Genomic DNA, 57,671 nt, shown 5'->3' with positions numbered 1-57,671 from the left:
TGGTGCCGACGAACGGGTCGTCCATAATCTTGAACGCGAGCAGCGCGAGCGGCTCCTTGTCGTCCGCCTTGCGCACGACTTCGTTGCCGCGATCGTCGGTGCCCTTGATCGCGGGCACGTCGATCGGCGACGGCAGATAGTCGACGACGGCGTCGAGCAGCGGCTGCACGCCCTTGTTCTTGAAGGCCGAGCCGCACAGCACGGGATAGAACGCACCGGTCAGAACCGCCTTGCGGATCAGCCGCTTCAGCGTCTCTTCGTCCGGCTCCTTGCCGTCGAGATAGGCGGCCATAGCGTCGTCGTCGAGCTCGACGGCGGCTTCCACCATCTTCTCGCGGTATTCCTTGGCCTGCTCGACCAGATCTTCCGGGATGTCGACATAATCGAACTTCGCGCCGAGCGATTCATCGTTCCAGATGATGCCCTGCATCTTCACGAGGTCGACGAGACCCTTGAAGTTGTTCTCGGCGCCGATCGGAAGCTGGATCGCGATCGGCTTGGCGCCGAGGCGGTCGACGATGTCGGCCAGGCACTTGAAGAAGTCGGCGCCGGTCTTGTCCATCTTGTTGGCGAAGACGATGCGCGGAACCTTGTACTTGTCGCCCTGGCGCCAGACGGTCTCGGTCTGGGGCTCAACGCCCTGGTTCGAGTCGAGCACGCAGACGGCGCCGTCGAGCACGCGCAGCGAACGCTCGACTTCGATGGTGAAGTCGACGTGGCCGGGGGTGTCGATGATGTTCAGGCGCTTGCCGGCCCAGAATGCAGTGGTCGCAGCCGAGGTGATCGTGATGCCACGCTCCTGCTCCTGCTCCATCCAGTCCATCGTCGCGGCACCTTCGTGCACTTCGCCGATCTTGTGGCTCTTGCCGGTGTAATAGAGGATGCGCTCGGTGGTCGTGGTCTTGCCGGCATCGATATGCGCCATGATACCGAAGTTGCGGTAATTCTCTATGGCATGAACGCGGGGCATAGGGTGTTCCTTAGATTCCGTGTGTCGCCGTTACCAGCGATAGTGCGAGAAGGCGCGGTTGGCTTCCGCCATCCGGTGCACGTCTTCGCGCTTCTTGACGGCATTCCCGCGGTTGTTCGAGGCGTCCAGAAGCTCGGCCGAGAGCCGCTCGGTCATGGTCTTCTCGTTGCGATCACGCGCAGCGGAGATCAGCCAGCGGATGCCCAGCGCCTGACGGCGGGTCGAACGAACTTCGACCGGAACCTGGTAGGTCGCGCCGCCGACGCGGCGGGAGCGCACTTCGATCGTCGGCATGACGTTCTCGAGCGCCTGCTCGAACACGCCGAGCGGGTTCTGCTTGGTCTTGGTTTCGATGATACCGAACGCACCGTAGACGATGCCTTCGGCGACCGACTTCTTGCCGGCGTACATCACCGAATTCATGAACTTCGTGACGATGATGTTCCCGAACTTCGGATCGGGAAGGACTTCGCGCTTTTCCGCTGAGTGGCGACGAGACATGGACCTGGTTCCCGCTTACTTCGGACGCTTCGCGCCGTACTTCGAACGACGCTGCTTACGGTTCTTGACGCCCTGGGTATCCAGAACGCCGCGGAGGATGTGGTAGCGCACGCCGGGCAAGTCCTTGACGCGACCGCCGCGGATCATGACCACCGAGTGCTCCTGGAGGTTATGGCCCTCACCGGGGATGTAGCCGATCACCTCGAAGCCGTTGGTCAGGCGCACCTTGGCGACCTTACGAAGCGCCGAGTTCGGCTTCTTCGGGGTCGTGGTGTAGACGCGGGTGCAAACACCACGCTTCTGCGGCGACTGCTGCAGCGCCGGCACCTTCTTGCGCGACTTCTGCACTTCACGCGGTTGAGCGATCAGCTGGTTGATCGTCGGCATCCTGGCCTTACCCTTTGTTCTGTCGCAGACCCTTTTCGGATCCGCTGTCTTGCCGCAGCCCGTCGCCGGGACTGCAAATTCTTTCGAGCTACCTGCCCGACGAGGTCGCCTTCCGCGGAACAATCCGCACAAAGCGAAATCGCGCCAACCGCCCCATCAACGGGCGGAAAGCGCTTCGACGCCACAGAGGACCGCAGTATTGAGGCCGGTCAGCATAAAGCCGCGGCCCGCGCACTGAGGTCATGCATCCGAATTCGATCTCAAGAGAATAAGCTCAAGAGAACTAGAATCGCACTGGCATTGCCTAGCTATGAGCGACAGCGTTTGAGCGGCATTCGTCGAGGTTGGTGCCCGCCTTGAGCGATCCCTTGTGGCTCTAGTCCGCGGGGATCTAACGGGTGGCCCGTTCCGACGCTGGCGATGCTCACCGCCTGTCGTTAAGTGAGGCGCTTTCTATAAGTGAGAATCGATCAAGTCAAGGCGAAACGACAGCCACGAACCGCTTCAGGAGCCTGTCAAAATCGCTGTTTGCCGCCCTCGCCGCACCACTCCGATATGGGACCGCAGCCTTTATTTCGCCAGCCTCGCGGCTATTTATATCCGGGCAAAAAGTACTTTTGTGTCGCGAAGCAGTGGCTTTTTTACGCGGGAGCCGCAAATCTACCCGCTTCAGCAGCAATCGGCGGCGGGGACGTCACCAAAATCGGCGGAGGTTGCCCGGCGCGACCAACGCCCGGGATATCGGCCGCGAGGCTTCCGACGGTCCTGACCTATCCGCATGTGAGCTATCCGACCGGGCTTTTTCTGACCGAAGAGCGCATCGTCACGTCGGGAATCAAGCGCACACCGATGGCCGCATAGAATCGGTGCGAGCTCGGTCATTCCTCCTCGTCGTCCTCGTCCTCAACATCCTCGAGGTCGTCTTCGTCCTCATCGTCGCTGCCGTCGTCGGCGTGAGCCGCCGCGCCGTGCGGCTGGTGGATCTGGTCGTTCCAGAGCTTGCGATAGGTCCCGTTCTTGGCGAGCAGCTGGGCATGCGAGCCGCGCTCGATCGCCCTGCCCCCCGAGATCACGATGATCTCGTCCATCTCCACCACCGAGGTCAGGCGGTGGGTCGACCAGATCATGGTGCGTCCCTTGGCGACCTTGAGCAGCGTGCGGTTGATCGCGGCTTCCGTGGTCTGGTCCAGCGCCGAGGTGGCTTCGTCCAGCAGCAGCACCGAGGGGTTGCGGATGACCGCGCGCGCGATCGCGATGCGCTGGCGCTGGCCGCCCGACAGGGTGTCGCCGCGTTCACCGACCGGCGTGTCGTATCGCTGCGGCAGGCTCATGATATAGCGGTGGATCTCGGCCTTCTTGGCCGCCTCCTCCACCTCCTCGTCGGTCGCGCCCTCCTTGCCGAGCCGGATGTTCTCGCGGATCGACATGTTGAACAGCATGTTCTCCTGGAACACCACCGCCATGCTCCGGCGCAGCGAATCCAGCGTCACCTTGCGGACGTCGACACCGTCGATGGTGACGCGGCCCTCGTCGGGCACGTAAAGGCGCAGGATCAAATTGAGCAACGTGCTCTTGCCGGAGCCGCTCGGGCCGACGATCGCGATGCGCTTGCCCGCATTGAGCTTGAGGCTGAGATTGTCCAGCACCGGCGTCTGGCTGCCCTCGTACTGGAAGGTGACGTGATCGAAGGTGATGTCGTTGGTGATGCGCGGCAGGTCGGGTGCGCCGGGGCGGTCGGCAGCGCGAGTCGGCTCGTCCAGCAGCTCCTGCATGTGCCGGATCGCGGCGGCCGAGGAGATCGATACCGGGATGAAATGCATGACATGAGCGATGTTGTAGGAGACCTCCCAGAACGCGCTCTCGAAGGTGACGAAGGTGCCGATCGTGATCTGGCCCTTGGTGGCGAGATAGGCGCCGATCGCGAGAACCACGAGGTGCAGCATCAGCACCGAGATGGTGACCGTCCGCTCCACCATGGTCGACAGGAACGCAGCCGAGGCGATCTTGTTGCGCGTCTCGTCGTTGCGGAAGGTGAAGAAACCGAACATCTTGCGCTGCAGGCTGAACGCCTTGATCACGGCCTGCGCCGCCACGTTCTCCTGCACCATGCCGAGCAGCGCGCTTTCGTTGAGCTTCTGCTCGTAATTGGCCTGCACCGCCTTCGGCGTCAGGATCCGCGGACCGATCAGTGTGATCGGGAACACGAGCAGCGCGACCGCCGCGAGCTGCCAGTTCAGGAACACCATTAGGATGATGCCCGCAACCAATTCCAGAAAGGGCAGCGCGGCACTGTTGGCAAACGTCTTGACCGAGCCTTCGAAGGCCGAGAGGTCGACGGAAAAGCGCGACAGGATCTCGCCGCGCTTGGTGCGGCCGAAATAGGCCGCCGGCAGGTCCTGAACGTGCTCGAACAAGCGCTTGCGGACGTCAGAGATGATGCAGGCCGCCAATCGCGCGTCCCAGCGCTCGTACCAGACCGCGACGATCGAGGTGAAGATGCCGGCGACGGCGAGCACGCCGAGGATCTTGTACAGCGCCTGGAAATCCTCCTCGCCGAGCGCGTCGTCGATCAGGAACTTCAGGCTGAGCGGCATGATGACGTTGAACAGCGTCTCGACGCAGACGCCGAACGCCACGAAGGACAGCATCCGCTTGTAGTTCGCCAGGAACGGCTTGACGAACCCGACGATGGTCGCGAGCGCGCCGGCGGCCTCGCGCGCGGTGAAGACGACGAGGTCCTCGTCCTCATCGTCGTCGTCGAGCTCCAGCTCGTCGTCCGCCTCGTCTTCGGCGTCCTCGTCGTCTTCGAGGTCCGGCTTGGCAGTCGAGGCGAGCTTGTCGTCGAGCTCGGCCACCTCTTCGGCGGCGAGCTTCTGTTTGTCGGGCGAAAGAGGCTTGGATGCCATGAAACCAACCGATGCTGACGGCCGGCATGACCGCAGAGAAAGCAGGACATAGCGGCAAACCGCTATTGAACCGATTCTATGCGATCAGGATGAATTCGGCAAAACAATTGGCGAATTCGACGCGCGCCCCGCGGCTAGTCCTCGTCTTCGTCCTCGACCTTGTCGAAGAAGGAATAGCGCAGACTGTCGGCGTCGGCGTACCACTGCCCCGGCCCCTTGTTGGCGGCGAGCGTCGCCGCCCAGAGCGCATCGGTGCAGTCCTTGCGGTGCATCGAGAGGTCGAAACCATTGCCGAAGAACAGTTCGGACCATTCCCACCACGTGCCGAGTTTCTTGACCCCGCGCAGGAGGTCGTAGCGGTCGATCAGCGCCGGCGCCATGTCCGAGGTAATCGAGCCGAACACGAGGCCGGTCTTGACCACGCGGTTCAGTTCCTTGATCGCGCGGACCACCTGCTTCGGGGAAACGTGGCAGAGGCTGGTCTCGAACACGAAGTCGAACGCGCTGTCCTTGAACGGCATGTCGGTGATCGAGCCGAGCTTGTTGTACTTCTTCAGCGCCTTCGGCGTCCTGGCGTGGATGGCGCGGTTGCTCTCGATGCCGAAGGCATCGATGCCGCGCTCGCGTAGCGCGCCGACCAATTCGCCGCTGGCCGAGCCCGCGACGAGCAGCTTGGCGCCCTTGGTCTTGCCCCAGACGATGCCGAGCAGCCGTGTGAGGTAATCGGGATCGGTGAAGTGGCGCCACGCCTCGTGATACGGGCCGAGGCCGCGATAATTCTCGAAATAGTCGCGATCGATCTTGTCGGAGAGCGGCTTGTCGTCCTGCGCGCGCTCGCGGCGCAGGCGCATCATCTCGGTCAGGATGATGTCGGTCGCCGCATCCGAGGAGTCGAGCAGGCCGTTCAGGGTCGAGTCGAACAGATAATCGCCGACCACCACGATGCCGGGGTGCTCCTTCGGCTCGGGCCGGTGATTGGTCATGACGTCGCGCACCGGCAGGCCGCCGGGAATCGCGTTCACCGACGACAACCAGCGGTGGATCTTGCCTTCCATGAAATGCAGGCGCGCATCGCCGAGCGAGGCCGGCAGCGATTTCAGCGCGGCATCGATCAGCTCCTGGTCGGACAGATTGGCGAAGGCCAGCGCGTCGGAGCCGGGGATCAGCCAGTTCAGCACGCCGTGCTTGCCGACGTCGTGGCGCGCCCCCTCGTTGTAGACGCAGCAGCCGCCGAACGCTTCCGACATGAACCAGGCGCCTGGAATCTTCTCGCCCCAGAACGGCGTGTCGAACAGGATCGAGACGCGCAGGTAATGCGCGGGACGGTCGAAGTAAGAGACGTGCTTGACCATCGACTTGCGGAGCTGTTCGCCTTCCCACCCCATGGTGGCGAGCCAGGAATGCGGCAGGCAGACCAGCACGAGATCGAAGTCGCGCGTCTCCGGTCCCTTGCCGTTCATCATCTTGAGCTGGTAGCGCCCGGTCGGCGCCTTGCCGACTGTGAGCACGCGGTGATTGAGCTGGATGTCGGCGTTCACCTCCGACTGCAGGCACTCGATCAGCTGCTCGTTGCCGTTCTGGATGGAATAGAGGCCGATATAGCCGTCGACATCCATCAGATAGTTCTTGAGCGCGTTGAGGCCGTTGGTGTTGTGGCTTTCGGTCGCGATGTCGGAGCGCGCCATCACCTTGAAGAAGCGCTTTGCGGTTTCGTCCTCGACCTCCTCGTCGAGCACCTGCTCGGCGGTCTTGTAGGCCCAGGGGTTCTCGTTGTCGTGCGCGCCGACGCCCTCGTAATATTCGATCGGCGACATCGACTCAGCACAGCGCTTGCGGAACGCTTCGATCGCCGCGGCGGTCTTGGCGCCATACTTGCGGCGCATGCCCGGCACGTCGTCGAGAAGCTCGCCGCCGAACTGCACCTGCTCGGCATCCATCGGGATCGTCTGCAGCCCGAAATGCTGGATCAGCTCGCGTAGCGGATCCGGCCCGGTCATCGAGTAATCGTAGATCTCGGCAACGCCGGCCTCGTACATCGCAGGTGCGGAATCGAACTTGCGGGTGACGATCTTGCCGCCGAGCCGATCGGAGGCCTCGTAGATGGTGACGCGACAGAGATCGCCAAGCTTGCGCTTCAGATACCAAGCGCTCATCAGCCCGCCGGGGCCGCCGCCTACGATTGCGAGATCAAGCATGTGAGTTCCGTGGTCTCCGGCCCGCCCCCTTCACGGGACCACCGGTCTAAACTCTCCTAGCAGAAGCGCTTTTGCGGCTGAAGGAAAGATGAACAAAGGTTGATCCCGCATCGCAACAGACAAGCAAAGCAACAAAAAGGCCGGCTTTCGCCGGCCTTTTCATTGTCCTCGGTAGTCCTACGGATGAACGATCATTCCGCGGGCGGCAGCGCAGGAAGCTCCGCTTCCGGCGCGGGCGACACGACCGCCGCCTGCTTCTCGCGCTCGTCCAGGATCAGCTTGTCGCGCTTCATAGCGACTTCGCGAATCTTGGCCATGGAGGCGCCGGTGCCTGCCGGAATCAGCCGGCCGACGATGACGTTCTCCTTGAGGCCTTCGAGCGGATCGACCTTGCCGTTGACCGCCGCTTCCGTGAGGACGCGGGTGGTCTCCTGGAACGAGGCCGCCGAGAAGAACGAACGGGTCTGGAGGCTCGCCTTGGTGATGCCGAGCAGAACCGGCGTCCCCGTGGCGGGCTTTTTGCCCTCTTCCTTGGCCTTCTCGTTCAGCGCGTCGAACTCGATCTTGTCGACCTGCTCGCCCGAGATCATGTCCGTATCGCCCTGGTCGGTGACTTCCACCTTCTGGAGCATCTGACGGACAATCACCTCGATGTGCTTGTCGTTGATGAGCACGCCCTGGAGCCGGTAGACCTCCTGGATCTCGTTGACCAGATAGGCCGCGAGTTCCTCGATGCCCTTGACCGCCAGGATGTCGTGCGGCGCCGGGTTGCCTTCCACGATGAAGTCGCCCTTTTCGACGACGTCGCCGTCCTGAAGGTGGATGTGCTTGCCCTTCGGGATCAGGTACTCGCGCGGCTCGTCGGTCTTGTCCATCGGCTCGATCGAGATGCGGCGCTTGTTCTTGTAGTCGCGCCCGAACCGGATGGTGCCCGCGATTTCGGCGATGATCGCCGCATCCTTCGGACGCCGTGCCTCGAACAGTTCCGCGACCCGCGGCAGACCGCCGGTGATGTCACGCGTCTTGGCGCTTTCGGTCGAGACACGGGCGAGGATGTCGCCCGGATTGACCTTGGCGCCGACGTCGACCGAGAGAATGGCGTCGACCGACAGCATGTAGCGGGCATCGCCGCCACGGGCGAGCTTGAGCACCTTGCCATCCTTGCCCTTAACCACGATGGCCGGACGCAGGTCCGCACCGCCGCGGGTCGAGCGCCAGTCGATGACCACGCGCTTGGCGATACCGGTGGCTTCGTCGAGCGTTTCCGAGATCGACTGCCCCTCGACCAGATCCTCGAAGCCGATGGTACCTTCGACCTCGGTGAGGAGCGGACGGGTGTAGGGATCCCACTCGACGACGCGCTGGCCGCGCTTGACCATGTCACCTTCGTCGACATGCAGGCGCGAGCCGTACTGGACACGGTGCGTCGCACGCTCGGTGCCGTCGGCATCGACGATCGCCACCACCATGTTGCGCACCATCGCGACCAGGTGACCTTCGCTGTTGCGGGCGATGGCCTTGTTCCTGATCACGATCTTGCCGTCAAAATTGGCTTCGACGAACGACTGCTCGTTGAGCTGCGCCGCACCACCGATGTGGAACGTACGCATCGTGAGCTGGGTGCCCGGCTCGCCGATCGACTGCGCCGCGATGACGCCGACCGCTTCGCCGTGGTTGACCGGCGTGCCGCGGGCGAGGTCGCGGCCGTAGCACTTGCCGCAGATGCCGTTGACGAGTTCGCAGGTCAGTGCCGAGCGGATCTTCACCTCCTGCACACCACCCTGCTGGATGGCGTCCAGATGGCTTTCTTCCATCAGCGTATCGCGCTTGATGATCACCTTGCCCGAGCTGTCACGGATGTCTTCGCAGGCCGTGCGTCCGAGGATGCGCGAACCGAGCGAAGCAACCACGGTGCCGGCATCGACGATGGCGCGCATCTTGATGCCGAGCTTGGTGCCGCAGTCGCTCTGCGTGATGATGCAGTCCTGCGCGACGTCGACGAGACGACGGGTCAGGTAGCCCGAGTTCGCGGTCTTCAACGCGGTGTCCGCGAGACCCTTGCGGGCGCCGTGGGTCGAGTTGAAGTACTCGAGCACCGAGAGGCCTTCCTTGAAGTTCGAGATGATCGGCGTCTCGATGATCTCGCCCGACGGCTTGGCCATCAGGCCGCGCATGCCGGCGAGCTGGCGCATCTGGGCCGGCGAACCGCGGGCACCGGAGTGAGCCATCATGTAGATCGAGTTGATGTCGGCATCGGCTCCGGCCGCCGTCTTCTTGGTGGCGGAGATCTCCTTCATCATCGCCTTGGCGATTTCTTCCGTGGCCTTCGACCAGGCGTCGACGACCTTGTTGTACTTCTCGCCGTGGGTGATCAGACCGTCGTTGTACTGCTGCTCGAAATCCTTCGCCAGCGTACGGGTGGTGTCGACGATCTTCCACTTGGAGTTCGGCACGACCATGTCGTCCTTGCCGAACGAGATGCCGGCCTTGAACGCGTTGTAGAAGCCGAGCGCCATGATGCGGTCGCAGAAGATCACCGTCTCCTTCTGGCCGCAGTGGCGGTAGACCTGGTCGATGACGCCCGAGATCTCGCGCTTGGTCATCAGCTTGTTGATGATCTCGTAGGGGACGCGCGGGTTCTTCGGCAGCAAATTGCCGAGCATGACGCGGCCGGCGGTGGTCTCGATCCAGCGCTTCGAGATCTTGCCGGTCTCGTCGACGCCTTCCCACCGGTACTTGATCTTGGTGTGGAGGTGGATGACCTTCGCATGCAACGCGTGCTCGAGCTCGGCCATCTCGCCGAACACCTTGCCCTCGCCGGGCAGGCCTTCGCGCATGATCGAGACGTAGTACAGACCGAGCACGATGTCCTGCGACGGCACGATGATCGGCTGTCCGTTCGCCGGATGCAGGATGTTGTTGGTCGACATCATCAGGACGCGCGCTTCCAGCTGCGCTTCGAGCGACAGCGGGACGTGCACGGCCATCTGGTCGCCGTCGAAGTCGGCGTTGAACGCGGAGCAGACCAGCGGGTGAAGCTGGATCGCCTTGCCCTCGATCAGCACGGGCTCGAACGCCTGGATGCCGAGACGATGCAGCGTCGGTGCGCGGTTGAGCAGCACCGGATGCTCGCGAATGACCTCATCCAGGATGTCCCAGACCTCGGGCCGCTCCTTCTCGACCAGCTTCTTGGCCTGCTTCACCGTGGTGGACAGGCCCTTGGCGTCGAGCCGCGAATAGATGAACGGCTTGAACAGCTCGAGCGCCATCTTCTTCGGCAGGCCGCACTGATGCAGGCGCAGCTCGGGACCGACCACGATCACCGAACGGCCCGAATAGTCGACGCGCTTGCCGAGCAGGTTCTGGCGGAAGCGGCCCTGCTTGCCCTTGAGCATGTCGGCGAGCGACTTCAGCGGGCGCTTGTTGGCGCCCGTGATGACGCGGCCGCGGCGGCCGTTGTCGAACAGCGCATCAACCGCTTCCTGAAGCATGCGCTTCTCGTTGCGGATGATGATGTCGGGCGCGCGCAGCTCCATCAGCCGCTTCAAGCGGTTGTTGCGGTTGATGACGCGGCGGTAGAGGTCGTTGAGGTCCGAGGTCGCGAAGCGGCCGCCGTCGAGCGGCACCAGCGGACGCAAGTCCGGCGGGATCACCGGGACCACGGTCATGATCATCCATTCCGGCTTGTTGCCGGAGTGGCGGAACGCTTCCACGATCTTCAGGCGCTTGGCGAGCTTCTTGTGCTTGATGTCGGAGTCGGTCTCCTGCATCTCGAGGCGCAAGGTCGCCTCGAGCTTCTCGAGGTCCATGCCCTTGAGCAGCTCGCGGATCGCTTCAGCGCCGATCATGGCGGTGAAGCTGTCCTGGCCGTACTCGTCCTGCGCCTTCAGATACTCGTCTTCCGACAGCAGCTGGCGGTCCTTCAGCGCGGTGAGGCCCGGCTCGAGCACGACGTAGTATTCGAAGTAGAGGATCCGCTCGAGATCCTTCAGCGTCATGTCCAGCAGGAGGCCGATGCGCGAGGGCAGCGACTTCAGGAACCAGATGTGGGCGACGGGCGCTGCGAGCTCGATATGGCCCATGCGTTCGCGCCGGACGCGCGACAGCGTGACCTCGACCGAGCACTTCTCGCAGATGATGCCCTTGTACTTCATGCGCTTGTACTTGCCGCACAAGCACTCGTAATCCTTGATCGGCCCGAAGATGCGGGCGCAGAACAGGCCGTCGCGCTCGGGCTTGAAGGTGCGGTAGTTGATGGTCTCCGGCTTCTTGATCTCGCCGTAGGACCAGGACAGAATCTTCTCTGGAGACGCGATCGAGATCCGGATCTGGTCGAAGACCTGAGCCGGCGTCGTCGGGTTGAAGAGATTCATAATTTCTTGGTTCATCGTCTTCTCCTCGCGTGCCGGTCGCCTCCGGCCGCAAATTCGAAAATCACTCAAGCAGGGCGCCCTGCCCTCAAGGCCTCGGACGGGGCGCCGGTGCCCGGCCGCGAAGGCCGGGCATGACAGGTCGAATTACTCGGCCGCTTCCGACGTCGGTGCCGGTCCCATCTTGGAGTTGTGCAGGTCGACGTTGAGGCCGAGCGAGCGCATTTCCTTGACCAGCACGTTGAACGATTCCGGAATACCGGCCTCGAACGTGTCGTCGCCGCGCACGATCGCCTCGTACACCTTGGTACGGCCGGCGACGTCGTCCGACTTCACCGTCAGCATCTCCTGGAGCGTGTACGCCGCGCCGTAAGCCTCGAGCGCCCACACCTCCATTTCGCCGAAGCGCTGGCCGCCGAACTGCGCCTTGCCGCCCAGCGGCTGCTGGGTGACGAGCGAGTACGGACCGATCGAACGCGCATGGATCTTGTCGTCGACCAGATGGTGCAGCTTGAGCATGTAGATGTAGCCCACCGTCACCTTGCGATCGAAGGCATCGCCGGTGCGGCCGTCATAGACGGTCGACTGACCCGACGCGTCCAGGCCGGCAAGCTTCAGCATCTCCTCGATGTCGGCTTCCTTGGCGCCGTCGAACACCGGCGTCGCGATCGGCACGCCGCGGCTGAGGTTGTGGCCGAGCTCGATCAGTTCGTTGTCGTTGAGCGACTTGATCGTCTCGTCCTCGCCGTAGACCTTCTTCAAGGTTTCCTTCAGCGGCTTGATGTCCTGCTTCGACAGGTAAGCATCGACCGTCTGGCCGATACGCTTGCCGAGGCCGGCGCAGGCCCAGCCGAGATGGGTCTCGAGGATCTGTCCGACGTTCATGCGCGAAGGCACGCCTAGCGGGTTGAGCACGATGTCGGCGTGCGTACCGTCTTCGAGGAACGGCATGTCCTCGATCGGCACGATCTTCGACACCACGCCCTTGTTGCCGTGGCGGCCGGCCATCTTGTCGCCGGGCTGGATCTTGCGCTTCACCGCGACGAAGACCTTGACCATCTTCATCACGCCGGGCGGCAATTCGTCACCGCGCTGAAGCTTCTCGACCTTGTCGAGGAAGCGCTGTTCAAGCCCCTTCTTCGACTCGTCGTACTGCTTCCGCATGGCCTCGATCTCGGCCATCAGCTTGTCGTTCGGCGAGGCGAACAGCCACCACTGCGACTTCGGGTACTCCTCGAGCACCGCACGGGTGATCTTGGTGTCCTTCTTGAAGCCCTTCGGGCCGGCAATGCCCTGCCGCCCCTCGAGGAGCTCGGCAAGACGGTTGTAGACGTTGCGGTCCAGGATCGCCTGCTCGTCGTCGCGGTCCTTGGCCAGACGCTCGATCTCTTCCCGCTCGATCGCCAGCGCACGCTCGTCCTTGTCGACGCCGTGACGGTTGAACACGCGCACTTCCACGATCGTGCCCTGCACGCCCGGGGGAACGCGCAGCGAGGTATCGCGAACGTCGGAAGCCTTTTCGCCGAAGATGGCGCGCAGCAGCTTCTCTTCCGGCGTCATTGGGCTCTCGCCCTTCGGCGTGATCTTGCCGACCAGGATGTCGCCGGCGCGGACTTCCGCACCGATGTAGACGATACCGGCTTCGTCGAGGTTCTTCAGCGCTTCTTCCGAGACGTTCGGAATGTCGCGGGTGATTTCCTCGGGTCCGAGCTTGGTGTCGCGAGCCATCACCTCGAACTCTTCGATATGAATCGAGGTGAACACGTCTTCCTTCACGATCCGCTCGGAGAGCAGGATCGAGTCTTCGAAGTTGTAGCCGTTCCACGGCATGAACGCGACGAGCACGTTCCGGCCGAGCGCGAGCTCACCGAGATCGGTCGACGGACCGTCGGCGATGATGTCGCCCTTCTTGACGATATCGCCGACCTTCACCAGCGGACGCTGGTTGATGCAGGTCGACTGGTTCGAGCGCTGGTACTTCATCAGGCGGTAGATATCGACGCCCGACTTGGTCGGATCGAGATCTTCCGTGGCGCGGATGACGACGCGGGTGGCGTCGATCTGGTCGATCACGCCCGAACGGCGCGCCGCGATCGCGGCACCCGAGTCACGCGCAACCACGCCTTCCATGCCGGTGCCGACGAACGGGGCCTCGGCGCGAACCAGCGGCACCGCCTGGCGCTGCATGTTCGAACCCATCAGCGCGCGGTTGGCGTCGTCGTTCTCGAGGAACGGAATCAGCGCCGCGGCGACCGAAACGAGCTGCTTCGGCGACACGTCCATGTAGTCGACCTTGTCGGGCGTCACCGGCAAGACTTCGCCGGCGTGACGGCAGACCACGAGGTCCTCGGTGAAGCGGCCCTTCGGGTCGAGCGGCACGTTGGCCTGCGCGACCGTGTAGCGGCCCTCTTCCATCGCCGAGAGGTACACGACCTCGTCGGTGACGCGGCCGTCCTTGACCTTGCGATACGGCGTCTCGACGAAGCCGTACTTGTTCACGCGCGCGAAGGTCGCGAGCGAGTTGATCAGGCCGATGTTCGGACCTTCCGGCGTCTCGATCGGGCAGATGCGGCCGTAATGCGTCGGATGCACGTCGCGCACCTCGAAGCCGGCACGCTCGCGGGTCAGACCGCCCGGTCCAAGCGCCGACAGGCGACGCTTGTGGGTGATCTCGCTGAGCGGGTTGGTCTGGTCCATGAACTGCGAGAGCTGCGAGGAGCCGAAGAATTCGCGCACGGCGGCAGCCGCCGGCTTCGCGTTGATCAGGTCCTGCGGCATGACCGTGTCGATGTCGACCGAGGACATGCGCTCCTTGATCGCGCGCTCCATGCGCAGGAGGCCGATGCGGTACTGGTTCTCCATGAGCTCGCCGACCGAGCGTACGCGGCGGTTGCCGAGATGGTCGATGTCGTCGATCTCGCCCTTGCCGTCGCGCAGGTCCACCAGCGTCTTGATGACGGAGAGGATGTCTTCCTTGCGCAGCGTGCGCTGGGTGTCGGGCGCATCGAGGTCGAGGCGCATGTTCATCTTGACGCGGCCGACCGCGGAGAGGTCGTAGCGCTCGGCATCGAAGAACAGCGACTGGAACATGGCCTGCGCCGAATCCAGCGTCGGCGGCTCGCCCGGACGCATCACGCGGTAGATGTCGAACAGCGCGTCTTCACGCGTCATGTTCTTGTCGGCCGAAAGCGTGTTGCGGATGTAGGCGCCGACATTGACGTGGTCGATGTCGAGCAGCGGCAGTTCCTTGTAGCCGTGCTCGTTGAGCACCTTCATCGACTTGTCGGTGATTTCCTCACCGGCTTCGGCGTGAATCTCACCGGTCTTCGGGTTGACGAGGTCCTCGGCGATGTAGTTGCCGACCAGCTCCTCATCGGCCATGCGCAGCGCCTTCAGCCCCTTCTCCTGGAGCTGGCGGGCGGCACGGACCGTGAGCTTCTTGCCGGCCTCGAGCACGACCTTGCCGGTGTCGGCATCGATCAGGTCGTTGATGGTCGAGTAGCCGCGGAAACGGTTGGCGTCGAACGGAACGCGCCAGCCTTCCTTGGTCCGCTTGTAGAGGATCTTCTTGTAGAACGTCGACAGGATCGCCTCGCCGTCGAGGCCGAGGGCGAACATCAGCGACGTCACCGGAATCTTGCGGCGACGGTCGATACGCGCATAGACGATGTCCTTGGCGTCGAACTCGATGTCGAGCCAGGAGCCGCGATACGGGATCACGCGGGCGGCGAACAGCAGCTTGCCCGAGGAATGGGTCTTGCCCTTGTCGTGATCGAAGAACACGCCGGGCGAGCGGTGCATCTGCGAGACGATGACGCGCTCGGTGCCGTTGACGATGAAGGTGCCGTTCATCGTCATGAGCGGAATGTCGCCCATGTAGACGTCCTGCTCCTTGATGTCCTTCACCGACTTCGCGCCGGTTTCCTCGTCGATATCGAACACGATGAGGCGCAGCGTCACCTTGAGGGGGGCCGCGAAGGTCATGCCGCGCTGGCGGCACTCGTCGACGTCGTATTTCGGCTGCTCGAACTCGTAGCGGACGAATTCCAGCATCGAGGTGCCCGAGAAATCGGAGATCGGAAACACCGAGCGGAACACCGCCTGCAGACCCTCGTCGAGACGGCCACCCTGGGGTTCATCGACCATCAGGAACTGGTCATAGGACGCCTTCTGAACCTCGATGAGGTTCGGCATCTCGGCGACTTCCTTGATGTGTCCGAAGAACTTGCGAACGCGTTTGCGACCGGTGAATGTCTGCTGCGCCATCGTGGCCTCTCATTTTCGTCGCCCGCTCTGGGCGAACCGTCCGGGACGCGGCTGCCACCGCTCCCCGGGTTGAATTTTTCGAACCCGTTTTGGGGGCCGGAGACTCAGCTTCAGGCGAGAATGTCCTGAATCTGTTCTTCAGACCTTCAAAACGCAAAACGACGCGCGGGGCGCTGGTGCGCGCCCGCCCGTCACAACGATCGTCTTCACGGACTGCAAAAGCCCGAAATAGCCTGCTCTCCCAACGGCTTACAGGGAATCCGGCATCCCTGCCCACCGCGCTTTCGTGCTGCCGAACCGATATGGGGCGACAATAGTGGAGATTCGAGGGGCGAACCCTCAAATCCCCACACTTTTTCGTGTTCGGCCTGCGTCGGGACGTTCCGTCGCACGCCTTTTGCATCAGGCCCACCCCTTTTTGAAGGGCAAGCCAAGGTCTCGGGCCTGCTTACGCTCGCCCGAGACCTCGTCAGTAAGCGGTGCTTACTTGAGCTCGACCTTCGCGCCAGCCTTCTCGAGCTGGACCTTGATCTTGTCGGCTTCGTCCTTGTTCACGCCTTCCTTGACAGGCTTCGGCGCGCCCTCGACGAGGTCCTTTGCTTCCTTCAGGCCCAGGCCGGTGATGGCGCGGACTTCCTTGATGACCTCGATCTTCTTGTCGCCGGCGCTGGCGAGAACGACCGTGAACTCGGTCTTCTCTTCCGCCGGAGCGGCGGCAGCGCCACCACCAGCCGGGCCGGCCACGGCGACAGCCGCGGCAGCCGAAACGCCCCACTTTTCTTCGAGGAGCTTCGCCAGTTCAGCAGCTTCGAGCACGGTGAGGCTCGAGAGGTCGTCAACGATCTTCTGCAAGTCAGCCATTGTTCAGTTTCCTTACGTGTAAGTCTGGTTCGGGTTTGAGTTTTGCGAAGGGCGTCAGGCCGCTTCGCCCTTTGAGGCATGAGCCTGGATGACGCGCGCGAGCTTGCCCGCGGGCGCATTGGCGAGCTGAGCGAGCTTGGTCGCCGGGGCCACAAGCAGGCCGACGATCTTGCCGCGCAGTTCATCAAGCGACGGCAGCGAGGCAAGCGCCTTCACGCCGTCGACATTCAGGACGGTCTTCCCCATCGAGCCGCCGACGATGACGAACTTTTCGTTCGCCTTGGCGAATTCGATGGCGACCTTTGGCGCCGCTACCGGATCGTTCGAAGTGGCGATCACGGTCGGTCCCTTCAGCATGGGGCCGATGGCAACGACGTCAGTGCCTTCAAGAGCAATTTTGGCGAGACGGTTCTTCGAGACCTTCACCGCAGCGCCCGCCTGCTTCATCTGCTGGCGCAGCTTCTGCATCTGGGCGACAGTGAGGCCGGAATATTGAGCAACGACCGCGACGCTCGTGGTCTTGAAGACCTCATTGAGCTGTTCGACCGCCTCTTTTTTTGCCGCTCGTTCCACAGCAAGCTCTCTCCGGTTGGCGGTCATCGCGAAAAGCGGGACCGCCGGGTTGCACCCATCGTCCCACCCAAACCTGAACCTCGGGGCAAAACCCTTCGGACACGCCGGGCACGACGACGATTCAAAGCCTGCCCTCCGGGAGCCCTTGGGCCCACGGCGTGTCGAGGTCCGAACCAGACCCGTTCCGCAAACCAGCCCTTAAAGCTGGATGCGAAGTGAAATCCGGTCTTCACCCGTCTATGCAGGCCATGCGATTAAGCCGTTGAGAAGTCGAAACTTCCCGCGGGCGCCTGCAGTCTTGGACAGGACAAGGTCAGCCGGCGAACCGCCCGACCTCTGCCCGCACTCCACCAGCCGACGGGTTTTCTTCCTTTTCGGGCAAATCCTTGCGGACGTCCTGAAAAGGAATGATCTCCTGTCTTCGGTTTTCGGAATGCGTGCACGAACGCGCCAGCCGAAGCCGGCACGTCCGGAAGCGGTTCTTTAGCCGCTCGGAGCCTGCTTGCCAAGAGCAAAATTCACACCAGTTCCAATCCGTTGCCGCGGGTGCTTGACCCGGGCCGATAAGGACCGATTCAGGCCGATTTGACCGCATAAGGCAGCGGCTTGCTCTCGAAGAACGCCGTCAGGTTCGCCAGCACGCAGTTCTGCATGGCGACGTGCGAATCGAGGGTGTGACCGCCGATATGCGGGGCGAACACCACGTTCGGCAGCGCGGTCAGGGCGTCGGGGGCGTGCGGTTCCTTCTCGAAGACGTCGAGGCCGGCCCCCGCGATGGTCTTGTCGGTCAGGGCCGCCACGAGCGCCTTCTCCTCGATCACCGAGCCGCGGGAGATGTTGACGACGTAGCCGTCGGCGCCGAGGCGCCCCAGGATGTCGGCATTGACGACGTGCTGAGTCTCGGCCCCTGCCCGGACCGCGATCATCAACACGCTGCACCAATCGGCCAGCGCCTCCAGGGTCGGGAAATATTGATAGGGCAGATCGTATTTGCTGCGGCTGAAATAGCCGACCTCACTCTCGAAGGCGGCGCAGCGCGCCGCGATCTTGCGGCCGATCTCGCCCATGCCGTAGACGCCGATGCGGCGGCCGGGCATGCCGGCCTGCGGGCGCATCATCGGCGATTGCTTCGAGGCGGCCCAATCGCCGCTGCGGACGTATTGGTCGGCCACAAGGATCCGCCGCGTCGTCGCCAGCATCAGGGTCATCGCGATATCGGCAACCGAGGCCGCATTGGCGCCGGGACTGTGGGCGACCGCGATATTGCGGCTGGCTGCCGCCTTCAGGTCGACGCCGTCATAGCCGGTGCCGTAGCAGACGATGGCGCCCAGTTTTGGAAACAGATCCATCGCCTCCGCACCGAGCGGCGAGCCGCCCGCCGTCAGCATCGCGCGGACGCTGCCGAGTTCGTCGGCCGATAGCACCTCCCCCGCGGGCTTGCCGCCGGTGTCGAGCAATTCGAAGCGCTCGGCGAAACGCGCCATCATCGACTTGGGAAAGCGCGAATAGATCAGGACCTTGTCAGCCATTGTTCTTGTTTCCGGTGAGCCGTGCCACAAACGACGAGGGGCGGAATCGGTTGCCCAATTCCGCCCCTCGCCTCATGCGATTTCTAGACTTAGCCGAGAATGGTGCCCGGCTCGACCTTCACGCCCGGGCCCATCGTCGAGGACACCGCAACGCGCTGGATGTAGGTGCCCTTGGAACCGGCCGGCTTTGCCTTGGTGACAGCGTCAGCCAGGGCCTTGATGTTCTCGACCAGCTTCTCCTCGGTGAACGAGGCCTTGCCGACGCCGGCCTGCAGGATGCCGGCCTTCTCGACACGGAACTCGACCGAGCCACCCTTGGCACCCTTCACCGCACCGGTGACGTCCATGGTCACGGTGCCGATCTTCGGGTTCGGCATCAGGCCGCGCGGGCCGAGCACCTTACCGAGACGGCCGACCAGCGGCATCATGTCGGGGGTGGCGATGCAGCGGTCGAAATCGATCGAGCCGTTCTGCACCTTCTCGACCAGGTCCTCGGCGCCGACGACGTCGGCACCCGCAGCCTTGGCCTCATCGGCCTTGGCGCCGCGGGCGAACACGCCGACGCGGAGCGTACGGCCAGTGCCGTTCGGCAGGGTCACGACGCCACGGACCATCTGGTCGGCGTGACGCGGATCGACGCCGAGATTGATCGCGACCTCGATGGTCTCGTCGAACTTCGCTTTCGCGCGTTCCTTGACCATCTTGATGGCGTCCGCGAGCGGGTAAAGCTTTTCGCGGTCAACACCTTCGCGGGCTTTGTTCAAACGCTTTCCGATTGCCATGACCGCTTACCCCGCCACTTCCAGGCCCATCGAACGGGCAGAGCCCTCGACCATCTTCATGGCCGACTCGATGGAATCGCAATTGAGATCCTTCATCTTCTTCTCGGCGATCTCGCGCACCTGCGCCTTGGTGACCTTGCCGGCCTTGTCACGGCCCGGCGCCTTCGAGCCGGACTGGATCTTGGCGGCCTGCTTGAGGAAGAAGGACATCGGGGGGGTCTTCATCTCGAACGTGAACGAACGATCGGCGTAGATCGTGATCACGACGGGAATCGGGGTGTTCTTCTCTTCCTTCTGGGTCTGCGCGTTGAACGCCTTGCAGAACTCCATGATGTTGAGACCGCGCTGACCGAGCGCGGGACCGATCGGGGGCGAAGGATTCGCCGCACCGGCCGGGACCTGAAGCTTCAGGTATCCGGTCACTTTCTTTGCCATGTATCACTCCTGTTGTGCCGGCTGTCGCCGGCGGTTTCAGGTTCGTGGTCTGGGTCGGATGCGGCTGGCAACCGCCCTCTCCCTCCCACGGCCTCTCTTTGCGCGAAGCTTTTCGACTTCACGCGCTACCCGGTCAGACCTTCTCGACCTGACCGAATTCCAATTCGACCGGCGTGGCACGGCCGAAGATCGACACCGCGACCTTCACGCGCGAGCGCGCCTCGTCGATTTCCTCGACGACACCCGAGAACGAGGCGAACGGGCCATCGGCCACGCGCACGTTCTCGCCGATCTCGAACGACACCGACGCCTTCGGCCGTTCCACGCCTTCCTGCACCTGGTGCAGGATGCGCATGGCCTCGGATTCCGAGATCGGCATCGGCTTGTTTTCAGCGCCGAGGAAGCCCGTGACCTTCGGCGTGTTCTTGATCAGATGAAACGCTTCGTCGGTCAGCTTCATCTTCACCAGCACGTAGCCGGGGAAGAACTTGCGCTCGGCGTCGATCTTGCGGCCGCGGCGCACTTCCGTGACCTTCTCGGTCGGAACCAGCACCAGCTCGAACAGCTCCTCGAGCCCGCGCTGCTTGGCCTGCTCGCGGATCGATTCGGCGACCTTCTTCTCGAAATTCGAGTAGGCGTGGACGATGTACCAGCGCTTGTCGGACAGTTGAGCGGTTGCGGTTGCCATCAGTGAATGCCCAGAAGGTAAGTGATGAGGACACGGATGATCTGGTCGGCGGCGAAGAAGAAGATCGAGGCCACGGCGACCATGACGAACACCATGATGGTGGTGATCGTGGTCTCGCGGCGGGTCGGCCAGGTGACCTTGGCGGTCTCCGAGCGCACTTCCTGCAAGAACTTGAACGGGCTGACTGCCATCGTTTTGATGTCCAACGTCCGTCGACAGACGCTAATGAATTTCAGGGATCCGAACAGCCGCCGTTGGCCCAGCCCTCTGTCTCGAAGGATGAGCCGGAAACCGGGCTCGATTGTTCGGGGATTTCAAAGCCGCGCCGGAGATCCGCGTCTAACGGGCCGGCTGCGAGTGCGGGGTATCTACTGCGGATAGGACCAAAGGTCAAGATATAGAGGGCCCGACTGGACCGGCCGACCTTCCCGGGCGCTAGAGCAGAGCCCAGCCGGATCAAAGGCTTATCCACCCACCTTTCAGGGCGCAATCGCAGCGCCCGTCCGGTTCCTCCCAGACGCTCCCCCGGAGCGTCCGCCTCGGCCCTATTGCGCGGGTCAGTCTGCCCGCTCGACCATGGAAATGCCAGGCAACGGCACCACGAACTTTCCGCCTTCGGCGAAGTAGCGGGCGTGCTTGGCCCGGATCGGGTCGACATAGCGCCAGGCGAAGACGACGACGAACGCCGGCTTGCGCTCATAAAGGGCGGCAGGCGGCAGGATCGGGATGTCGTAACCCGGGCCGGCCATCACGTTCCCCTTCTTGGGATCGTCGTCGACCAGGAAGTCGATCTTTTTCTCCAGGCCGAACTGCGGCAGCAGCGTCGTGGTGCCGACCGAGACGCCGTAGCCGGCGACGAGCTGCCCGCGCGCATGAGCGGCATCAGCCATCGCGACCAGCTCGTCGCGGATCGCAGCGATCCGCTTCACATAGGGCGCATAATAGGCCGGCTGATCGACGCCCAGCCGCTCTTCCTCGGCGACGAAGCGCGCGACCTCAGCCGACGGCTTCTTGGCGCCACCGGCACGCTGCACGGTCACGCGGATCGAGCCACCCTTGGTCCAGATGTGCTGGACGTCGATCAACTCCATGCCGAGCCGGGCAAAGAAACGGATCAGCGGCTTGATGTTAAAATACGACAGATGCTCGTGATAGACGGTGTCGAGCAGGTTCTTCTCGGTGACGTCGACGCCATATTGCGTTTCGAACACGAACAATCCGTCCGGCGCGAGCACGTCGCGAACCCCGATCACCAGCGGATCGAGATTGTCGACATTGGCGATCATGTTGTTGGCGATCACGACGCTCGCCGCGCCGTGGCTATGCAGGATGCGGTGACCGATGGCATCGGTGAAGAAATCGCCGATGGTCTCGATCCCCGCCGCGGTCGCGCGCTTCGCGATGTCCACAGCGGGATCGACACCCAGCACCCGCATGCCGCGCTCTTTGAAGAAGCCGAGCAGCGATCCATCGTTGCTGCCGAGCTCGACGACCAGCGAGCCCGGCGCGACACCGAAGCGGCTGACGACGTCGTTGGCATAGCCCGCGAAGTGCTCGCGCAGGCCGAGCGAGAGCGAGGTGGTGTAGACGTAGTTGCGGTACTGGATCTCGGGATTACCGACATGGAGAATCTGGAGATGGCCGCAATCCCTGCACAGATGCAGCGCCATCGGCACCGCAGCGCGGAACACGGGATCGTCGACGCTGGCGTCCGGGACCTGGAAGTTGGGCGTGCCGATCGGCATGCCTGCCATCGGGACGACAAGCTCCTGCTTGTCCGAATGGCAGAGGCGGCAGGTATGGCGGACGTAGAACAGGTTTTTCATCGTGGAACCGAAAAATGAGATACGCGATCGGGTGAGGCAATCCCACCCCGTGAAGACCAGACCGCCAGCAACGGGCTCAAGCGAGTCATGGGTGGCTCGAGACTTCCTTGCCCAGCCCGTCGTAGCTGGGGGCTTCCTCCGCCGCCTTGGCGGCCTTGTCCGCTGAATACGATCCGCGCTCCGGACTTGCCAACCAGATCGCGCCTCCGACGAGCCCGATGATCACGCTGATGGCGCCCAGCAGCAGCGAAACCGACAGTGCTTCCTCGGAAGGGACACCCGCCAGACCGAGGCAGGCGACCATCGCCCCCTCGCGAACACCCCAGCCGCTGATCGAGATCGGGACCGCCGTCAACAGCACCACGGGCGGAATCAGGATACCGGCATCCACCACCGAGAGCTTTGCTCCGACACCGCGCGCCAGGGCGAAGCAGGCCGCCGCGGTCACGAGATGGATGAGCAACGCCGATCCGAACAGCAAAGCACGGCGTTCGGACTGCAGGAGGAGAAACCTGACCAGCGCTCCGAACCGGACAAAGCTTGCGATCGCCGGATGGGCGATGAGGCGCTTGGGCAGACGGTCGAGCGTCAACAGAACCACGGTGCCGGCGACGCCGGCCAGCGTCAGCCCGCCGATGGCCAGGATCGCGGCCTGATCGGACACGCGAGACAACAGGAACGGCAATCCGGCCACCATCAGCGCGATCAGCCCGATCAACGCCGTGAAACGGTCGGCCGCAACGCCCTTGACCGCCTCCGGCCACTGCACGCCGCGCTGGCGCAGCAGCCACATCCGCACCGCATCACCGCCGACCGAGGACGGCAACACCTGATTGAACCAGAGGCTGATCATGAGGATCCGCCAGCCCGCGAGCCAGTCCAGCGACACGCCGAGCGCGCGCATGATCAGCTCCCACCGGCCGTTGAGCACGAAGGTCTGGAAGAAAATCAACGTCAGCGCCAGGACGAACAGCAAAGGATCGACCGAGACGAGATGGCTGCGCAACCGCTGCAGATCGAGACCGCGCGCGATGTAGACCAGCACGGCAATCGACAGCAGCAGCTTTACCGAAAACAGGGCCGCCTGTTTGAACCGCGACTGCATCGGATGCCCGCCTCAGGATGCCGGATATTCCGCGCGACCGATCACGAGGTCGATCGCGGCCATCATCCAGAACTGGTGCGTGGTCTCGACGATGTTGTAGCTGCGGCTGTCGACGAAGAAATTGACGTCGCCGAGATTGCGCAGCGGATTGTCCGCGTTCATGCCCGACAGCGTGACCACGTCGAGCTTCATCGTCCGCGCCTGCGCAACCGCGTTGAGGATGTTCTTCGAGCGCCCCGACGAGCTGATCGCAACGAGGCAGTCGCCGGCGCGTGCGCTCAGCCGCACGGCGTGCGCGATCCAGTCCTCGAAGCCGTAATCGTTGGCGAGGCACGACATCATGCTCGCGTCGCTGAAGCAGAGCGCAGGCACCGACGCGTTCTTCGCCAGATCGATCGCCAGGTGCGAGGCGATGCCGGCCGAGCCGCCATTACCGATGAAGATGACGCGACCGCCCTGCTCGCGCGCGCGCAACCAGGTGGCACGGGTCGCGGAGATTGCGGCGAAAACGCCGACGTCGACTGCCGTCGCGCGATGGAGGCGTCCCACGTAATCGTCGAGGAAAGCCTTGTGATCGGGATCGACGGACTCGGCAGGCATGGGCTGGCGGCTCGATTGCAACATGACCGGGTGATACCGGCTATTACCAAGGATTGCAAAGGTATAATACTTGCAAAGTCAGCGAGCGGCTGGTAGTCGGCTTTCGGGTTTCACTCAACATTGGCGGGCCTGTTTCGCTGGGCATTCGCGTCACGGATGTTCCTCATGAAATGCATCGTTACTGGCGGCGCCGGTTTCATTGGAAGTCACCTCGTCGATCGTCTCCTCGACGACGGCCATGAGGTCATCGCGCTCGATAATTTCGTCATCGGACGGCCCGAGAATCTGGCCGCACACGCCGGTTCGAGCCAGTTGAAGGTCGTGCGGGCCGACGTCACTGACCTCGAGTCGATCAAGCCGTATTTTCACGGTATCGACTGGGTCTTCCATCTCGCGGCGCTGGCTGACATCGTTCCTTCGATCGAGTCGCCGATCCCCTATCATCGCGCCAATGTCGACGGCACGGTCAACGTTCTCGAAGCGGCGCGGCACGCCGGCGTCAAGCGCTTCGTCTACGCCGCCTCGTCGTCCTGCTACGGCATTCCCGACGTCTATCCGACGCCGGAGAGCGCCGAGATCCGGCCGATGTATCCCTACGCGCTTACCAAGAATCTCGGCGAGCAGTGCGTCATGCACTGGTGCCAGGTCTACAAGCTGCCTGCGGTCGCGCTACGCCTGTTCAACGTGTATGGGCCGCGCCATCGCACCACCGGCACCTACGGCGCCGTGTTCGGTGTGTTCATGGCGCAGAAGCTCGCCGGCAAGCCCTTCACCGTGGTCGGCGACGGCGAGCAGACGCGCGACTTCACCTTCGTCAGCGACGTCGCGGACGCCTTCGTGACCGCTGCGCGCTCCGATATCTCGCACGAGATATTCAACGTCGGCTCCGACAACACCTACAGCGTCAACAGGCTGGTCGAGCTTCTCGGCGGCGACAAGGTCCACATTCCCAAGCGACCGGGCGAGCCCGATTGCACCTACGCCGACATCACTGAGATCAAGCGGGTCCTGAACTGGACGCCGAAGGTGAAATTCGAGGACGGCGTCGCGACGATGCTGAAGTCGATGGATCAGTACAAGGACGCGCCGCTGTGGACGGTCGACAAGATCGCCGACGCCACCAAGGACTGGTTCAAATATCTCGGTGACGACGACGGCTCGCCGCAGAAGGCAAGCTCTTGAACAGGCTCGCCGGATATCGTTGCTGCGAGTCGATCATTTCAGGCCGGCCATCTGAGACCTGCCGGCGCTTTGGGTAATCCACATGGGTAATGCTGCGACAGACAAGCTGACCGGCCATCCGGCACCGCACGACAAGATCAAGACGATCGAGGAGCTGGGCGAGATTGCGCGCGCCGCGCAGGCCAAGGGCCAGACCGTCGCGCTCTGCCACGGCGTGTTCGATCTGGTGCATCTCGGCCACGTCCGGCACATCCTGGCGGCGCGCAACGAGGCCGACGTGGTCATCGTGACCATCACCGCCGATCGTTTCGTCAACAAGGGCCCGGGACGGCCGATCTTTCCGGAGAACATGCGCGCCGAGATGCTAGCCGCGCTCGGCACGGTCGACTGGGTCGGCATCAACCGCACTTCCAGCGCCGAGCCGGTCCTCGATGCCGTGCGCCCCGACACCTACGTGAAGGGCTCGGACTACGAGAATCCCGAGGATGACGTCACTGGCAAGATCGCCACCGAGCGCGAGGCCGTCGAACGTCATGGCGGACGAATCGTCTTCACGCGCGACGTGACGTTCAGCTCGTCATCCCTGCTGAACCGTTATTTCGACATCTACGATCCTCCCCTGCGCGACTACCTCCAGAAGGTGCGCGAAGGCGGCGGCGCCGAACGCCTGCTGAAGCTGATCGACAATATCCAGGACATGCACGTCGTGCTGGTCGGCGATACCATCATCGACGAATACCAGTACGTCACGGCGCTCGGGAAGGCTTCGAAGGAGAACATCGTCGCCACCCTGCTCAAGAATGGCGAGCAATTTGCCGGCGGCGTCATTGCCGCGGCCAATCACGTGGCGAGCTTCTGCAAGTCGGTGGAGATCGTCACGACGCTGGGTGGCAACGACTACCCCGAGGAGTTCATTCGCGCGCATGTCCGCCCGAATGTCACGCTGACGCCGATCCGCATTCAGGGCCGACCGACGACCCGCAAATTGCGGTACGTCGAGATGGGCTATCTGCACAAGCTCTTCGAAGTCTACACCATGGACGACACGCCGCTCGACGAGGCCGAGCGCAAGGAGATCGACCGAATCACCGCCGAGCGCGTTCGTGGCGGGGACGTGGTGATCGTCACAGATTTCGGTCACGGCATGATCGCGTCCAGCACCATCGACACGCTCATCGCGAACTCCAAGTTCCTGGCGGTCAACGCCCAGAGCAACAGCGGCAACCACGGCTATAATCTCATCACGAAATATCCGCGCGCCGACTACGTCTGCATCGACGCGCCGGAAGCGCGTCTGGCCGCGACCGACAAGTTCAGCGACATCGCGTCGGTGATCGAGAACCGCCTGCACGGCAAGATCGATTGCGACAACATGATCATCACGCACGGCTCCTTCGGCTGCTACCCCTTCTCGTCCAAGACCGGCGTCGCGCGCGTGCCCGCTTTCACCAAGACCGTCGTCGACACGGTCGGCGCCGGCGATGCCTTCCTGACGATCACGGCGCCGCTGGTGGCGGCCGGCGGCAATATCGAGGACGTCGCCTTCATCGGCAACGCGGCGGGCGCGATCAAGGTCGGCATCGTCGGTCACCGCAACTCGGTCGAAAAGGCGCCCTTGGTCAAATTCGTCACCGCGCTATTGAAGTAACGCGAGCGGGAAATCTGGAGAACGGCAGTGATTGATCAGAAATGGAACGTGATGGTCACCGGTGGCGCCGGCTATGTCGGCAGCGTGCTGGTTCCCCAGTTGCTGGCAGCGGGCCACAAGGTCACGGTGCTCGACCTGTTCATGTATGGCGAATCCGTCTTCGACGCGGTTCGCAACAATCCGAACCTTCGCCTGATCAAGGGCGACATCCGCGATGAGGCCGCGATCAACGAGGCCCTGCGCGGCAACAATGCGGTGATCCACCTCGCCTGCATCTCCAACGACCCCTCGTTCGAGCTCGATCCTGGACTCGGCAAGTCCATCAACTACGACTGCTTCCGTCCAATGGTGCGCGCCGCGAAGAAGGCCGGCGTCAAGCGCTTCATCTATGCCTCCTCGTCGAGCGTCTACGGCATCAAGGACGAGGCCGAGGTGACCGAGGAACTGTCCTGCGAGCCGCTCACGGACTACTCCAAGTTCAAGGCGATGTGCGAGACCGATCTTGCCGAAGAGGCCGCGTCCGGCTTCGTCACCTGCACGGTCCGTCCTGCCACCGTCTGCGGCTACGCACCGCGGCAGCGCCTCGACGTCGTCGTCAACATCCTGACCAACCTCGCGGTCAACACCGGCCGCATCCGCGTGTTCGGCGGAACGCAGAAGCGGCCCAACCTGCACATCGAGGACATGTCGGCGGCCTATCTGTTCCTGCTGCAGCAGGATGATGCGAAGATCGACGGCAAGACCTACAATATCGGCTACGAGAACCACTCGCTGATGAAGATCGCCGACATCGTCAAATCGGTGGTCGGAAACAACGTCGACGTGGCCGTCGAGCCGACCGACGATCTGCGCTCCTACCACGTCTCCTCGGAGAAGATTCGCCGCGAGCTCGGATTTGCGCCGACGCACACGATCGAGCAGGCCGTGTCCGGCCTCGTGGACGCCTTCAGGTCCGGCCGCCTGCCGAACTCGCTCAACGATCCCCGGTATTTCAACATCAAGATGATGCAGAACATCAGCCTGAAGTGAGCGGCGTGCGGATCGGCATCGATTTCGACAACACGATCATCTGCTACGATAAGGTCTTTGCCGCCGTCGCGCACCAGCGTGGCCTGGTGCCGGAGGGCTGGGTTGGGCTGAAGAACGATGTGCGGGATTATCTGCGGTCCCGCACGGGTGGCGAGCTCGCCTGGCAAGGCCTGCAAGGCTTCGTCTACGGCAAGGGCATTGGCGGCGCCGAGATCTATCCGGGCGTGCGGGAATTCCTCGCGGCGTGCAGACAGGCCGGCGCCAAGGTGTGCATCGTCAGCCACAAGACCAGATACGGTCATCAGGACCCCGACCATACCGACCTGCGCGAAGCCGCACGCGGCTGGCTGCGTGGCGCCGGCCTCATCGACGCTGCTGCGGCGGCGGTGGCCAGCGGCGATGTTTATTTCGAGGACACGATGGCCGCCAAGGTCGACAGGCTCGCGAGCCTGGAGCTGGACATCTTCATCGACGATCTCGTCGAGGTCTTCGAGCAGCCGCATTTCCCGAAGGGCACGCGATCGATCCTGTTCACGCGTTCGCAGTCCCCGCACCCCGAACATTGCAAGCCGATCGCGACATGGGCCGGCATCCGCGACGAGGTGTTTGCGGCATGAGCGAGCCGGACATCAGCGCAGCGGATGCGATCTCGATCGGCAGCCGCCTTGCCGGAACAACGGTCGCGGCAGCCCAGCCGGCGCGGTCCGGCGGCAACAACAGGGTGTTTCGGCTGGAGATGGCGGAAGGACCGCCCCTCGCCCTCAAGCACTATCCGTCGGACGGGCGCGATCGGCTGGGACAGGAATATGACGCGCTCACGTTCCTGTCGCGCCACGGCATCGCGTCGACGCCACGGCCGATCGCAAAGGACGCCGATGCGTTTTGCGCGCTGTATCAATGGTTCGACGGTGACGCGGCGGTGCTGCATCCCCAGGGCGACGACGCCGACCAGCTGGCCGATTTTCTGATCGAATTGCAGAAGCTGCGCGACGCCGAAGGTGCGCAGACCTTGCGGAACGCGTCAGCCAGCATCTTCTCGCCCGAGGAAGCCATCGCCCAGTACGAGCAGCGCCTCGACGGACTGAGGCGGGCCTCCGACGATCATCCGGAGCTGCGTACGTTCATCGACGGCAGCCTGGTTCCCAGCACGGCCGTCGCCATCCGAAGGCTCCGCCAGCGTTATGCGGAACTGGGGCGGGATCCCGCAGCGGACCTCTTGCCCGCGCATCGCGCATTGAGCCCGTCCGACTTCGGACTGCACAACGCGCTGCGCGGCGAAGACGGCCGCCTGCGCTTCATCGACTTCGAATATTTCGGCTGGGACGATCCGGTCAAACTGCTGTCCGATACCGCGATCCACCCCGGCAGCGATCTGCCCGCAACAGGCGCGAATCGCCTCATCGAACGGCTCACGCAAGCCTTCGCGGCTAGGGATGACGCGTTTGCGATCCGCCGTGACGTACTGTATCCTGTGTTCGGGGCGATTTGGTGCCTGATTGTCCTGAATGCTTATTTGCCCGAAAGCCGCTCCCGGCGCGCCTTGGCTGCGCAAGGTGGCGATCTGACGGTCCGCCTTGCCGGTCAGCTCGACAAAGCACGCCGGCTTCATCAAACGATTTGCCAACGTGATCCAGATCTCACCCCACGCTGAAGCCGCCCTCACCTGCACGCTGGACGAGCGCAGTCTCTATTTGCGCCGCCTGGTCCTTGGTTCTGTCCGTTCGGCCGGACGCGGCCATGTTGGTCCGGCCCTGTCGCTGATCGAAATGGTCCGCGTGCTCTACGACGACATCCTGCGGATCGATCCGAACAACCCGCGCGATCCCGAACGCGACCGCGCCATCCTCAGCAAGGGACACGGTTGTCTCGCGCTCTACGCGCTGCTCGCCGATCGCGGCTTCTTCCCGCTGTCGGAGCTCGACGGCTTTTGCGGCTCCGACAGTATCTTGGGCGGACATCCCGAATACGGCATGGTGCCCGGCGTCGAGGCATCGACCGGCGCGCTCGGGCATGGCCTGTCGATCGGCGTCGGCCTTGCGCTCGCCGCCCGCATGCGCGAGCGCAATTACCGGACCTTTGTCCTGCTCGGCGACGGCGAGATCAACGAGGGGTCGGTGTGGGAGGCCGCGATGGGCGCGGCCAAGCACGGGCTCGATAACCTGGTCGCGATGATCGACTACAACAAGCTCCAGAGCTACGGGCCCACCGACTACGTCCTGCCGCTGGAGCCACTCGCGGACAAATGGCGCAGCTTCGGCTTTGCCGTGCAGGAGCTCAACGGCCACGACGTCGGCGCCCTGCGCACTGTCCTGAAGCAGGTCCCCGCCGTTCCGGGCAAGCCCACCGCGATCATCTGCCATACCGTCAAGGGCAAGGGTCTGCCGGCCGCGGAATCCAACGCCGATTGGCATCACAAGAACAAGCTGTCCGACAGCGAGCTCGACGCCATCCGCGTCGCCGTCGGCGATTTTTGATCGGCTCCCCATGCGCAACACCGCGATGAACATGGTCCACAAGCTCGCCGCGCGCGACGAGCGTGTGCTTTACATCGGCTCCGATCCCGGCGCCGGCACGCTGCGTGCGATGAGCAAGGAGTTTCCCAAGCGCCATCTGATCGAGGGCATTTCGGAAGCGCACATCATCGGCATGTCGGCTGGCCTGGCGATGGAGGGCTTCGTGCCCTACGTCAACACCATCGCGACATTCCTCACCCGCCGCTGCTACGAGCAGGTGGCCGTCGATCTCTGCCTGCACAATCTGCCGGTGCGACTGATCGCCAATGGCGGCGGTCTGGTCTACGCGCCGCTCGGCCCCACCCACCAGGCGATCGAGGACATCGCCATCATGCGGGCGCTGCCGAACATGACGGTGGTCTGCCCGTGCGACGCCGACGAGGCCGCGCGCATGATGGACAAGACGCTCGACTGGACCGGACCGATCTACATACGGCTCGGCAAGGGCGGCGACGCCGTCGTCTCGAAGGCCGAGCACGGTTTTGAGATCGGCAAGGCCATCCTGATGCGGCCGCCGGGCGACGTCCTCATGGTGACAACCGGCATCATGCTCCAGCGCGCCATCGCCGCAGCCGACCTGCTGGCCGCGCAAGGCGTTCGCGCCGGCATCCTGCACATGCATACGGTGAAGCCGCTCGACACCGAAGCCCTGCTGCAGGCGATCCGCGGCATCAAGCTCGTGGCGACGCTGGAGGAGCACGTGCCCTCCGGCGGCCTTGGCAGCGCGGTCGCGGAGACGCTGATCGACAAGCTCGGCTCCGGCCTGCCCGCGATACTGCGGCTGTCGCTGCCGGACCGCTTCATGCACAATTACGGCTCGCAGGACTCGCTGCTGAAGAAGCACGGCCTCGCGCCCAACGCCATCGCGACCTCGATCGAGCACGCGCTCGCGGCGTCGCGCACCTCCGCTCCTCAACTTCATTCCACCTGACGGGTCACATGTACGACGTTCGATATTCCTATCTGCTCGAGCAATTCTCCGCCCCCGCTCCGATCCTGGCCGAGATCGGCCGGCTGGTTGCGACCGGTGACTTCACCCTTGGCAAGCCCGTCGCCGAATTCGAGAAGCGCTTTGCCGAGCTGATCGGCGTGCGCCACGCCATCGGCGTCGGATCCGGCACCGACGCGCTCAAGCTGCCGCTCAAGGCGCTCGGCATTGGTCACGGCGACGAGGTCATCACCGCCGCCAACACCTTCATCGCCACCGTCGGTGCGATCGCGGAAACCGGCGCCACACCGGTGCTGGTCGACTGCGACGATTCCTTCTGCATGAACGTCGACCAGGTCGAAGCCGCCATTACCAGGAAGACCAAGGCGATCATGCCGGTTCAGCTGACCGGCGAGGTCACCGACATGGGCAAGCTGATGCCGATCGCCCAGCGCCATAACCTCCCCGTCGTCGAGGACGCCTGCCAGGGCATCCTGTCGGAGTTTGCGGGCAAGCGCTCCGGCACCCACGGCATCGCGGCCGGCTTCTCGCTGCATCCGCTCAAGAACCTCAACGTCTGGGGCGATGCGGGCGTCGTCGTCACCAATGACGACGGCATGAACGAGAAGCTCCGCCTGATCCGCAACCACGGCATGAAGAACCGCGACGAGATCGCAATCCTCGGCTGCAATTCGCGGCTCGATTCCTTGCAGGCCGTCGTCGGCAACTGGCTGATCGGCCAGACCAGCGAGATCACGCGGCGCCGGATCGAGAACGCGGCCTATTACGACGCGGGCCTTGCCGGCCTGCCCGGCCTGCGCGTCCCGCCGCGCCGGCCCAATGTGAAGCACGTCTACCATCTCTACATGGTGTTCGCCGAACGCCGCGACGAGCTCTATCAATACTGCCTGGACAACGGCATCGAGGCCAAGATCCATTATCCAATCCCGCTGTATCAGCAGGAAGGCCTCAAGCATCTCGGCTACGCGCCCGGCACGTTCCCGGTCACCGACCGCCACGCCAAGGAAGTCATCAGCTTCCCCGTCGACCAGCATCTGACGCGCGCACAACAGGACCGTGTCATCGAGACCGTCAGGAAGTTCTGTCATGGACGCTGACACCGGCCGCCGGCGCATCGGTTACGTCAATCTTCCCGCCCAGTTCGAGGAAGAGCGCGCCGAGATCATGCAGGCGGTCGAGGGCGTGTTTTCCCGCGGCGACTTCATCGGGGGCGCAGCGGTCGGAAAGCTCGAGGAGGAATTGTCCGCCTATCTCGGCTCGCCCCATGTCGTGACTTTGAATTCCGGCACCGACGCGCTGATCCTCGCCTTGCGGGCGCTCGACATCGGCCCCGGCGACGAGGTGATCACGCCTCCGAATTCGTTCGTGGCATCGACCGCCGCGATCATCGCGGTCGGCGCCACGCCTGTGTTTGTGGACGTGCTGCCGGACCAGAATATCGATCCCGCCGCGGTCGAAGCCGCCGTCACGTCGCGCACCAAGGCGATCATGCCGGTGCACCTGACCGGGCGCATGGCCGACATGACCCCGCTGATGGCGATCGCGGACAAGAACGCGCTCGCCGTGATCGAGGACAGCGCCCAGGCGGTCGGCTCGACCTATGACGGCCGGATGAGCGGCACCATCGGCACGTTCGGCTGCTTCTCCGCCCATCCGCTCAAGAATCTCAATGCCGCAGGCGATGCCGGCTTCCTCGTCACGGCCGACGCCGAGATGGCCGCACGCATCCGCCGCCTTCGCAATCACGGGCTCATCAACCGCAGCGACGTCCAGGAGTGGGGCATCGTATCGCGGCTCGACACGCTGCAGGCCGAGGTGCTGCGCATTCGCCTGCGTCACCTGCCCTCCGTGATCGAACGCCGGCGGCGCAACGCCGCGCAATACCGCGCCGAGCTTGCCGGACTCCCTCTGTTCATTCCGCCCTGCCGCAACATCGAGTTCAACACCTTCCACACATTCGTGGTGCAGACCGACCGCCGCAATGACTTCCAGAAATATCTGGCCGACAAGGGCATCGAGACCGCGATCCACTATCCGGTCCCGATCCATTTGCAGCCTGCCGCGGCGCATCTGGGGCAAGGCCGCGGCGCGTTCCCGGTGACCGAGCGGCAGGCGGATCAGATCCTCACGCTTCCCATCAACCAGTTCCTGTCGGCCGCCGATATCAGCTATATCTGCGCGACCGCCCGGGAGTATTTTGCATGACGGATACCGACTTCCTGCAGGCCGATGAGCAGGCGCTGGCGCAGCGCTTCATCGACAACGGCTTCGTCACAACGCCGGCCGATGATCGCGCTGGCCTCGACCGCATCCAGCGGCGCGCCGCCGAGCTGGCGGCGGACTATCTGAAGCTGCCGCACAGCAATGATCCCTATGCGATGCTGGACAGCATCCACACACGGGTGAGCGTGGACGATCTCAACGGCCTGCGGCTGCACGTCTTCAACGGCCTCAACGCCGAGCCGTGGTTCCGGCCGACCTATTTCCGCCTGGCGCGCTCGACGATCGAGACCATCGTCGGCAACGAGCTGTGCATGCAGCGCCGCGTCAATCTCAGCATCCAGATGCCCGGCGACGATTCCTCGCTACTCGCCACCCATTCCGATGTCTGGTCGGGCGACTCGCCGTTCGAGGTCGTGGTGTGGGTGCCGCTTGTGGACGTCCACCACACCAAGGCGATGTATCTGCTGCCGCCGTCGCTCAACGGCGACATGCAGGACCGGATGGCAAGCCTGCGCAGCGCCGAGGAGCTGTACAAGACGATCAAGCCGCACGCGACCTTCATCGAGATTCCCTACGGTCACGTGATGCTGTTCAACCAGACCCTGATGCACGGCAATCGCGTCAACGAAGAGCCCGGCACGCGCTGGAGCATGAACTGCCGGTTCAAGAGCATCATGTCGCCCTACGCCGACAAGCGCTTCGGCGAGTTCTTCGAGCCGATCCTGCTGCGCCCGGCGACGCGGGTCGGCATGCAATACAAGCTGCCGGGAGGCTTCCATGGCTGAGCGAGCCGGCCATCGCGGCTACATCGGCGCGCGGCCGCTGAACGGCAGCCGCACCCCGCAGCACGTCCAGAACATCGTGATCCGCGACTACGCGCGGCGGAAGAACCTGCAATTTCTGCTGAGCGCCGTCGAGCACATCATGCCCGGCAGTTACATGGTGCTCGAGGACATCCTGGACGAGTTGCCCCGCCTGAACGGCCTGATCCTCTACAGCATCTTCATGCTGCCGCCCGACGAGGCACGGCGACGGGAGATCTACGACCGCGTGCTGCGCGAGGGCTGTGATCTCCACGCCGCCGTCGAGGAGATCACGCTGTCGTCGCAGAAAGACATCCAGGCCGTCGAGGACATTCTGCTGGTCAATAAATACGCCACGATCCTGTGACGATGCCGCGGACCGGTTGGGCCCCATGAGTGAGATCAACCTGCTCCAACCGATGCACGCATCGACCAGGCGGAACTACGTTCAGCGCGTGGTTGAGCATGACAAGGCGGAATCCGCCACCGTCGCGCGGCAATGGGGACGCGACTACTGGGACGGCGACCGGCGCTACGGCTATGGCGGCTATCGTTATGACGGACGCTGGCGCCCGCTCGCCCAGACCCTGATCGATCGCTACGGCATCAAGCCCGGCATGAGCGTGCTCGACGTCGGCTGCGGCAAGGGCTATTTGCTCTACGAGTTCACCCAGCTCGTCCCCGACCTCACGATCGCCGGCATCGACATCTCCGACTACGGCATCGCCAATGCCAAGGAGGAGGTGCGGCCGCTGCTGAAGGTCGGCAGCGCCGTCGAGCTCCCCTACCCCGATCACAGCTTCGATCTCGTGGTGTCGCTCGGCGTGCTGCACAACCTGCCGCTCGAAGACGTGTTCCGTTCAGTGCGTGAGATCGAGCGGGTCGGGCGCGGCGCCTCGAAATATCTGATGGTGGAATCATTCCGCAACGAGCGCGAGAAGGCGAACCTCCTCTACTGGCAGCTCACCTGCCTGAGCTTCCACGGCCCGGAAACCTGGGCGTGGATCTACGACAAATGCGGCTATCGGGGCGACCATGGGTTCATCTTCTTCGAATGAAGCCGGCCTGCGCCGGTCGACGTCGCTACGCGCGCAGAATCCGGAAGTGTATTACTCGGACGACGCCATCGTCACGGTGGATGACGCCACGATCACGGAGCTGAAACGCATCGCCGCCGGCAACCCGCGTCTGCGCAGCCGGCTGTGCACGCACCCCGATCCCGCGTCCAGCCTGCACGAGATGCTGATCGTGCATCATCGCGAGGCCTATGTCCGGCCGCATAAGCATTTTGGCAAACCTGAATCGTTTCACGTGATCGAGGGCACTGCGCAGGTCGTGATCTTCGAGGATGACGGCCGCATTCGCGACGTACTCGAGATGGCGCCCTACGGCCAGGGCAAGCGCTGCTATTATCGGATGCCCGAAAAGGTCTTCCACTCGATTCTGATCACCTCGGAATGGCTGGTGTTTCACGAAACCACCGCCGGCCCGTTTGATCCCTCACGCACGGCATTTCCTGACTGGGCCCCCGATGGCGGCGACGCTGCCGAGGTCCAACGCTACGTCACACGGATTGGCGCGCTCGCCGCGGAGCATCTGGCGAGACAATAAATTTCGACCACACTCGCTGCTCGACGATCCCGCCGTGAATGATCGAGGACGAAACCAGACGATGAAGCCGCCTGCAAAAGCACTGGTTACCCTGGTCAAGTTCGCGGTGTCGATCGGGATCCTGGTATTGCTCTTGCGCAGCCAGGACTTGTCGTCACTGAAAGCCGATCTTCTCGCGGTCAACTTGAACATGCTCGCGCTTGCGGTGTTGCTGCTGTTCGCCCAGACCTTCGTTCTCTGCCACCGCTGGATCCTGATCCTCCGCGCCATGAGCGTCCCCCTGGGATGGCTGGCCGGCTGGCGCATTCTCATCATCAGCACCTTCTTCAATCAGGTGCTGCCCGCAGGCGGCGACGCGGTCCGGATCTGGATGCTGCGGCGGAATGGCGTGCAATGGTCGCAGACGATCGGCAGCATCGTGGCCGATCGTTTCCTGGCTCTGCTGGCGCTCGGTCTCATCGTCCTGGCGGGAATCCCGTTCCTGCTGCCTCGTGTCCACGACAACTCACTCCTTTTCGCGATCGTGACCGTTTTGGCGGCTGCATGCCTCGGCGCAATCGCCATGGCGACGCTGGACCGGTGGCCGCCACGCTTGATCGCGGCCGTGCCGGCCAGGATCGTGCAATTCGCGATGCTGGTCAGGGCTCCGTTGCTGGCGGCCGGAGGGCGGGCAATGTTGATCGTATCAGCCATTGTCGTCCACCTGATCACCGTTGCGACCTGCTATGTCCTCGCGATCGGACTGGAGGCGCCCCTCTCCGCACTTGACGCCTTCGTGCTGGTCCCGCTCGTCATCCTGTCTTCCGCGGTCCCCATCTCGATCGGAGGCTGGGGTGTGCGCGAAGGTGCGATGGTCGCTGCGCTTGGTCTTGCTGGAATCGCATCCGACAAGGCGCTCGCAATATCGGTTTTGCTGGGGCTTGGCGGCCTGATCGTCGGCCTGTTCGGCGGGCTGGTATGGCTGATCGCGCCCGAGCGCACCAGCTTCAGCCCCGACCAGGCGCGGGCCATCGCCGAACGAACTGACGCAGCGCCGGTAGCATGAGCAACCCTGTACAAGATCAAACGATGACGGTTGGCGAGGTGCGTTTGCGCGCCATCATCGAAACGTGGTGGCCCCGCATCCTCATCTTCGTGCCGGCGGCACTTTCCATCTGGTTCGTGAACCGAACCGGCACCTACCGTACCCTGCTGTTCGACGGCGGCTGGACGACTCGATTTTACGTCCTCGCCTGGATCGTCCTGACGGCGTATCTCGGCTGGCTCATCATGGCGACCGGACGCCTGGCATTCTCGCTGATCAAGCACGAGCCCACCCAGCGCGTCGATGAGTTCTTCGTCGGCGCGGCCGCGCTCATCTTGACGGGAGTTGGCCTCGGCGCTCTTTCGATCCTGTACCCGCAGATCGTTGTCGGATTTGCGGCCGTGCTGCTGCTGTGGGACAGCCGCAGCTTCGGAAAGCCGCGGAAACTCGCGGTGACCCTGCCGCTGGCCGCAACGTCGCTGATGGGCCTTTGGCTCCTGGCGACGGTGTTCCTCGATCGCGCCGTCATACCGGACGTGATTTCGACCGACGTTCAGCAGCTCTACGCCCCGTATCTTGCGGAGGTTGCGAGAAATCACAGCATCTGGCTTGCCGCCGACAATCCCATCTTCTCCGACTTCGAGATCGGCCACGGCAACGGGCTGCATCTGTTGTTGGCGACGTTCCTGCCGCCCCATGTCGCCCAGATCGTTTCGTTTCTCTACTTCGTCGGGATCGGCGCGGTCATTTTCGAGCTCGCCCGCCTCATTCTGCCGTTGCAAGCTCTCGGACGCCGCTGGGAAGACGCCGCGATTCCAATAGCCCTCGGTTTGGCGATCCTCGGGCTTGCGTGGCCCCGCACGATGCCGAGCGTCAAGGCTGGCCTCTACATCATGGAGTTCGGCAAGTACCATCTTCAGACGGCGGCATTCTTCGTCTATTTCCTGCTGGTCGTCATTCGATCGTCCCAAGCTCGCGACCGGCTTGCCGCCGGCATTTGCGGCCTTGCCGTCGCCGCCTCCTATCCGCTCTATGCAGCGTTCGTGTTCTTGATTTCGTCGCTGGGCGTATTCACCAAGGTCCTTCAGCGAGACCGATCTGGCCTCGTCACCAGCCTGTTGCTCGGATTGGGAGCGGTTGGCGGGTGCATCCTGGCCTTCTCCATCAATTATTTTTATCTCGGAATCCCAGCAACCAATCCGTACGCGCTCTTTCGAAAAATCGCATCAGTCGAGCGTTTCTCGCAGTTCGGCAGCCTGGAAATTCTTGATTTCTTCGTGCTGGCGCAGTCGCTGGAGGTCAGCGACTTCCTCAGCAAGGCGGGAGTGGTCGCCTTCATCAGGCAAGCCAAGTCCGTTCTCCTGGTTGCAACACTCATCGCGGCGACGACTTGTGCGATCTCTTTCCTCGATTCGAAGTTGTTTCCGGATCGCTCCGACTTCATGAAAAAGCGGACACTGCCCAGTGTTGCGGGACTTTTCATCGTGATCGCCTACGTCGCCAGCGTGCGGCTGCTGGACATGACGCTGAACATTCCGAGCCTGATCAGGCTATCCATTCACGTCAATGCGCTCTTCCCGCTCGCAGCCGCCGCGATCGCCTTCTGGGGGCTCGTCATCGTGCGGTGGCTGGCCCCGACCGTGTTCGTCGGGCGCTTTGCACCCAATGTCGCCGTTTTGGCGCTGCTCGCCGCCTGCGCCTGGATGACGACCTCGTATCCCTGGCAGAGCTTCAGGGACGACGGAGCCATCGCCTTTGCGGCCCGCGGGCGCTCTCTCATCGAGATGCCGCGTGTCAGCCTGAACTGGCAGCGCTGTGACGAACTGCAGCAATCGACGGGCTCCGATCGGATTCTCGCGCTGAACGGCTACCGCGCAATGGTGCCCTGCTATTTCTCGCCGCTGCTCACGCGAGGCAAGGTCATCCACACCTATCAGAGCGATGTCGCGCGCAACTTCAGCAAGATCGCACTTGGGACCGCCGATACAGCCGAAGCCACTCTTCGATCGCTCGGGGTCAAGCTGTTCTATGTTCAGAAGCAGAATTGCGATTTCTGGCTCAACGGTTTCTCCGACCTCTTTCAGAGCGCCGAGCTGGAGAAGCGGTTCGCCCTTCATAGCGAGACCCCGAACTACTGGATGCTGACGTGGAGGGATGGCGGTCAAACCTTGAGTCCCGAGGCCGAGGCCGGCATTTCTGCGCTCCGGACGAGATCGAAAGACATCTACCGGCAGGCCTACGGGATCGAGCCGTTCGAGGTGGTGAAGCACCGTCTGTCTCCCAACGGCCAACGAGCGGACGTCACGGTCCTCGGTCAGCTCATGACCTGCCACTAGGTTGTGCTTCGCACCGGTTCCGTCCATCTCGGCAAGAGGAAGGCCCGTAAACGAAGGCCACGGGGTACCAGCTCGAGGGTGTCGCCAGGCTTGTGAATAGCCCGCCCGGCGCAACTTAAGAATTGTGGCACGGCCTGCGGCGCTATATAGGCTTCAACTGCCGCGTATCGCCTGGGGCGCCGATGTTCCCGTGTTTTCCCGCAAAGAGTTAAAGCCGTGACCGACCATTGCCGCCTTTGCCATTCGACCAACCTGCGTCCGGTCATCGACCTCGGACTGATGCCGATTGCGCATCGGCTTCGGCACAGCCGAAACGAGCAGGATGAACGATATCCGTTCGAGGTGCTGGCTTGCGGCGATTGCGGCCTGCCCCAGATCGTCAAACCGATCGATCCCGACATTCTGTACCGCCAGTTCAACTACAATTTCAGCAGCTGGAAGCCGGAGCCGCATCAGGCGGACGAGCTCGACACCATCGCGAAATTCTCCAAGCACCAGTCCGTGTTCGAGATCGGATGCAACGACGGCCTGTTCATGGACAAGCTGCGCGAGCGCGGCACCAAGGTCATGGTCGGCGTCGAACCCAATCCGGTGTCGGGCAAGATCGCCCGCGAGCGCGGCATCAAGGTCTATGCCGACATGCTCAGCCCGGAGATGGCCCACGATGCTGTCGCTCAGTCCGGCAAGTTCGATCTCGTCATATCTCGCCAGGTGCTGGAGCACATCGTCGATTTCGAGAACTTCTTCGACTGCGTCAAGATCGCGCTCAGCGACGACGGGCTGCTGTTCATCGACGTGCCGGATTTCGCACCCGGCTCGGCAGTGGGCGACCTCTCCGTTCTCTGGGAGGAGCATGTCAGCTATTTCACCGAACCGACCCTGCTCACGCTGCTGGCGCGCCACGGCTTCGAGGCGGTGTCCGTCAAGAAATACAATTTCAGCGGCGGCAGCCTCGCGATCGCGGCCCGCCGTGCCAAGGGCACCGTGACGCCGCCGCCCGCGCCGTCCGGCGTCGGCGAGAAATTCGGTCAGCGCGCAAGAGAGTATGGCGCGCGTCTCCGCCCGATTCTCGCGAAGGCCCGCGCCAACGGCGCCGAGATTGCCATCTACGGCGCCGGCTGCCGCGCCTGCACCTTCACCAACGCCCACGAGCTGGCGGATCTCGTCGACCTCTCGATCGACGACCAGAAGGAGCGCCAGGGGCTGTTCCTGCCCGGCACCGGCATTCCGATCCGCTCGCCCGAGGATCTCGCCGGCAAGTCGGGTCCGCTCGTCTGTCTCCTGGCCGTGAACGAGGAGAACGAGGCCAAGGTCAGCAGCCGGCTGCGCGAGAGCGTGAAGCGTCCGCTGCAGATCGTTTCGATCTTCGCGCCGAACGACATCTGGAGCGAGCTCGATCGTCTCGAGGCGGCCGCAGGGTCGCGGCATGGCTGAGGACAAGCTCTTCAACTATTACGAACGTCAGGATGTTCTGCCGACGTTCGGGAATTTCAAATCGTCCACCGAGCTCGAGGCCTATGCCAGCCAGCGGCGCGAGCTGTTCTCGGACAAGCTGGTGCTGCCGCCGCGGCTGTTCCGCGATGCCGATGTGCTCGAATTCGGTCCCGATTCCGGCGAGAACGCGCTGGTGTTTGCCGGTTGGGGCGCGAACATGACGCTCGCCGAGCCGAACCGGCATGCACACCCGAAGATCCAGGCCTACTTTGCACATTTCGGTCTGACCCAACGTCTCCGCGAGCTCGCACTCGCCGACGTCGAGGGCTTCAGCAGCGATCGCCGCTTCGACATCATCGATGCCGAGGGCTTCATCTACACGGTGCAGCCGAGCGAAAAATGGCTCGGCATCTTCCATCGGCTGCTCAATCCGGACGGTTACGCCGTCGTATCCTATTACGAGCGCTATGGCGGCTTCTTCGAGCTCGCGCTCAAGGCGATCCATGCGGCCGGCAAGGCATTGACCGGTCGCGCCCCGCTCGAAACCGCGAAGCTGCTTTTCGAGGAGAAGTGGGACAGCATTCCGCACACCCGCAGCTTCGAATCCTGGCTGATGGACGTGCTGGAAAATCCGTTCGTCCGGCATCGCTACTTTCTCGACGCGGCCACCTTGTGCGCGGCGGCGCATCAACAGGGGTTCGACGTTCATTCGGCATGGCCGGCCTACCGCGACAGCCTCGACATCTACTGGCACAAGAAAGTCCTGTCCGGCGATGAGAAGCTGCACCGCGCGACGCGCCATCTCGACCGCAGCCGCCTGAGCTTCCTCGGCGGACGAAAGCTCTATCTGGTCGGCAAGGCCGATGCCGTGCAGGCGATCTCGGCATCGATCGAGGCGCTCGTGCTCGACGTCGATGGTATGATCGACGATCCCTTTGGCGAGAGCCTGCCGCGCGTGATCGCGGGCCTTGCGTCGCTGCGCGAGACAATCCGGACCACAGACGTTCTCGCCGACGATGCCGCTGACATCGAAGCCATCATCGCGACGCTCGACAGCTTCCATCGCATCTTTGGCGCGATCGGGCGACGGGACGCGTCCGCAGTCACCGCCCTCACCCAGGCGGATCCGGCCTTCATCAACACGTGGGGACAGCCGGCGCATTTCCTCGTGATCCGGAAGCGCTAAAGGATCTTAGCCAGTGAAGCCAGGCATTGGCATCATCGGAACGGGCATGGTCGGCCAGATGTGCCACCTCGCCAATTTCGCTGCCAATCCCGCCTGCCGCGTCGTCGCGATCGCCGATCTCCGGCCGGACCTCGCTGCCGCCGCGGCGCAGAAGTTCGGCATCCCCCAGGTTTACGGCACGCACCGGGAGCTACTTGCGGACAGTGCGGTGTCCGCCGTCGTCGTCGTGACGAAGCGTCGTGCCACCGGCCCGATCGTCCTGGACGCGTTGAACAGCGGGCGGCACGTGCTGTCGGAAAAGCCGATGGCCTACACGACGGCCCAGGCCATTTCGCTGGTCGAAGCCGCGCGGCGGCAAAAACTCGTCTACAGCGTCGGCTACATGAAACGTCACGATGCCGGTGTGGCAAGGGCGCTGCAGGTGCTGACGCGCTTGCGCGAAGACCGGTCGCTCGGACGCATCGTCCGGGCAAAAGGCTGGTGCTTCGGCGGCGACACGGGCCGGTCGCACGACAATTTCGTGATGACCGGCGAAGCGCGACCGGACGGGATCGAACTCTGGCAGGATGGTCCCGACTGGATGCCGCGCGCGATGCGTCCCGGCTACGATAATTTTCTGAACGTCTTCAGCCATATCATCAATCTGGCGCGTTACCTGCTCGGATCGTCGCCGACGGTCGCCGAAAGCGCGATCGAGATTTCGGGAGCCGCGCGCATCACGCTCGACTTCGACGGCATCGCCTGCACGCTGGATCTCGTGAACGGCTCCGAGGGCAGCTGGCGCGAGGGGCTGACGATCGATTTCGAGCGCGGCGCGGTGACCCTGGAATTGCCGCCACCTTTCGCCGAGCAAGAGGCGGAGGTCACTATCGATCACGATGGTCAGAGCACTCGGCTGACGGGCGAAAAGAGCTGGGCATTTCGGCGCCAGGCGGACGCCTTCGTTTCCGACGTCGCCGCGCGAGGCGTCCCCTTGGCCTCCGGCGCGGATTCAGTGACCGACATCGCGCTTGCGGAGACGGTTTGGAAACAGCGGGCTAGCGGTTAGGCGCGGCATCCTTGCTTGCGCCCTCGAGCGGCAGGACACCCGCGATGGGCCCGAGCTTGATCGTCACCTGCGCAAGTTGAGCCAGGAACTCCCCAACATCGCAGCGCGCCAGGAACCGGCACGCATAGTACTTCCGCACCAAGGTCTGGTTCGGTGCGGCCACCGGGCCCGGCTGGAACGAAATCGTCGCCTGCGGCCCCGTCGGATCGAAATGATGGAATGCGCTTCCCGGAGCCGTCCGCGCCTCGTCCATTCCCCGCAGGATGTCGGGCCGCTCGGCCCGCAGTGCAAATCCGAAGAACGGCTGATTGCCCCAGGCAAGGCGCAGCATGCCGGTGACCTCGGCGAGGCCGAACGGCACATGCCGTGAGGGGTAGTCGAAAAAGCCGTCATCGAGCGCATAGACCGTGGCCGCGGGCTGGGCGCGGCCGGCAAGGTTGCGCGTCAGGGCCTCCTGCTTCAGCGTTCTCGCCTGCATGAAGACGTAGTCGCTCCACAGCATGCCGATCGACATGATCAGGCCCGATCCAAATATGGCTGCAAAGGCGGTGCTGGGACTGGTCCAACGTTCGGCCAGCCGCTTGAATGCGAGAAACCCCAGCGCCGCAGGCACACCGAACATCAGCAGATGTCGGCTCTCGTAGAAATGCGTGGACGACGGCCGCAGGCCGGCGATCAGATAGGGCGACGACAATGCGAGGAACAAGACCAAAGCGAGCACGAGCGGCAAGGCGATCGCGAGTCTGGACGTGGTCGGCTTCGTGTCGGCGCGCAGCAGCAGCAAGACGATGCCGACGAGCACCGCCGCCAAAATGAACAGCCCCGGGACGGCGATCGCCGCGCGCAATGCGTGGGCCAGGACGTCCCTGTAGCCGGTGATGAAGAATGCCAACCATCCCTTCACCAACTCGCCGAGCGTCGGGAAATGGGCATCATAGTGCTGCGCGTACACGCCGATCCGCTTGAACCAGATATTGAGCGTGCCCCAGTAGATCAGAGGAAGCAGGATCAATTCCGGATAACCCAGGGCGCAGCGCCAGGATGCGAGCCATGTGCGGCGAACCAAGCCGTCCGTCGGCTTCCCGCCTCGCCATATCGCAACGAACAGACCAAGCAGCACGAAGGCATAGAGCACAATCGTCGAGTTGAGCGCGAAGCCCAGCAGGAACACGAGCGCACAGGCCACGCGAAGCAGCACGCGCCGCAGGCCGCGGGCGCTCAAAGCCAGCGTCAACAGCCATGCGCCGATGAACAGCAATCCGAAGCTGAAGACGTAGACCGCGTTCGCCTTGCCCGCCCACAGCTGATAGCCGGGATATGTCCAGACGATCAGCGCGAAACCGACTGCCTCAGCGCGGTCGAGCAGACCGAGACGCGTTGCGGTCAGGGCGAGCGATATTGCGCCGAAGACAATTCCAGCAATCGCCAGCGAGACCATCACGACAACGGGGGCGCCCGTCCAGTTCGCGAACGTGTCGTAGCTGTAAAAGATCGGATGACCGGCGCCGTTCAGCAGGAAATCGATGTTGATGAAATAGTCGGGACGCGGCTTGAGCACCAGCCAGTCGTCCATGAAGAGGCCGTCGTTGAGGAGCATCGGCGCATGCGCAGCCAATAGCACGACGAGGAGGACGACTATCGCACGCAGCAATGGGGACATCTCGGACGGAGGAACGGCATCGCCGGCAGGATTCGCACGCCCACGTGACGTCCGCAAGGCGGGATGATGGGCTCCCTTGACCGGAAAAATGCGACCTTTTATAGACTTTCGCTCTGGCTGGGCCTGAGAGGCGTCCGGGACGATTTTCCGCAATGAACATGCTCCCGGGCCCGGCGCAAGCCGCTGCGATTGGTCTCAGTGTCGCGCTGCCGCTGCTGTTGCTGTGCTACGCGCGCATCGCCGCCACCGGCGGATCCGGCCGCCGCTTCCGGCTAGGCTGCATCACCGTCTTGGCCCTTTACGCGATCGCCTGTCTCGCGCTTCCCGGTCAGCGCCGTTATGACGACGTGCTTGGCGGCCTGTTCCTGCTCGCGACCGCGATGATGTTTTTCTACATCCTGTTCAGCCTGCTGGCCTGGGGCTTTACGCTGACGCTGCTCACGGCACTCGTTAAAGCCGGGCGTCCCCTCACCCTGCAGCAATGGGCCGTAGCCTACATGCAGGGCGGAGATCTCGGCACCTTCACGCACAACCGCCTGAAGCTCTTGGTCGGCGCGGGGATGGTGATCACGGCCGACGGCAGGCTGGCTCCGACGGCCAAGGGGGTGGCGGTCGCGCGTCTCGTCAAACTCGTTCGTCTGTCGACGGGCCTTGGGTGAGCGGCCACGATGTCCTTCGTTGTCGGATTTCTCGCCGCAGTGACCTTCGCCTTGTTGGCGCCTGCCTTGCAGCTCATGGCCCGCGCCCGCGGATGGTCGCTTGGCGCCGTGACCCTGCTCGCGATCGCCGCGATCTTCACCCATGGTCTCGGCGTGATGCTTGGAATCCTCGTCGTCCCGCAATTTCAGTATTGGGACGCCGCGTCGATTTTCGGTTTTTGCGTGATGGGTTACGTCTTCGCTTTTGGCGCAGTGTACAAATCGGTTTCCCTGGACATTCTGCTCAGCCTCGTCGGCCGGCCCGGGCGGAGGGCTCCGCTTTCGGAGATCGTCGAACGGCAGGTTCCAGATCTGTTCCAGGGACGAATTGGGAACTTGGTCGACGGCGGCCTGGTCGAACCGGTGGATTCACATTTTGCAGCGACGGCGGCGGGCCGGACTATGGCAGGCCGCGTCGGACAGCTGCGCCGCGCCTTCGGTATCGACGATACCAGCCTCTATGATTTTTCCGAATAGTTGCCGAGATCACACACATCGCCGGTTTCGTGCCGATTGTGCAGGGCATATCTGCGGGCCCCTTATTGTTCGCCTGGTTCAGATGACCTAGAGTTGCGCCAGGGTTCCACCAGTAAAGAGTGGCCGGCAACGGGCGGCATGAGATGACACCTTCCAGGGCGGCAAAACGGCTTACGATCGTCATCCCTGCACTGAACGAGCAGGACAAGATCGCCGACACCATTGACGGCGTGCTGCCGCTCGCCCGCGAGCTGCTCGACGATTTCGAGATCTTCCTGATCGACGACGGCAGCACCGACGCCACCGGCGCGATCATGGACGAGTTCGCTGCCGGCGAGCGCCGCATCATCGTGCAACATAACGCCGAGCCGCGAGGCGTCGGTGCCGGCTTCGAATACGCCCTGTCGCGCGCGAAGTTCGATGCCATCACCCTCATTCCCGGCGATCACGCCTTTCAGAACGAGGGTGTTGCCCGGATGTTCAAGGCGGCGGGCGCCGCCGACCTCGTCATCACCTATCGCGACAACCAGTCGGACCGCTCCGTCAACCGCTCGCTGCAGTCGCATTCGCTTCGGTTCATCCTGAACTGCCTGTTCGGCTTCTGGCTGTCCGACTATCACAGCATGATCGTCTACCCCGTGAAATGGCTGCGCCAGATCGCGGTCAAGGCCGACGGCTACGGCTATCAGATCTGCGCGTTGATCTCGCTGCTCCAGCTCGGCCTCACCTACGTCCAGGTGCCCGTGAGCCTGAACGCAGAGCTGAAGGGCTCGTCCCGTGCGCTGCGCCTGCGTACCTATTTCGAGCTCGGCGGCACCATCGTCTCGCTGCTGCGCCGCGTTCCCATCCGGGACGTCGATCTCAGCCAGATTCCTGACGACGCGGAGCGGGCCCCGGCGCGCTAGGCGCCGCCTGGCCTGCCAACCCCGGACATCAAGCGGATGGGCTCAGGCCTGGTGAGATGGGCTCGCGCGTGGCGATTCGCCCGCGGGACGCCTTGTCCCTATCCTGCCAGCACCTGACTTAAGTGATTGATTTGACTGGCAGGAGTGGCAGGGCTCGAACCTGCGACCCCCGGTTTTGGAGACCGGTGCTCTACCAATTGAGCTACACTCCTACAGACCTCGGGTCGCCCCAGGATCAGGGTCGCTTTCAAGCACAGGCGACGGCCGGTTTGCAAGGGTGAACCGCGCCCGCTTCGCTTGTTTGTACCGGGGTTTCTGGGCCACAGTCCGTTGCCGATAATCAAAAACAAACTGGGAGTGCCCATGACCGCCACAGCGACCGCTCCAGCCGCCTCACAGGCCACGATCGCAGCCTCCACCCCGCCTTTGCCCGAGGCAAGGCCGGAGACGCTCGGGCTGTCGCGGTTGCGCCTGCAGGCCATGTCGGACGCCTTCAAGCGCGAGATCGACAAGGGAACCGTTCCCGGGGTCGCCGTGCTGGTGGCGAGGGGCGGCCAGGTTGGCTGGTTCGAGGGGCTCGGCCGGCAGAGCCCGGCGGCCGCGGCGCCGATGACGCGGGATTCGATCTTCCGGATATTCTCGATGACCAAGCCGATCGTCTCGGTCGCCATCATGGCGCTGGTCGAGGACGGCCACCTGCTGCTCAGCGACGCCGTCGCAAAGTTCATCCCGGAATTTGCCAGCCAGCAGGTCGGCATCGTCAAGGACGGCAAGCTGGAGCTGGTGCCGCCGGCGCGGCCGATGACCGTGCAGGACCTGCTCCGCCACACCTCGGGCCTCACCTACGAGCACCAGGGCGACGGCCCCGTGCACAAGCTTTACCAGGAGTCCCGCGTCCGCAGCCGCAAGATCACCAACGCCGAGCACGCCACCCTGGTGGCGAGCTTCCCGCTGGTCTGCCAGCCCGGCGCGGAATTCAACTACAGCCGCTCCACCGACATCCTCGGCCGCATCATCGAGGTCGTCAGCGGCAAGTCGCTCGGCACGTTCCTCACCGAACGCGTGCTCGCCCCGCTGCAGATGGCCGAGACCGGCTTCTCGACCTCGGAGGCCAATGCGGGCAGGCTTGCCGAGCCGTTCGCGGCCGATCCCTGGACCGGCGACAAGGTCGCGCTGTTCAACATGCACGAAGCACCGGTGATGGAGTCCGGCGGCGGCGGCCTGGTCTCGACCACGATGGACTACGCGCGCTTCTGCCTGATGCTGCGCAACGGCGGCACGCTCGACGGCACCAGGATCATCGGCCGCAAGACGCTGGAACTGATGGCGTCCGATCATCTCGGGCCGCAGGTTCAGACCAACGGAACCCTGCTCTCGCCCGGCCACGGTTTCGGCCTCGGCTTCGCCGTGCGCCGCGAGGCCGGCATCGCGCCGTTCCCCGGCAGCGTCGGCCAGTATTTCTGGAGCGGCATCGCGGGGACGTTCTTCTGGATCGATCCGAAGGAGGATCTGTTCGCGGTGTTCATGAGCCAGGGGCCGGGACAGCGCGACTACACGCGAACGCTGGTGCGGGATCTGGTTTACGCGGCGGTGGAGTGAGACAGCGTCGCTTGAGTTGAATGATCAAGCGCCAAGCTCGGTGCAACCTCTCCCGCTTGCGGGGGAGGTCGGCACCAAGTGCCGGGTGGGGGCTCTCTCCTCTTGGGGGTCCTCGATTGTGGAGACACCCCCTCCCCCACCCCTCCCCCGCAAGCGGGAGAGGGAGCGCACCGTCACTCGCGGCCACACCGTGGCCTACAACGCTTCTCAGCTAATCGTCGCGCCGCCGTCGATTACCATGGTCTGGCCGGTCATGAAGTCGCCGGCCTTGGACCCCAGGAACACCGCGGCGCCGGCGATCTCGTCGGGGATGCCGATGCGCAGCAGCGGCGAGCGCGCGGTCGAGGCCTTCAGGTTCTCCGGATTGTCCCACAGCGCCTTGGCAAAATCGGTCTTGATCAGGCCGGGCGCGATGCAGTTCACGCGGATGTTGTCCTTGCCGTATTCGCAGGCGAGGTTGCGCGCGAGCTGCATGTCGGCGGCCTTGGAGATGGCGTAGGCGCCGAGGATGGTCGAGCCTTTCAATCCGCCGATCGAGGAGACGATGATGATGGAGCCGTCCTTGCGCTCGATCATCTGCGGCACCACCATCGAGATCAGCCAGTTGTTGGCGACGATGTTGTTGTCCAGGATCTTCCTGAACTGATCGTCGGAGATGCCGGCGAGCGGACCGTAATACGGGTTCGAGGCGGCGTTGCAGACCAGCACGTCGATCTTGCCGAAAGCGCGGTTGCTCTCATCGACGAGGTTTTGCAGATTCTCCTTCGAGGAGATGTTGGCAGCAACTGCGACCGCGGTGCCCCTGCCGAACTTGTCGTTGATGCCCTTGGCCACCTGCTCGCAGACATCGGCTTTGCGCGATGAGATCACGACCTTGGCGCCGTGCTCGGCCATGCGCTCGGCAATCGCAAGCCCAATGCCGCGCGTCGATCCGGTGATGACGGCGACTTTCCCCTTCATGTCGAACAAGGTCATGTTTCTCTCCCAGATTGATCTTTGTCTTCATCTCCAGATTCCGGGCTCGATGCTGCGCATCGCCCCGGAATGACAGCTCAGTCAGGCCAGCTTCTTGACTTCCGGCCCCGCCGGCTGATGCATCGCCGCGTGCTCAGCATCCGCGATCCACGGCTGCTGGTTCACCATCGGTAGCCGCCAGACCTTGCGCTCGGGAGTGGCGAAATAATCCAGCCGCGTCACCGAGCAATTGTCGATGTCGAACGACAATCCCCGCTCCGGCTGGCCGTCGAGCGCGAGCCCCAGCGCCGCCTTGATGGTGCCGCCATGCGCGACCGCGATGATGTCCTGGCCTCCCGCCTCAGCGTTGATCCGCTCGATGGTGCGGCGCGTGCGGTTGTAGAGATCCATGAAGCTCTCGCCGCCGGGCGCGGGCTCGTTGATGTCGGCAAACCAGCTCGTGCCGACGGGTCGGCTGGCGACGAACTGGGCGCGGTTCATGCCCTGCCAGCGGCCGAGATTTTGCTCGGCGAGGTCCGCTTCCCATTTCATCGATTCAGGTCTTGGGAAGCCGGCCGCCCAGATCGCTTCCGCGGTCTGGTGCGTGCGCATCAGATTGCTCGAATACCAGACCGCCGTGCGTGGCAGCACCTTGGCAACAGCGTTGAACACATAGGTATCGCTGGTGTCGCAGGCGATGTCGCTTTGTCCGTAGATGTTGCCGCCGTCATTGCGCACCGGCGCGTGACGGACCCACCACCACCGTGTCATGACCACATTGGGCTTGTCTGCGCCTGCCATCGAAACCCTTCCATCCCGTTTGATGTCGCTGTACGTCAGGTGTGAACGTGTCTCAAGACACTTTTACCGTTTGAAATCTTGTTTGAAATTCCGTCGCGCGGCAAGCGTCGCGTGAGGCACCACAGGAGAGAAACGCATGGGCCGTCTGCAAGGCAAATCCGTCATCATCACCGGCGCCGGCAGCGGCATCGGTCGCGCCGCCGCGCTGCTGTTCACCCGGGAAGGCGCCAAGCTGATCGCGGTCGATCGCACCGAGGCGGTGAAGGAGACCGTCGACGAGGTGAAGAAGGCCGGCGGCGTCGCGGAAGCCATGATCGCGGACGCGGGCTCCGAGACGGACGTCATCGCCGTGATCGACAAGGCGGTGAAGACCCACGGGCGACTCGACGTGATCTGGGCCAATGCCGGCGTCAGCGGCGGGCTCGTCCCGCTCGGCGAGCAAACCGTAGAGCATTGGCAGGAGGTCTTGCGCGTCAATCTGATCGGCCCGTTCCTCGCCGTGAAGCACGCGATGCCGCACATGGTGAAGCAGCAGTCCGGCGCGATCGTGCTGACGGCGTCCGTCGCAGGCCTCAAGGCCGGTGCCAGCGGGCATCCCTATGCCGCAAGCAAGGCCGGCGTGATCAGCCTGGTGCAGACCACGGCGTATTCGCTCACCGGCACCGGCGTGCGCATCAACGCGGTGTGCCCGGGCCTGATCGAAACAGGCATGACAAAACCGATCTTCGACCGCGCCAAGGAGCGCGGCACCCAGGACAAGATCGGCCAGCTCAATCCGCTCAAGCGCCCCGGCCAACCGCACGAGCTCGCAGCTATGGGGTTGTTCTTGGCCAGCGACGAAGCGTCGTATGTGAACGGCCAGGCGTTCCCGGTCGACGGCGGCCTGACGGCGTCGATGCCGTATACGGGCAAGCCGGTTTAACTCTCGCGTGTCCCGGACGCGCTGCAGCGTTCTTACGCTGCTGCGCAGCGTCCAGGGCACGAGAGGCGAGTTTGGCAGCTCTCTCCACATCGTCATTGCGATGCTCCAATGCAGATCCAGCCGCCGTGCCGTAGGGTGGGCAAAGGCGCATAGCGCCGTGCCCACGATCTCCTTCCATGAGCCACAGGGCGTGGGTCCACCCTACGAGATCGAGATCGTGGCACGTAGCTCAAACCGCAGACACACCCTCGCATCCTCGCGGCTCATCTCGCCCGAGCTTTGCTTCATCTCTTCACCCTCATAATTGAAAGAGGGCGCAGGGAAGACCGGGAGCCCGCTGGCACCCGAGGTCCACTGTGCGAAATCTGCGTAACAAGAAGCTGCACAGCGGCATACAGGTGTAGCCAGGACATCCCGGCCTTCCCTGCGCAGTGGTTTTACGGCTTATGTCGTGCTCTCCCCGGGGAGCGTTGCACTATTGCCCCCGTCGCCTTGCGGATGGCTGGCGGATGCGTCCGGTTGGACGACACCCATCACCACAAGACTTGACGCACAGACCCCGGGCGTCAGGACCACACGATTTTGCCGTACGCTAGAATCACACCGGTCGTGTGCGCGACGCCATCGCTCACGGTTCCCCGCCCTGCGATTGCTGTTCGCGCCGATGTCACCTGGGTCCACCGCCGCCCGGCCCGCGTTCGTGACGATCGCGATACGCCCCTCTTCCTTGGGCCGGGTTGCCGCGACACATACGCGATTTCCGAATTTCGGTAAAGTGGAATATTTTCGTCGCCCTGCGTTGACCCATTGCTGGCGTGTGTTGCCCGACGGGCAACCCAAGGGATTGTGGCCCTTGTAGCCCGGATGAAGCGCAGCGTAATCCGGGGAGTCCTGTCACGAAGCACGAAGGCCCCGGATTACGCTTCGCTCCATCCGGCTACGGGTTTGTGTTGATTTGCGCAATCAGCCACCGCGTTGGTATGGTTCCTGCAAGCACTGCAGCCTCCATACTCCCTGACAGAACGAGACAATGCCAAGCTCAAGACCCGACCGTATCCGCAAACTCCTCGCCGACCTCGTCGGCTTCGACACCGTCAGCGACCGCACCAACCTGCCCCTGATTGCCCATATCGAGAGCTACCTCGCCGCGTTCGGCGTCAAGGGCGAGCGCATCACCGACGTAACAGGGCAGAAGGCCTCGCTGTGGGTCACGATCGGCCCCGAGGACCGCCCGGGCCTGGTGCTGTCGGGCCATACCGACGTCGTGCCGGTGGTGGGGCAGGACTGGAGCCACGATCCGTTCAGGTTGGTCGAGCGCGACGGCAAGCTCTACGGCCGCGGCACCACTGACATGAAGGGTTTTGTCGCGGTGTGCCTCGCCATGGTGCCGGAGATGCTGGAGGCCAAGCTCGCAACGCCAATTCATCTGGCGATCTCCTACGACGAGGAGATCGGCTGCGTCGGCGTGCGGCCGATGCTCGGCGAGGTCGCGAAGAAACGGATCATACCGCTCGGCGCCTTCATCGGCGAGCCGACCGAGATGAAGGTCATCATCGGCCACAAGGGCAAGCACGGCGTGCGCGCAACCTTCCACGGCCTCGCCCGCCACTCCTCGATCGCGCCCGACGGCGTCAACGCGATCGAATATGCCGCCGAGCTGATCGTTGAGATCCGCCGCCGCGCCGTGGCGCTCGCAGCCGTGCGAGCCAGCGACAGCCTCTACGACGTTCCGCATTCGACGCTGCTCACCAGCATCGTGCATGGCGGCGCGGCGCTGAACATCGTGCCTGATACCTGCACGGTGGATTTCGAATGCCGCGGAATCGGCATCACCGAGTCCAGGGAGGTGACGGATGCGATCGTCGCCTGGGCCAGGGCCGAGCTCGAGCCCGCGATGAAGAAGCGGCATCCGGAGTGCGGCATCGATTTCGAGGAGATCCTCGACTACCCCGCCCTCGACACTGCCGCCGACGCCGCCATCGTCACGCTCGCCAAGAGCCTTGCAGGGCGCAACGACCACGCCAAGGTCGCCTTCGGCACCGAGGCCAGCCTGTTCGCCAGCATGGCCGACATCCCATCCGTGGTGATCGGCCCGGGCTCGATCGCGCAGGCGCATACGCCGGATGAATTCGTGGAGATGGCGGAGCTGGAGAAGTGTGCGGGGTTCGTGGAGAGACTGATCGCGCATTGTGCGAAGGCGGCGTCGTAGGTGCCGTAGGGTGCGCAAAGCGAAGCGTGCCCACCATTAGGCTGCGTCACGGGGAGATCGTGGGCACAGCGCTGCGCGCTTTTGCCCACCCTACGAGAGCTGTCAGGGGTCTCGTATCCCGCCTCCTCGTCATTGCGAGGAGCCCTTGAGACGAAGCAATCCAGGCTGTCCCCGCGGAAATGGTCTGGATTGCTTCGCTACGCTCGCAATGACGGAGTGTGTGGCGAGAGTGGCGCAAGAAAAAAGCGCGGCCACACCGACCGCGCCTTCGTCGTTCCTACACCGCGCCGGCCTTCTGCGCGTATTCCCATGAGGCCTGCGACAGCGGCACGGTGCGCTTGGCTGACTCCAGCGCCTTGGCGTTGGCGGCGGTGCCGTCGCGGACGCGGCCGGCGATGCCTTGAGTGATGCCGGCGAGACGGAACAGATTGTAGGCGAAGTACCAGTTGAGATCAGGCACCGTCATCTTGGTGACGTTGCAATAGATCTGCGCAGCTTCTTCCACGCTCGGGATGTTGAGCGCCTTGAGGTCCGCGCCCTGCAGGCCCGGCATGATCCACTGCATCAACAGGTAGGTGAAGTCGGCCATGGGATCGCCGAGCGTCGACAGCTCCCAGTCCAGCACGGCCTGCACGCGCGGTTCCGTCGCGTGGAAAATCATGTTGTCGAGACGATAGTCGCCATGGACGATCGAGACGCGGGCCTGCTCCGGCACCGTCTTGGGCAGCCATTCGGCGACCTTCTCGAACTCGGGAATGTGCTGCGTCTCGGACGCGCGATACTGCTTGGTCCAGCGGTCGATCTGGCGCGCGAAATAATTGCCGGGCTTGCCGAACTCGCCGAGCCCGATCGCCGTGGGATCGTACATGTGGAGCTTCGCCAGCGTCTCGATCTTGCTGGTGAAGATCTTGCGCCGCGCATCGCCATCCTGGCTCGGCAGTGTCGGATCCCAGAACACCCGGCCCTCCTCCATCGACATGATGTAGAAGGCCGCGCCGATGACGCTGTCGTCCTGGCACAGCGCATAGGCGTGCGCGACCGGGAAACCCTGCTTGCCGAGCGCCGCGATCACGCGATATTCGCGATCGACCGCGTGCGCCGAGGGCAGCAATTTGCCGAACGGCTTGCGGCGCATCACGTAGGAACGGTTCGGCGTGTTCAGCCGGTAGGTCGGATTGGACTGGCCGCCCTTGAACTGGAGCACGACCAGCGGCCCCTGATAGCCTTCGACGTTGTCGCGCATCCAGGCTTCGAGCCGCATCTCGTCGAAGCGATGACGCTCCTCGACCGGCTTGGTGCCCGAGAACTCTTCGTCTTTCCTGACGCCGTCAGCCACGATGACGCTCCCTCTTCAGTCCTGACCATTTCAGGTCGAGCATGATCCTAATCGGTAACCGCTGACGCACTTGCGTCAAGCGGTCACCGCATCATGCCCTGCCGGTTCTTCAGATCGGGAGCGCCTCCCGGCTCTCCCTCTTAGTGACCGGGAGAGTTTGCATACTTCCGAACCTCAAGTCTGGCAATGGCGCGATTGTGCACCTCGTCCGGACCGTCGGCGAGACGGAGCGTGCGGATGTGGGCGTAGTCCTTGGCGAGGCCCGCCTCATCCGAGACACCGGCGCCGCCGAAAGCCTGGATCGCCTCGTCGATGATCTTCAGCGCCATGTTGGGCGCTGCGACCTTGATCATGGCGATCTCGGCCTGCGCGGTCTTGTTGCCGACCTTGTCCATCATGTCGGCAGCCTTGAGGCAGAGCAGGCGCGTCATCTCGATATTGGTGCGGGCATCGCCGATGCGCTGCTCCCACACAGAGTGCTCGACGATCTTCTTGCCGAAGGCGCTGCGCGAGGACAGGCGCTTCACCATCTTCTCCAGCGCCTCTTCGGCCTTGCCGATGGTGCGCATGCAGTGATGGATGCGGCCCGGGCCGAGCCGGCCCTGCGCGATCTCGAAGCCACGGCCTTCGCCGAGCAGGATGTTCTCTTTCGGCACCCTGACGTTCTCCAGCAACACCTGGGCATGGCCGTGCGGCGCGTCGTCGAAGCCGAACACCGGCAACATCTTCTCGACCTTGATGCCGGGCGTGTCGAGCGGAACCAGGATCTGCGACTGCTGCTGATGCTTGGCCGCCTTGAAATCGGTCTTGCCCATCAGGATCGCGATCTTGCAGCGGGGATCGCCGACGCCGGACGACCACCATTTGCGGCCATTGATGACGTAATGATCGCCATCCTTCTCGATGCGGGTTTCGATGTTGGTCGCGTCCGAGGAGGCCACCGCCGGCTCCGTCATCAGGAAGGCGGAGCGGATCTCGCCGTCCATCAGCGGACGCAGCCATTTGCGCTTCTGCTCCTTGGAGCCGTAGCGGATGAACACCTCCATGTTGCCGGTGTCGGGCGCGGAACAGTTGAATACTTCCGAGGCCCAGGTGATGCGGCCCATCTCTTCCGACAGCAGCGCGTATTCCAGATTGGTCAGTCCCGCGCCGCGGAATTCATCATCCTCATGCTCGGACGGCGGCATGAACATGTTCCAGAGGCCTTCGGCCTTCGCCTTCTTCTTGAGGTCCTCCAGGATCGGGATCACCTTCCAGCGCTCGCCGGCATGATCCTGCTGGTCATAGATCGGCACCGCCGGGCGCACGTGCTTGGCCATGAAGGACCGCACGCGGTCGAGCCATTCCTTCTGCTTGGGGGACAGATCGAAATCCATGGGACGCTCCTCGTCTCTCTTCTGCGAAGCTGTTTGCCTCGCGAGCCTGTTTTGCGCCGGACCGTCCGGCCCGCAAGCGCACAGCTTGCGGGCGCTTCGGAACCGGCTTCGCGAGTTGCGAACGAGTCCCGATTGCGATTGACATCTCCGGCCTTCAAACGATAGTTTCATACAACTGTTTGAATTGCAACTCCCTCGCTCACGACGTCATTCCGGGGCGGCCCGCAGGGCTGAACCCGGAATCTCGAAATGTGGGGCGAGATTCCGGGTTCTCGCTTCGCGAGCCCCGGAATGACGGGATAAAGGTCATGGCCAGCGATCATACGAGATCTGCCATTCTCGCCGCCGCCGAACGGCTCTACGCCGATCGCGGCTTCGGCGACGTGACGCTGCGCGACATCGTCGCGGAGGCGGGCGTCAACCTCGCCGCGGTGAACTATCATTTCGGCTCGAAGGACGAGCTGATCGCGGAATTATTCGTCACCCGCTCGATCGCCACCAACCGCGAGCGCCTGCGCGAACTGAAGGCGGCGGAAGAGCAAGGCGGCGGCCGTGCACCGATCGAGGTGATCTTGCACGCGCTGGTCGGGCCGACGCTGCGCGGCTGCCTCGGGCCTGAGAACCAGCGCTCGACCGCGGCGCGCTTCATGATCCGCGCCTCGATCGAATCCGTGCCGCCGATCCGCCGCATCAAGAACCGCGAGATCGACCATTTGCGCAAGTTCGCAGGCGCGATGCGCCGCGCCCTGCCCGACCGCAGCGACGTCGATATCTACTGGGGCCTCAACTTCGCGCTCGCGATGGCACACCACACCATCCGCGAGAGCGAGCGGCTGACAAAACTGTCGGAAGGCAAATGCGACCTCGACGACGTCGAGGACGTGGTCGCGCGCGTGGTCAGCGTGGCCACGATGGCGCTGACGGCGGGACGGGCGGAGACGAAGGCACCGGCGCGGGTCGCGGCGCGGTAGTCCCTCACATCATCGCGATGCAGTCGATCTCGACGTCGAAGGGGCCGAACCATTCCGGCGTGCAGACGAAGATCCGCGCCGGCGGATCTTCAGGGAAATAGCGTGCATAGATGGCGTTGAACGCGGCGAAATGTTTCGTCGAGGTACAGTAGACATTGCACTTCATGACGTTGTCGAGCGAGGCACCGGCCGCCTGGAGGCACAGCTTCATCTGCTCCATGACGATCTCGCTCTGCCGCTCGATCGGCATTTGCGCGATCTCGCCCGTCGCCGGGTCGAACGGCGGCAGGCCCGCGACGAAGATCATGTTGCCGGCGCGCGTCACCGGCGAGACCGGTGCGTTGCGGCGGTCGAGAAAGGTCGAGATCGGTTCGACGCGGAGCGCTTCGCGTTTCATGCAGCCACCTTCGGTTCAAGCGAGACCGACGCCTGACTACATCATCCTGCAGCCGGCATGCTTCGCTTCTAATCGAAGTGTGGTTGTCGCCGCGGGTTCAGGCCCGCTGCGGCATCTCCTCGGCTTCTTCCTTGGCGAGCAGCAGCAGCATCTCGATGCCCATCTCGCCTTCCTGCGGCGAGCGGATGAACTTGATCTCCTCGGCACTCTGCCGCAGTGCGGCAACGATGGCGACGGCCTGATTGGCGGTGGCCGCCTCGGTCGCCAGAATTGCCTTCTGGTCCTTGGCCTGGAACCCGATCGTGTAGGACATCCATTTCCCTCCCGACGTTAGTGGAGAGATCGAAACAGAGTCTGGCGCGGAACGGAAGCCTGTGAGACTACGG

The 57,671-nt window shown here is 63.6% G+C and carries 49 protein-coding genes and 1 tRNA gene (1 of these 50 cut by a window edge); 25 read left to right on the top strand and 25 right to left on the bottom strand.

What is annotated here, in order from left to right; genetic code table 11:
* The 17 genes from fusA to GGD66_RS22420 all read right to left on the bottom strand — a co-directional run.
* Positions 1-970, bottom strand: the beginning of a protein-coding gene (gene fusA, locus GGD66_RS22500; RefSeq protein WP_018322261.1) for an elongation factor G. Its footprint begins 1,103 nt before the window's first position; only the first 970 of its 2,073 coding nucleotides appear in the window; it begins with the start codon at positions 968-970; the stop codon falls past the left edge of the window.
* Positions 971-1,000: 30 nt separating this feature from the next.
* Positions 1,001-1,471, bottom strand: a complete 471-nt coding sequence (gene rpsG / locus GGD66_RS22495) for a 30S ribosomal protein S7 (protein WP_018322260.1) — start codon at positions 1,469-1,471, stop codon at positions 1,001-1,003.
* A 15-nt stretch (positions 1,472-1,486) separates the two neighbouring features.
* On the bottom strand, positions 1,487-1,858 hold the full coding sequence (rpsL, locus tag GGD66_RS22490) for a 30S ribosomal protein S12 (RefSeq protein ID WP_007603006.1): 372 nt from the start codon (positions 1,856-1,858) through the stop codon (positions 1,487-1,489).
* Positions 1,859-2,736: 878 nt separating this feature from the next.
* Positions 2,737-4,764, bottom strand: a complete 2,028-nt coding sequence (locus GGD66_RS22485; RefSeq protein ID WP_183259039.1) for an ABC transporter ATP-binding protein — start codon at positions 4,762-4,764, stop codon at positions 2,737-2,739.
* Positions 4,765-4,898: 134 nt separating this feature from the next.
* On the bottom strand, positions 4,899-6,959 hold the full coding sequence (locus GGD66_RS22480) for an FAD-dependent oxidoreductase (protein WP_183259038.1): 2,061 nt from the start codon (positions 6,957-6,959) through the stop codon (positions 4,899-4,901).
* A gap of 191 nt (positions 6,960-7,150) precedes the next feature.
* Positions 7,151-11,347 (bottom strand): DNA-directed RNA polymerase subunit beta', encoded by a 4,197-nt coding sequence (gene rpoC, locus GGD66_RS22475; RefSeq protein ID WP_018322257.1) that lies wholly within the window; start codon positions 11,345-11,347, stop codon positions 7,151-7,153.
* 129 nt (positions 11,348-11,476) lie between these two features.
* A complete protein-coding gene (gene rpoB / locus GGD66_RS22470) occupies positions 11,477-15,595 on the bottom strand; it encodes a DNA-directed RNA polymerase subunit beta (RefSeq protein ID WP_018322256.1) in 4,119 nt (1,372 codons plus the stop codon).
* A 483-nt stretch (positions 15,596-16,078) separates the two neighbouring features.
* Positions 16,079-16,456, bottom strand: a complete 378-nt coding sequence (gene rplL, locus GGD66_RS22465) for a 50S ribosomal protein L7/L12 (protein ID WP_018322255.1) — start codon at positions 16,454-16,456, stop codon at positions 16,079-16,081.
* A gap of 54 nt (positions 16,457-16,510) precedes the next feature.
* Positions 16,511-17,029 carry a 50S ribosomal protein L10 gene (rplJ, locus tag GGD66_RS22460; protein ID WP_018322254.1) on the bottom strand — a complete coding sequence of 173 codons (519 nt, stop codon included), beginning with the start codon at positions 17,027-17,029 and terminating at the stop codon, positions 16,511-16,513.
* Positions 17,030-17,604: 575 nt separating this feature from the next.
* Complete coding sequence (locus GGD66_RS22455) at positions 17,605-18,558, bottom strand: 2-hydroxyacid dehydrogenase (RefSeq protein WP_183259037.1); 954 nt, start codon at positions 18,556-18,558, stop codon at positions 17,605-17,607.
* Positions 18,559-18,647: 89 nt separating this feature from the next.
* The gene (gene rplA / locus GGD66_RS22450; protein WP_018322253.1) at positions 18,648-19,340 is read right to left on the bottom strand and encodes a 50S ribosomal protein L1; all 693 of its coding nucleotides are present in this window, start codon (positions 19,338-19,340) and stop codon (positions 18,648-18,650) included.
* Between the two features lie 6 nt (positions 19,341-19,346).
* Entirely contained in the window at positions 19,347-19,775 is a 429-nt protein-coding gene (gene rplK, locus GGD66_RS22445) for a 50S ribosomal protein L11 (protein ID WP_006611824.1), read from the bottom strand.
* Between the two features lie 133 nt (positions 19,776-19,908).
* Positions 19,909-20,463 carry a transcription termination/antitermination protein NusG gene (gene nusG, locus GGD66_RS22440; RefSeq protein WP_008136441.1) on the bottom strand — a complete coding sequence of 185 codons (555 nt, stop codon included), beginning with the start codon at positions 20,461-20,463 and terminating at the stop codon, positions 19,909-19,911.
* Positions 20,463-20,654, bottom strand: coding sequence for a preprotein translocase subunit SecE (gene secE / locus GGD66_RS22435; RefSeq protein ID WP_026202711.1), 192 nt, complete (start codon positions 20,652-20,654; stop codon positions 20,463-20,465). The genes nusG and secE overlap by 1 nt, the downstream gene beginning before the upstream one ends.
* Positions 20,655-21,020: 366 nt before the next feature.
* The gene (locus tag GGD66_RS22430; protein WP_092260227.1) at positions 21,021-22,289 is read right to left on the bottom strand and encodes a class I SAM-dependent methyltransferase; all 1,269 of its coding nucleotides are present in this window, start codon (positions 22,287-22,289) and stop codon (positions 21,021-21,023) included.
* Positions 22,290-22,374: 85 nt separating this feature from the next.
* Positions 22,375-23,394 carry a lysylphosphatidylglycerol synthase transmembrane domain-containing protein gene (locus GGD66_RS22425; protein ID WP_092260229.1) on the bottom strand — a complete coding sequence of 340 codons (1,020 nt, stop codon included), beginning with the start codon at positions 23,392-23,394 and terminating at the stop codon, positions 22,375-22,377.
* A gap of 12 nt (positions 23,395-23,406) precedes the next feature.
* The gene (locus GGD66_RS22420) at positions 23,407-23,994 is read right to left on the bottom strand and encodes an SIS domain-containing protein (RefSeq protein WP_244550731.1); all 588 of its coding nucleotides are present in this window, start codon (positions 23,992-23,994) and stop codon (positions 23,407-23,409) included.
* 165 nt (positions 23,995-24,159) lie between these two features.
* Here GGD66_RS22420 and GGD66_RS22415 point away from each other — a divergent pair, with 165 nt between their 5' ends.
* The 18 genes from GGD66_RS22415 (at position 24,160) to GGD66_RS22330 (ending at position 42,980) form a co-directional block, all read left to right on the top strand.
* Positions 24,160-25,176 (top strand): SDR family oxidoreductase, encoded by a 1,017-nt coding sequence (locus GGD66_RS22415; protein WP_092260401.1) that lies wholly within the window; start codon positions 24,160-24,162, stop codon positions 25,174-25,176.
* 82 nt (positions 25,177-25,258) lie between these two features.
* Entirely contained in the window at positions 25,259-26,824 is a 1,566-nt protein-coding gene (locus GGD66_RS22410; protein WP_092260231.1) for a PfkB family carbohydrate kinase, read from the top strand.
* Positions 26,825-26,851: 27 nt separating this feature from the next.
* Positions 26,852-27,853 (top strand): NAD(P)-dependent oxidoreductase, encoded by a 1,002-nt coding sequence (locus tag GGD66_RS22405; protein WP_092260233.1) that lies wholly within the window; start codon positions 26,852-26,854, stop codon positions 27,851-27,853.
* 5 nt (positions 27,854-27,858) lie between these two features.
* The gene (locus GGD66_RS22400) at positions 27,859-28,470 is read left to right on the top strand and encodes a hypothetical protein (protein ID WP_244550732.1); all 612 of its coding nucleotides are present in this window, start codon (positions 27,859-27,861) and stop codon (positions 28,468-28,470) included.
* Positions 28,467-29,504, top strand: a complete 1,038-nt coding sequence (locus GGD66_RS22395; RefSeq protein WP_244550733.1) for an aminoglycoside phosphotransferase family protein — start codon at positions 28,467-28,469, stop codon at positions 29,502-29,504. Before GGD66_RS22400 ends, GGD66_RS22395 begins: the two co-directional genes overlap by 4 nt.
* Positions 29,479-30,327: a transketolase gene (locus GGD66_RS22390; protein WP_018322243.1), complete on the top strand. Its 849-nt coding sequence runs from the start codon at positions 29,479-29,481 to the stop codon at positions 30,325-30,327. Before GGD66_RS22395 ends, GGD66_RS22390 begins: the two co-directional genes overlap by 26 nt.
* A gap of 10 nt (positions 30,328-30,337) precedes the next feature.
* A complete protein-coding gene (locus tag GGD66_RS22385; RefSeq protein WP_183259036.1) occupies positions 30,338-31,297 on the top strand; it encodes a transketolase family protein in 960 nt (319 codons plus the stop codon).
* 8 nt (positions 31,298-31,305) lie between these two features.
* The gene (locus GGD66_RS22380; RefSeq protein WP_183259035.1) at positions 31,306-32,412 is read left to right on the top strand and encodes a DegT/DnrJ/EryC1/StrS aminotransferase family protein; all 1,107 of its coding nucleotides are present in this window, start codon (positions 31,306-31,308) and stop codon (positions 32,410-32,412) included.
* Positions 32,402-33,520 carry a DegT/DnrJ/EryC1/StrS aminotransferase family protein gene (locus GGD66_RS22375; RefSeq protein WP_183229876.1) on the top strand — a complete coding sequence of 373 codons (1,119 nt, stop codon included), beginning with the start codon at positions 32,402-32,404 and terminating at the stop codon, positions 33,518-33,520. Before GGD66_RS22380 ends, GGD66_RS22375 begins: the two co-directional genes overlap by 11 nt.
* Positions 33,517-34,323 carry a sporadic carbohydrate cluster 2OG-Fe(II) oxygenase gene (locus tag GGD66_RS22370; RefSeq protein WP_018322239.1) on the top strand — a complete coding sequence of 269 codons (807 nt, stop codon included), beginning with the start codon at positions 33,517-33,519 and terminating at the stop codon, positions 34,321-34,323. The genes GGD66_RS22375 and GGD66_RS22370 overlap by 4 nt, the downstream gene beginning before the upstream one ends.
* The gene (locus GGD66_RS22365; protein ID WP_018322238.1) at positions 34,316-34,708 is read left to right on the top strand and encodes an LIC12192 family sporadic carbohydrate cluster protein; all 393 of its coding nucleotides are present in this window, start codon (positions 34,316-34,318) and stop codon (positions 34,706-34,708) included. The genes GGD66_RS22370 and GGD66_RS22365 overlap by 8 nt, the downstream gene beginning before the upstream one ends.
* A 25-nt stretch (positions 34,709-34,733) precedes the next feature.
* Positions 34,734-35,399: a class I SAM-dependent methyltransferase gene (locus tag GGD66_RS22360; RefSeq protein ID WP_018322237.1), complete on the top strand. Its 666-nt coding sequence runs from the start codon at positions 34,734-34,736 to the stop codon at positions 35,397-35,399.
* Positions 35,377-35,952, top strand: a complete 576-nt coding sequence (locus tag GGD66_RS22355) for a WbuC family cupin fold metalloprotein (protein WP_092260247.1) — start codon at positions 35,377-35,379, stop codon at positions 35,950-35,952. The genes GGD66_RS22360 and GGD66_RS22355 overlap by 23 nt, the downstream gene beginning before the upstream one ends.
* The gene (locus GGD66_RS22350; protein WP_246785845.1) at positions 35,915-36,997 is read left to right on the top strand and encodes a lysylphosphatidylglycerol synthase transmembrane domain-containing protein; all 1,083 of its coding nucleotides are present in this window, start codon (positions 35,915-35,917) and stop codon (positions 36,995-36,997) included. The genes GGD66_RS22355 and GGD66_RS22350 overlap by 38 nt, the downstream gene beginning before the upstream one ends.
* 23 nt (positions 36,998-37,020) lie before the next feature.
* A complete protein-coding gene (locus GGD66_RS22345; RefSeq protein ID WP_244550734.1) occupies positions 37,021-39,312 on the top strand; it encodes a hypothetical protein in 2,292 nt (763 codons plus the stop codon).
* Between the two features lie 216 nt (positions 39,313-39,528).
* On the top strand, positions 39,529-40,746 hold the full coding sequence (locus tag GGD66_RS22340; protein ID WP_183259034.1) for a class I SAM-dependent methyltransferase: 1,218 nt from the start codon (positions 39,529-39,531) through the stop codon (positions 40,744-40,746).
* Positions 40,739-41,932, top strand: a complete 1,194-nt coding sequence (locus tag GGD66_RS22335; RefSeq protein WP_183259033.1) for a class I SAM-dependent methyltransferase — start codon at positions 40,739-40,741, stop codon at positions 41,930-41,932. Before GGD66_RS22340 ends, GGD66_RS22335 begins: the two co-directional genes overlap by 8 nt.
* Positions 41,933-41,945: 13 nt before the next feature.
* Entirely contained in the window at positions 41,946-42,980 is a 1,035-nt protein-coding gene (locus GGD66_RS22330) for a Gfo/Idh/MocA family protein (protein ID WP_092260257.1), read from the top strand.
* On the opposite strand, the gene GGD66_RS22325 is transcribed toward GGD66_RS22330, so the two are convergent.
* Positions 42,970-44,640, bottom strand: a complete 1,671-nt coding sequence (locus tag GGD66_RS22325) for a hypothetical protein (RefSeq protein ID WP_183259032.1) — start codon at positions 44,638-44,640, stop codon at positions 42,970-42,972. The genes GGD66_RS22330 and GGD66_RS22325 overlap by 11 nt on opposite strands.
* Before the next feature lie 152 nt (positions 44,641-44,792).
* On the opposite strand from GGD66_RS22325, the gene GGD66_RS22320 reads away from it, so the two are divergent.
* From GGD66_RS22320 to GGD66_RS22310, 3 genes are all read left to right on the top strand, one after another.
* On the top strand, positions 44,793-45,299 hold the full coding sequence (locus tag GGD66_RS22320; protein ID WP_018322229.1) for a hypothetical protein: 507 nt from the start codon (positions 44,793-44,795) through the stop codon (positions 45,297-45,299).
* A 9-nt stretch (positions 45,300-45,308) separates the two neighbouring features.
* The gene (locus tag GGD66_RS22315; protein ID WP_183259031.1) at positions 45,309-45,815 is read left to right on the top strand and encodes a hypothetical protein; all 507 of its coding nucleotides are present in this window, start codon (positions 45,309-45,311) and stop codon (positions 45,813-45,815) included.
* Positions 45,816-45,958: 143 nt separating this feature from the next.
* Complete coding sequence (locus GGD66_RS22310; RefSeq protein WP_092260403.1) at positions 45,959-46,720, top strand: glycosyltransferase family 2 protein; 762 nt, start codon at positions 45,959-45,961, stop codon at positions 46,718-46,720.
* A 136-nt stretch (positions 46,721-46,856) separates the two neighbouring features.
* Here the strand turns inward: GGD66_RS22310 and GGD66_RS22305 are convergent.
* A tRNA-Trp gene (locus GGD66_RS22305) sits at positions 46,857-46,932 on the bottom strand.
* Between the two features lie 151 nt (positions 46,933-47,083).
* Here GGD66_RS22305 and GGD66_RS22300 point away from each other — a divergent pair.
* The gene (locus GGD66_RS22300; protein WP_183259030.1) at positions 47,084-48,319 is read left to right on the top strand and encodes a serine hydrolase; all 1,236 of its coding nucleotides are present in this window, start codon (positions 47,084-47,086) and stop codon (positions 48,317-48,319) included.
* A 207-nt stretch (positions 48,320-48,526) separates the two neighbouring features.
* Here the strand turns inward: GGD66_RS22300 and GGD66_RS22295 are convergent, their stop codons facing one another.
* The gene (locus GGD66_RS22295) at positions 48,527-49,294 is read right to left on the bottom strand and encodes an SDR family NAD(P)-dependent oxidoreductase (protein WP_183259029.1); all 768 of its coding nucleotides are present in this window, start codon (positions 49,292-49,294) and stop codon (positions 48,527-48,529) included.
* Positions 49,295-49,375: 81 nt separating this feature from the next.
* Complete coding sequence (locus GGD66_RS22290) at positions 49,376-50,074, bottom strand: histidine phosphatase family protein (RefSeq protein WP_183229912.1); 699 nt, start codon at positions 50,072-50,074, stop codon at positions 49,376-49,378.
* A 136-nt stretch (positions 50,075-50,210) separates the two neighbouring features.
* On the opposite strand from GGD66_RS22290, the gene GGD66_RS22285 reads away from it, so the two are divergent.
* Together GGD66_RS22285 and argE are read left to right on the top strand one after the other, a co-directional pair.
* Entirely contained in the window at positions 50,211-50,996 is a 786-nt protein-coding gene (locus GGD66_RS22285) for an SDR family NAD(P)-dependent oxidoreductase (protein WP_018322223.1), read from the top strand.
* Positions 50,997-52,026: 1,030 nt separating this feature from the next.
* The gene (gene argE, locus GGD66_RS22280) at positions 52,027-53,205 is read left to right on the top strand and encodes an acetylornithine deacetylase (RefSeq protein WP_183259028.1); all 1,179 of its coding nucleotides are present in this window, start codon (positions 52,027-52,029) and stop codon (positions 53,203-53,205) included.
* A 277-nt stretch (positions 53,206-53,482) separates the two neighbouring features.
* Here argE and GGD66_RS22275 read toward each other — a convergent pair whose 3' ends face one another.
* Positions 53,483-54,541 (bottom strand): phosphotransferase family protein, encoded by a 1,059-nt coding sequence (locus GGD66_RS22275; RefSeq protein WP_018322221.1) that lies wholly within the window; start codon positions 54,539-54,541, stop codon positions 53,483-53,485.
* A 140-nt stretch (positions 54,542-54,681) separates the two neighbouring features.
* Entirely contained in the window at positions 54,682-55,917 is a 1,236-nt protein-coding gene (locus tag GGD66_RS22270) for an acyl-CoA dehydrogenase family protein (RefSeq protein ID WP_018322220.1), read from the bottom strand.
* Positions 55,918-56,225: 308 nt separating this feature from the next.
* Between GGD66_RS22270 and GGD66_RS22265 the strand changes: the two genes are divergently transcribed.
* Entirely contained in the window at positions 56,226-56,888 is a 663-nt protein-coding gene (locus GGD66_RS22265; protein ID WP_092260275.1) for a TetR/AcrR family transcriptional regulator, read from the top strand.
* A gap of 4 nt (positions 56,889-56,892) precedes the next feature.
* On the opposite strand, the gene GGD66_RS22260 is transcribed toward GGD66_RS22265, so the two are convergent.
* On the bottom strand, positions 56,893-57,285 hold the full coding sequence (locus GGD66_RS22260) for a RidA family protein (protein ID WP_183259027.1): 393 nt from the start codon (positions 57,283-57,285) through the stop codon (positions 56,893-56,895).
* Positions 57,286-57,382: 97 nt separating this feature from the next.
* Positions 57,383-57,598 (bottom strand): hypothetical protein, encoded by a 216-nt coding sequence (locus tag GGD66_RS22255; protein WP_018322217.1) that lies wholly within the window; start codon positions 57,596-57,598, stop codon positions 57,383-57,385.
* Between the last annotated feature and the right edge of the window lie 73 nt (positions 57,599-57,671).

It is taken from the genome of Bradyrhizobium sp. CIR48 (genome assembly GCF_014198315.1).
In the GTDB taxonomy this organism is placed as follows: Bacteria; Pseudomonadota; Alphaproteobacteria; order Rhizobiales; family Xanthobacteraceae; genus Bradyrhizobium.
This window is presented reverse-complemented; position numbering and strand designations above follow the sequence as displayed.

What these genes read in the sequence shown, in the direction of transcription:
- rpsG (WP_018322260.1), bottom strand. Translation starts at nt 1,471, where the DNA reads ATGTCTCGTCGCCACTCAGCGGAAAAGCGCGAAGTCCTTCCCGATCCG.
- rpsL (WP_007603006.1), bottom strand. Translation starts at nt 1,858, where the DNA reads ATGCCGACGATCAACCAGCTGATCGCTCAACCGCGTGAAGTGCAGAAG.
- GGD66_RS22485 (WP_183259039.1), bottom strand. Translation starts at nt 4,764, where the DNA reads ATGGCATCCAAGCCTCTTTCGCCCGACAAACAGAAGCTCGCCGCCGAA.
- GGD66_RS22480 (WP_183259038.1), bottom strand. Translation starts at nt 6,959, where the DNA reads ATGCTTGATCTCGCAATCGTAGGCGGCGGCCCCGGCGGGCTGATGAGC.
- rpoC (WP_018322257.1), bottom strand. Translation starts at nt 11,347, where the DNA reads ATGAACCAAGAAATTATGAATCTCTTCAACCCGACGACGCCGGCTCAG.
- rpoB (WP_018322256.1), bottom strand. Translation starts at nt 15,595, where the DNA reads ATGGCGCAGCAGACATTCACCGGTCGCAAACGCGTTCGCAAGTTCTTC.
- rplL (WP_018322255.1), bottom strand. Translation starts at nt 16,456, where the DNA reads ATGGCTGACTTGCAGAAGATCGTTGACGACCTCTCGAGCCTCACCGTG.
- GGD66_RS22455 (WP_183259037.1), bottom strand. Translation starts at nt 18,558, where the DNA reads ATGGCTGACAAGGTCCTGATCTATTCGCGCTTTCCCAAGTCGATGATG.
- rplA (WP_018322253.1), bottom strand. Translation starts at nt 19,340, where the DNA reads ATGGCAATCGGAAAGCGTTTGAACAAAGCCCGCGAAGGTGTTGACCGC.
- rplK (WP_006611824.1), bottom strand. Translation starts at nt 19,775, where the DNA reads ATGGCAAAGAAAGTGACCGGATACCTGAAGCTTCAGGTCCCGGCCGGT.
- nusG (WP_008136441.1), bottom strand. Translation starts at nt 20,463, where the DNA reads ATGGCAACCGCAACCGCTCAACTGTCCGACAAGCGCTGGTACATCGTC.
- secE (WP_026202711.1), bottom strand. Translation starts at nt 20,654, where the DNA reads ATGGCAGTCAGCCCGTTCAAGTTCTTGCAGGAAGTGCGCTCGGAGACC.
- GGD66_RS22430 (WP_092260227.1), bottom strand. Translation starts at nt 22,289, where the DNA reads ATGAAAAACCTGTTCTACGTCCGCCATACCTGCCGCCTCTGCCATTCG.
- GGD66_RS22425 (WP_092260229.1), bottom strand. Translation starts at nt 23,394, where the DNA reads ATGCAGTCGCGGTTCAAACAGGCGGCCCTGTTTTCGGTAAAGCTGCTG.
- GGD66_RS22420 (WP_244550731.1), bottom strand. Translation starts at nt 23,994, where the DNA reads ATGCCTGCCGAGTCCGTCGATCCCGATCACAAGGCTTTCCTCGACGAT.
- GGD66_RS22415 (WP_092260401.1), top strand. Translation starts at nt 24,160, where the DNA reads ATGAAATGCATCGTTACTGGCGGCGCCGGTTTCATTGGAAGTCACCTC.
- GGD66_RS22410 (WP_092260231.1), top strand. Translation starts at nt 25,259, where the DNA reads ATGGGTAATGCTGCGACAGACAAGCTGACCGGCCATCCGGCACCGCAC.
- GGD66_RS22395 (WP_244550733.1), top strand. Translation starts at nt 28,467, where the DNA reads ATGAGCGAGCCGGACATCAGCGCAGCGGATGCGATCTCGATCGGCAGC.
- GGD66_RS22385 (WP_183259036.1), top strand. Translation starts at nt 30,338, where the DNA reads ATGCGCAACACCGCGATGAACATGGTCCACAAGCTCGCCGCGCGCGAC.
- GGD66_RS22380 (WP_183259035.1), top strand. Translation starts at nt 31,306, where the DNA reads ATGTACGACGTTCGATATTCCTATCTGCTCGAGCAATTCTCCGCCCCC.
- GGD66_RS22375 (WP_183229876.1), top strand. Translation starts at nt 32,402, where the DNA reads ATGGACGCTGACACCGGCCGCCGGCGCATCGGTTACGTCAATCTTCCC.
- GGD66_RS22370 (WP_018322239.1), top strand. Translation starts at nt 33,517, where the DNA reads ATGACGGATACCGACTTCCTGCAGGCCGATGAGCAGGCGCTGGCGCAG.
- GGD66_RS22365 (WP_018322238.1), top strand. Translation starts at nt 34,316, where the DNA reads ATGGCTGAGCGAGCCGGCCATCGCGGCTACATCGGCGCGCGGCCGCTG.
- GGD66_RS22360 (WP_018322237.1), top strand. Translation starts at nt 34,734, where the DNA reads ATGAGTGAGATCAACCTGCTCCAACCGATGCACGCATCGACCAGGCGG.
- GGD66_RS22355 (WP_092260247.1), top strand. Translation starts at nt 35,377, where the DNA reads ATGGGTTCATCTTCTTCGAATGAAGCCGGCCTGCGCCGGTCGACGTCG.
- GGD66_RS22345 (WP_244550734.1), top strand. Translation starts at nt 37,021, where the DNA reads ATGACGGTTGGCGAGGTGCGTTTGCGCGCCATCATCGAAACGTGGTGG.
- GGD66_RS22335 (WP_183259033.1), top strand. Translation starts at nt 40,739, where the DNA reads ATGGCTGAGGACAAGCTCTTCAACTATTACGAACGTCAGGATGTTCTG.
- GGD66_RS22325 (WP_183259032.1), bottom strand. Translation starts at nt 44,640, where the DNA reads ATGTCCCCATTGCTGCGTGCGATAGTCGTCCTCCTCGTCGTGCTATTG.
- GGD66_RS22320 (WP_018322229.1), top strand. Translation starts at nt 44,793, where the DNA reads ATGAACATGCTCCCGGGCCCGGCGCAAGCCGCTGCGATTGGTCTCAGT.
- GGD66_RS22315 (WP_183259031.1), top strand. Translation starts at nt 45,309, where the DNA reads ATGTCCTTCGTTGTCGGATTTCTCGCCGCAGTGACCTTCGCCTTGTTG.
- GGD66_RS22310 (WP_092260403.1), top strand. Translation starts at nt 45,959, where the DNA reads ATGACACCTTCCAGGGCGGCAAAACGGCTTACGATCGTCATCCCTGCA.
- GGD66_RS22300 (WP_183259030.1), top strand. Translation starts at nt 47,084, where the DNA reads ATGACCGCCACAGCGACCGCTCCAGCCGCCTCACAGGCCACGATCGCA.
- GGD66_RS22295 (WP_183259029.1), bottom strand. Translation starts at nt 49,294, where the DNA reads ATGACCTTGTTCGACATGAAGGGGAAAGTCGCCGTCATCACCGGATCG.
- GGD66_RS22290 (WP_183229912.1), bottom strand. Translation starts at nt 50,074, where the DNA reads ATGGCAGGCGCAGACAAGCCCAATGTGGTCATGACACGGTGGTGGTGG.
- GGD66_RS22285 (WP_018322223.1), top strand. Translation starts at nt 50,211, where the DNA reads ATGGGCCGTCTGCAAGGCAAATCCGTCATCATCACCGGCGCCGGCAGC.
- argE (WP_183259028.1), top strand. Translation starts at nt 52,027, where the DNA reads ATGCCAAGCTCAAGACCCGACCGTATCCGCAAACTCCTCGCCGACCTC.
- GGD66_RS22270 (WP_018322220.1), bottom strand. Translation starts at nt 55,917, where the DNA reads ATGGATTTCGATCTGTCCCCCAAGCAGAAGGAATGGCTCGACCGCGTG.
- GGD66_RS22265 (WP_092260275.1), top strand. Translation starts at nt 56,226, where the DNA reads ATGGCCAGCGATCATACGAGATCTGCCATTCTCGCCGCCGCCGAACGG.
- GGD66_RS22260 (WP_183259027.1), bottom strand. Translation starts at nt 57,285, where the DNA reads ATGAAACGCGAAGCGCTCCGCGTCGAACCGATCTCGACCTTTCTCGAC.
- GGD66_RS22255 (WP_018322217.1), bottom strand. Translation starts at nt 57,598, where the DNA reads ATGTCCTACACGATCGGGTTCCAGGCCAAGGACCAGAAGGCAATTCTG.